This is a genomic window from Ruegeria sp. HKCCD6157, assembly GCF_013110685.1.
Taxonomy (GTDB): Bacteria; Pseudomonadota; Alphaproteobacteria; order Rhodobacterales; family Rhodobacteraceae; genus Ruegeria.
Genome location: NZ_WVRB01000001.1, coordinates 57,672 through 115,342, shown reverse-complemented (window position 1 = coordinate 115,342; position 57,671 = coordinate 57,672). Strand labels below are relative to the sequence as shown.

50 protein-coding genes (2 of these 50 cut by a window edge) are annotated in these 57,671 nt (G+C 58.4%); 23 read left to right on the top strand and 27 right to left on the bottom strand.

The window, feature by feature from the left end; translation table 11 throughout:
• The 4 genes in view from GS612_RS00510 to GS612_RS00495 are tightly spaced (at most 1 nt apart) and all read left to right on the top strand, a layout consistent with a single transcriptional unit that may run on beyond the window.
• A protein-coding gene (locus GS612_RS00510; protein WP_171638726.1) for a tripartite tricarboxylate transporter TctB family protein crosses the window boundary here: on the top strand, positions 1–253 show its 3' portion. 230 nt of this gene lie to the left of the window's left edge; 253 of the gene's 483 nt are visible here — the last part of the coding sequence; the start codon falls outside the window, past its left edge; it ends in the stop codon at positions 251–253.
• A 1-nt stretch (position 254) separates the two neighbouring features.
• The gene (locus GS612_RS00505; protein WP_171638725.1) at positions 255–1,766 is read left to right on the top strand and encodes a tripartite tricarboxylate transporter permease; all 1,512 of its coding nucleotides are present in this window, start codon (positions 255–257) and stop codon (positions 1,764–1,766) included.
• Entirely contained in the window at positions 1,759–2,943 is a 1,185-nt protein-coding gene (locus GS612_RS00500) for a CoA transferase (protein WP_171638724.1), read from the top strand. Before GS612_RS00505 ends, GS612_RS00500 begins: the two co-directional genes overlap by 8 nt.
• Positions 2,940–3,707, top strand: coding sequence for a citryl-CoA lyase (locus GS612_RS00495; protein ID WP_171638723.1), 768 nt, complete (start codon positions 2,940–2,942; stop codon positions 3,705–3,707). The genes GS612_RS00500 and GS612_RS00495 overlap by 4 nt, the downstream gene beginning before the upstream one ends.
• Before the next feature lie 4 nt (positions 3,708–3,711).
• On the opposite strand, the gene GS612_RS00490 is transcribed toward GS612_RS00495, so the two are convergent.
• The 7 genes from GS612_RS00490 to GS612_RS00460 form a co-directional block, all read right to left on the bottom strand.
• The gene (locus tag GS612_RS00490) at positions 3,712–4,908 is read right to left on the bottom strand and encodes an acetate/propionate family kinase (RefSeq protein WP_171228798.1); all 1,197 of its coding nucleotides are present in this window, start codon (positions 4,906–4,908) and stop codon (positions 3,712–3,714) included.
• Positions 4,905–6,302: a bifunctional enoyl-CoA hydratase/phosphate acetyltransferase gene (locus GS612_RS00485; RefSeq protein ID WP_171638722.1), complete on the bottom strand. Its 1,398-nt coding sequence runs from the start codon at positions 6,300–6,302 to the stop codon at positions 4,905–4,907. The genes GS612_RS00490 and GS612_RS00485 overlap by 4 nt, the downstream gene beginning before the upstream one ends.
• Positions 6,303–6,474: 172 nt before the next feature.
• Positions 6,475–8,652 carry a Tex family protein gene (locus tag GS612_RS00480; protein WP_171638721.1) on the bottom strand — a complete coding sequence of 726 codons (2,178 nt, stop codon included), beginning with the start codon at positions 8,650–8,652 and terminating at the stop codon, positions 6,475–6,477.
• A gap of 163 nt (positions 8,653–8,815) precedes the next feature.
• On the bottom strand, positions 8,816–9,556 hold the full coding sequence (locus GS612_RS00475) for an aspartate/glutamate racemase family protein (RefSeq protein WP_171638720.1): 741 nt from the start codon (positions 9,554–9,556) through the stop codon (positions 8,816–8,818).
• A gap of 39 nt (positions 9,557–9,595) precedes the next feature.
• A complete protein-coding gene (locus GS612_RS00470; RefSeq protein WP_171638719.1) occupies positions 9,596–10,834 on the bottom strand; it encodes an FAD-binding oxidoreductase in 1,239 nt (412 codons plus the stop codon).
• Between the two features lies 1 nt (position 10,835).
• Positions 10,836–13,049 carry a TRAP transporter fused permease subunit gene (locus tag GS612_RS00465; protein WP_171638718.1) on the bottom strand — a complete coding sequence of 738 codons (2,214 nt, stop codon included), beginning with the start codon at positions 13,047–13,049 and terminating at the stop codon, positions 10,836–10,838.
• A gap of 80 nt (positions 13,050–13,129) precedes the next feature.
• Entirely contained in the window at positions 13,130–14,137 is a 1,008-nt protein-coding gene (locus GS612_RS00460; protein ID WP_171119318.1) for a TAXI family TRAP transporter solute-binding subunit, read from the bottom strand.
• Between the two features lie 129 nt (positions 14,138–14,266).
• Between GS612_RS00460 and GS612_RS00455 the strand changes: the two genes are divergently transcribed.
• Positions 14,267–15,211, top strand: a complete 945-nt coding sequence (locus tag GS612_RS00455) for a LysR family transcriptional regulator (protein ID WP_171638717.1) — start codon at positions 14,267–14,269, stop codon at positions 15,209–15,211.
• Between the two features lie 44 nt (positions 15,212–15,255).
• Here the strand turns inward: GS612_RS00455 and GS612_RS00450 are convergent, their stop codons facing one another.
• Genes GS612_RS00450 through GS612_RS00440 form a run of 3 tightly spaced genes read right to left on the bottom strand, consistent with a single transcriptional unit; the run spans position 15,256 to position 19,372 of the window.
• Positions 15,256–17,469 (bottom strand): PAS-domain containing protein, encoded by a 2,214-nt coding sequence (locus GS612_RS00450; protein ID WP_171638716.1) that lies wholly within the window; start codon positions 17,467–17,469, stop codon positions 15,256–15,258.
• A gap of 3 nt (positions 17,470–17,472) precedes the next feature.
• Positions 17,473–18,642, bottom strand: coding sequence for an FIST N-terminal domain-containing protein (locus GS612_RS00445; RefSeq protein WP_171638715.1), 1,170 nt, complete (start codon positions 18,640–18,642; stop codon positions 17,473–17,475).
• A 46-nt stretch (positions 18,643–18,688) separates the two neighbouring features.
• Entirely contained in the window at positions 18,689–19,372 is a 684-nt protein-coding gene (locus GS612_RS00440) for a response regulator transcription factor (protein ID WP_171169699.1), read from the bottom strand.
• 200 nt (positions 19,373–19,572) lie between these two features.
• On the opposite strand from GS612_RS00440, the gene GS612_RS00435 reads away from it, so the two are divergent.
• The 5 genes from GS612_RS00435 to GS612_RS00415 all read left to right on the top strand — a co-directional run bounded on the left by GS612_RS00435 (position 19,573) and on the right by GS612_RS00415 (position 24,245).
• The gene (locus GS612_RS00435) at positions 19,573–19,809 is read left to right on the top strand and encodes a hypothetical protein (RefSeq protein ID WP_171638714.1); all 237 of its coding nucleotides are present in this window, start codon (positions 19,573–19,575) and stop codon (positions 19,807–19,809) included.
• Positions 19,810–19,881: 72 nt separating this feature from the next.
• Positions 19,882–20,406 (top strand): CoxG family protein, encoded by a 525-nt coding sequence (locus GS612_RS00430; protein WP_171228808.1) that lies wholly within the window; start codon positions 19,882–19,884, stop codon positions 20,404–20,406.
• A gap of 28 nt (positions 20,407–20,434) precedes the next feature.
• Positions 20,435–20,917: a (2Fe-2S)-binding protein gene (locus GS612_RS00425; RefSeq protein ID WP_171205170.1), complete on the top strand. Its 483-nt coding sequence runs from the start codon at positions 20,435–20,437 to the stop codon at positions 20,915–20,917.
• 80 nt (positions 20,918–20,997) lie between these two features.
• Positions 20,998–23,358, top strand: a complete 2,361-nt coding sequence (locus tag GS612_RS00420; protein WP_171638713.1) for a xanthine dehydrogenase family protein molybdopterin-binding subunit — start codon at positions 20,998–21,000, stop codon at positions 23,356–23,358.
• A gap of 95 nt (positions 23,359–23,453) precedes the next feature.
• Positions 23,454–24,245, top strand: a complete 792-nt coding sequence (locus GS612_RS00415; protein ID WP_171638712.1) for a xanthine dehydrogenase family protein subunit M — start codon at positions 23,454–23,456, stop codon at positions 24,243–24,245.
• 135 nt (positions 24,246–24,380) lie between these two features.
• Here GS612_RS00415 and GS612_RS00410 read toward each other — a convergent pair whose 3' ends face one another.
• The 3 genes from GS612_RS00410 to GS612_RS00400 form a co-directional block, all read right to left on the bottom strand.
• Complete coding sequence (locus GS612_RS00410; RefSeq protein ID WP_216603482.1) at positions 24,381–24,773, bottom strand: FAD:protein FMN transferase; 393 nt, start codon at positions 24,771–24,773, stop codon at positions 24,381–24,383.
• Positions 24,774–24,967: 194 nt separating this feature from the next.
• Complete coding sequence (locus GS612_RS00405) at positions 24,968–26,794, bottom strand: BCCT family transporter (RefSeq protein ID WP_171638710.1); 1,827 nt, start codon at positions 26,792–26,794, stop codon at positions 24,968–24,970.
• 423 nt (positions 26,795–27,217) lie between these two features.
• A complete protein-coding gene (locus GS612_RS00400; protein WP_171119328.1) occupies positions 27,218–28,162 on the bottom strand; it encodes a PDR/VanB family oxidoreductase in 945 nt (314 codons plus the stop codon).
• A gap of 141 nt (positions 28,163–28,303) precedes the next feature.
• On the opposite strand from GS612_RS00400, the gene GS612_RS00395 reads away from it, so the two are divergent.
• The 4 genes from GS612_RS00395 (at position 28,304) to GS612_RS00380 (ending at position 32,046) form a co-directional block, all read left to right on the top strand.
• On the top strand, positions 28,304–29,209 hold the full coding sequence (locus GS612_RS00395; protein ID WP_171638709.1) for a LysR substrate-binding domain-containing protein: 906 nt from the start codon (positions 28,304–28,306) through the stop codon (positions 29,207–29,209).
• 103 nt (positions 29,210–29,312) lie between these two features.
• Positions 29,313–30,470: an aromatic ring-hydroxylating dioxygenase subunit alpha gene (locus GS612_RS00390; protein ID WP_171638708.1), complete on the top strand. Its 1,158-nt coding sequence runs from the start codon at positions 29,313–29,315 to the stop codon at positions 30,468–30,470.
• 259 nt (positions 30,471–30,729) lie between these two features.
• Positions 30,730–30,969 carry a hypothetical protein gene (locus GS612_RS00385; RefSeq protein WP_171119331.1) on the top strand — a complete coding sequence of 80 codons (240 nt, stop codon included), beginning with the start codon at positions 30,730–30,732 and terminating at the stop codon, positions 30,967–30,969.
• Positions 30,970–31,014: 45 nt separating this feature from the next.
• Positions 31,015–32,046: a GlxA family transcriptional regulator gene (locus GS612_RS00380; protein ID WP_171638707.1), complete on the top strand. Its 1,032-nt coding sequence runs from the start codon at positions 31,015–31,017 to the stop codon at positions 32,044–32,046.
• On the opposite strand, the gene GS612_RS00375 is transcribed toward GS612_RS00380, so the two are convergent.
• From GS612_RS00375 to GS612_RS00335, 9 genes are all read right to left on the bottom strand, one after another.
• Positions 32,005–32,568, bottom strand: coding sequence for a sarcosine oxidase subunit gamma (locus GS612_RS00375; RefSeq protein ID WP_171638706.1), 564 nt, complete (start codon positions 32,566–32,568; stop codon positions 32,005–32,007). The genes GS612_RS00380 and GS612_RS00375 overlap by 42 nt on opposite strands.
• Positions 32,561–35,515 carry a sarcosine oxidase subunit alpha family protein gene (locus GS612_RS00370; RefSeq protein ID WP_171638705.1) on the bottom strand — a complete coding sequence of 985 codons (2,955 nt, stop codon included), beginning with the start codon at positions 35,513–35,515 and terminating at the stop codon, positions 32,561–32,563. The genes GS612_RS00375 and GS612_RS00370 overlap by 8 nt, the downstream gene beginning before the upstream one ends.
• Complete coding sequence (locus GS612_RS00365; RefSeq protein WP_152460339.1) at positions 35,512–35,799, bottom strand: sarcosine oxidase subunit delta; 288 nt, start codon at positions 35,797–35,799, stop codon at positions 35,512–35,514. Before GS612_RS00365 ends, GS612_RS00370 begins: the two co-directional genes overlap by 4 nt.
• 12 nt (positions 35,800–35,811) lie before the next feature.
• Positions 35,812–37,062 carry a sarcosine oxidase subunit beta family protein gene (locus GS612_RS00360; protein WP_152460340.1) on the bottom strand — a complete coding sequence of 417 codons (1,251 nt, stop codon included), beginning with the start codon at positions 37,060–37,062 and terminating at the stop codon, positions 35,812–35,814.
• A gap of 213 nt (positions 37,063–37,275) precedes the next feature.
• Positions 37,276–38,520: a gephyrin-like molybdotransferase Glp gene (gene glp / locus GS612_RS00355; RefSeq protein ID WP_171638704.1), complete on the bottom strand. Its 1,245-nt coding sequence runs from the start codon at positions 38,518–38,520 to the stop codon at positions 37,276–37,278.
• Positions 38,513–38,860 carry a hypothetical protein gene (locus tag GS612_RS00350; RefSeq protein WP_171638703.1) on the bottom strand — a complete coding sequence of 116 codons (348 nt, stop codon included), beginning with the start codon at positions 38,858–38,860 and terminating at the stop codon, positions 38,513–38,515. Before GS612_RS00350 ends, glp begins: the two co-directional genes overlap by 8 nt.
• A 333-nt stretch (positions 38,861–39,193) precedes the next feature.
• Positions 39,194–40,624, bottom strand: coding sequence for an NAD-dependent succinate-semialdehyde dehydrogenase (locus GS612_RS00345; RefSeq protein WP_171638702.1), 1,431 nt, complete (start codon positions 40,622–40,624; stop codon positions 39,194–39,196).
• Between the two features lie 81 nt (positions 40,625–40,705).
• On the bottom strand, positions 40,706–41,671 hold the full coding sequence (locus GS612_RS00340) for a LysR substrate-binding domain-containing protein (protein WP_171205183.1): 966 nt from the start codon (positions 41,669–41,671) through the stop codon (positions 40,706–40,708).
• A gap of 2 nt (positions 41,672–41,673) precedes the next feature.
• Positions 41,674–42,447: an aspartate dehydrogenase gene (locus GS612_RS00335; protein ID WP_171638701.1), complete on the bottom strand. Its 774-nt coding sequence runs from the start codon at positions 42,445–42,447 to the stop codon at positions 41,674–41,676.
• Positions 42,448–42,593: 146 nt separating this feature from the next.
• Between GS612_RS00335 and GS612_RS00330 the strand changes: the two genes are divergently transcribed.
• The 8 genes from GS612_RS00330 to GS612_RS00295 all read left to right on the top strand — a co-directional run bounded on the left by GS612_RS00330 (position 42,594) and on the right by GS612_RS00295 (position 51,608).
• On the top strand, positions 42,594–43,547 hold the full coding sequence (locus GS612_RS00330) for a dihydrodipicolinate synthase family protein (protein WP_171638700.1): 954 nt from the start codon (positions 42,594–42,596) through the stop codon (positions 43,545–43,547).
• Positions 43,548–43,652: 105 nt separating this feature from the next.
• Entirely contained in the window at positions 43,653–44,195 is a 543-nt protein-coding gene (locus tag GS612_RS00325) for a 3-hydroxyanthranilate 3,4-dioxygenase (protein WP_152460347.1), read from the top strand.
• 23 nt (positions 44,196–44,218) lie between these two features.
• Positions 44,219–45,193 (top strand): TRAP transporter substrate-binding protein, encoded by a 975-nt coding sequence (locus tag GS612_RS00320; RefSeq protein WP_171638699.1) that lies wholly within the window; start codon positions 44,219–44,221, stop codon positions 45,191–45,193.
• Between the two features lie 63 nt (positions 45,194–45,256).
• Positions 45,257–45,790, top strand: coding sequence for a TRAP transporter small permease (locus GS612_RS00315; RefSeq protein ID WP_171205185.1), 534 nt, complete (start codon positions 45,257–45,259; stop codon positions 45,788–45,790).
• A complete protein-coding gene (locus GS612_RS00310) occupies positions 45,787–47,046 on the top strand; it encodes a TRAP transporter large permease (RefSeq protein ID WP_171638698.1) in 1,260 nt (419 codons plus the stop codon). Before GS612_RS00315 ends, GS612_RS00310 begins: the two co-directional genes overlap by 4 nt.
• A 120-nt stretch (positions 47,047–47,166) precedes the next feature.
• Positions 47,167–47,715 carry a thioredoxin family protein gene (locus GS612_RS00305; RefSeq protein ID WP_171638697.1) on the top strand — a complete coding sequence of 183 codons (549 nt, stop codon included), beginning with the start codon at positions 47,167–47,169 and terminating at the stop codon, positions 47,713–47,715.
• Positions 47,716–47,718: 3 nt separating this feature from the next.
• On the top strand, positions 47,719–48,096 hold the full coding sequence (locus GS612_RS00300; protein WP_171638696.1) for a VOC family protein: 378 nt from the start codon (positions 47,719–47,721) through the stop codon (positions 48,094–48,096).
• 191 nt (positions 48,097–48,287) lie between these two features.
• Positions 48,288–51,608, top strand: coding sequence for an AAA family ATPase (locus GS612_RS00295; RefSeq protein WP_171638695.1), 3,321 nt, complete (start codon positions 48,288–48,290; stop codon positions 51,606–51,608).
• 85 nt (positions 51,609–51,693) lie between these two features.
• Here GS612_RS00295 and GS612_RS00290 read toward each other — a convergent pair whose 3' ends face one another.
• Positions 51,694–52,701, bottom strand: coding sequence for a D-cysteine desulfhydrase family protein (locus GS612_RS00290; RefSeq protein WP_171638694.1), 1,008 nt, complete (start codon positions 52,699–52,701; stop codon positions 51,694–51,696).
• Between the two features lie 205 nt (positions 52,702–52,906).
• On the bottom strand, positions 52,907–53,599 hold the full coding sequence (locus GS612_RS00285; RefSeq protein ID WP_152460355.1) for a Crp/Fnr family transcriptional regulator: 693 nt from the start codon (positions 53,597–53,599) through the stop codon (positions 52,907–52,909).
• 187 nt (positions 53,600–53,786) lie between these two features.
• Between GS612_RS00285 and hemA the strand changes: the two genes are divergently transcribed.
• A complete protein-coding gene (gene hemA / locus GS612_RS00280) occupies positions 53,787–55,010 on the top strand; it encodes a 5-aminolevulinate synthase (RefSeq protein WP_171638693.1) in 1,224 nt (407 codons plus the stop codon).
• 55 nt (positions 55,011–55,065) lie between these two features.
• Here the strand turns inward: hemA and GS612_RS00275 are convergent, their stop codons facing one another.
• The 3 genes in view from GS612_RS00275 to GS612_RS00265 are tightly spaced (at most 4 nt apart) and all read right to left on the bottom strand, a layout consistent with a single transcriptional unit that may run on beyond the window.
• Positions 55,066–55,353, bottom strand: a complete 288-nt coding sequence (locus GS612_RS00275; RefSeq protein ID WP_171638692.1) for a cytochrome C oxidase subunit IV family protein — start codon at positions 55,351–55,353, stop codon at positions 55,066–55,068.
• 4 nt (positions 55,354–55,357) lie between these two features.
• On the bottom strand, positions 55,358–55,906 hold the full coding sequence (locus GS612_RS00270) for a cytochrome c oxidase subunit 3 (protein WP_171638691.1): 549 nt from the start codon (positions 55,904–55,906) through the stop codon (positions 55,358–55,360).
• Positions 55,903–57,671: the 3' portion of a nitric oxide reductase activation protein NorD gene (locus GS612_RS00265; protein ID WP_171638690.1), read on the bottom strand. Its footprint extends 154 nt past the window's final position; only the last 1,769 of its 1,923 coding nucleotides appear in the window; the start codon falls outside the window, past its right edge; it ends in the stop codon at positions 55,903–55,905. Before GS612_RS00265 ends, GS612_RS00270 begins: the two co-directional genes overlap by 4 nt.

Genomic DNA, 57,671 nt, shown 5'->3' with positions numbered 1-57,671 from the left:
ACTGGGGGAATACCACCTTGATCAAGCGCTTATGTTGCTGGCCTTGATGGTGATTTACGCGCTTTGCTTGCGCCCTGTTGGATTTCTGATCTCGACCTCGGCCTTTCTGATCCTCGGGTCTTTCATTCTGGGTGAGCGCAAATGGCACGTCATGCTACCCGTCGCGCTGATCGCCACAGGCGCGGTCTGGTATCTGGTTCAGGAAGTTCTTGGCATCTACATGCGCCCATTGCCGGGCATTTTCGGAGGCTGACATGCTCGAAGGACTTCTGATCGGTCTGCAAACGGCGTTTTCAATTCAAAACCTGCTGATGGTAATCGCAGGGTGCCTGATCGGCACGTTCATCGGCATGCTTCCGGGTCTTGGGCCGATGTCGATCATCGCCATCATGATCCCGGTCGCGATTTCCATGGGCGACCCGTCCGCAGCGCTGATCCTGCTGGCCGGAGTGTATTACGGCGCCATCTTTGGCGGTTCGACATCTTCGATCCTTCTCAACGCGCCGGGGGTCGCGGGCACTGTTGCATCCAGTTTCGACGGCTATCCGATGGCCCGCCAGGGCAAAGCGGGCAAAGCGTTGACTGTTGCAGCTATTGCAAGTTTTGCCGGCGGTACGATCGGGGCGATTTTGTTGATGGTCTTTGCCCCTGCTCTGTCTTCGGTGGCACTGCTGTTCCACTCGGCCGAGTATTTCGCGCTTATGGTCGTGGGCCTGTCGGCAATCGCAGCCTTCGCAGGCACCGGTCAAGTGGCCAAAGCCGTCATCATGACGCTACTTGGGTTGATCATGGCAACGGTCGGTGAAGGCGCATTGTTCAACCTGCCGCGTTTCACAATGGGTATCATGGATCTGCAATCGGGCTTTGGCTTCATCACGCTTGCCATGGCCATGTTCGCCCTGCCCGAAGCGCTGTTTCTGGTGCTCAAACCCAAAAACCTTCAGGGGGATGACGGCGAGATCAAGGACCTGCGCATCACAGGCCGTGAAGCCAAGGCCATCGCACCGGTGATCGGCCGCCAATCTGTACAGGGCTTCTTCATCGGGGTTCTGCCCGGTGCGGGGGCAACGATTGCCAGCTTCCTCGGCTACGCGGTCGAGCGCAACATTGCCCCGAAAGAGGAACAGGACGAATTCGGCAAAGGGTCAATAAAAGGTCTGGCTGCGCCCGAAACGGCGAACAACGCGGCATGTACCGGTTCTTTCGTGCCGCTGCTGACACTGGGCATTCCCGGGTCTGGCACAACCGCGATCCTGCTTGGCGCACTGATTGCCCTGAACGTGACACCCGGCCCACGGCTGATGCTGGACGAGCCGCAGATATTCTGGGCCGTCATCATGTCAATGTTCATTGGCAACCTTGTTCTGCTGATCCTGAACCTGCCGCTGATCCCATATATCGCAAAGGTTCTCTCGGTTCCGCGCAATTACCTGATCCCCTTCATTTTGTTCTTCACTCTGATGGGGGCCTATATCGGGCAGAACAACGCGACCGAGCTTTTGATACTTGTTGGCTTCGGTGTTTGCGCCACGGCTTTGAAATTTGCCGACTACCCGCTTGCGCCGCTGCTGATTGGTTTCATCCTCGGGGGGATGATGGAGGACAACTTTGCCCGCTCGATGCAGCTCTATGACGGTATTGCTTTCATCTGGGAACGTCCGATGACGCTGGGTCTGCTTGTTGTCGCGGTGCTGCTGGTGCTGTTGCCCAGCTATCGCGCGCGCCGGGCGCGTGCCCGGGCCGCAGGGGTTGCGGACGGTGACTGAGCCACTGGCAGGAATACGGGTTCTCGATCTGACGAATGTCCTCGCGGGTCCGTATTGCTGCTATCAACTGGCGCTCATGGGCGCCGAAGTGATCAAGGTCGAACGCCCTGACGGTGGCGACCTTGCCCGCGTTCTGGGTGCTGATCCTGCCAGAAACAAGGCCGGTATGGGCGTCAGCTTTCTGGCGCAGAATGCTGAAAAGAAGTCCATCACGCTCAACATGAAATCAGAACGGGGCAAGGCGCTTCTGAAACGCCTTGTCCAGACAGCCGACGTATTGGTAGAGAACTTTCGCCCCGGTGTGATGGATCGGCTTGGACTTGGGTATGGCGTCTTGCGCGATGTGAACCCCAGCCTGATTTACTGTGCCATAAGCGGGTTTGGTCAGAACGGCCCCCACCGGGGCGATCCGGCCTATGACCAGATCGTGCAGGGTATCAGTGGCGTGATGTCTGTCACCGGCGGTCCAGACACCGCACCCTATCGCGTTGGCTATCCTTTGGCGGACACGATCGGTGGGATGACGGCTGCTTTTGCAGTGTCCGCTGCCCTGAACGCGGATCCTCGCGGGGCCTATCTGGATGTGGCAATGTCCGAAGCCGTGATCTCGACAATGGGTTGGGTCGTGTCGAACTATCTGATCGCCGGCGCCATTCCCGGGGCCCATGGCAACGAAAACACGACGTCAGCGCCGTCAGGAACATTTGCAACTGCTGACGCGCCCATCAACATTGCCGCCAACCGCGACGAACAGTGGCAGGCACTGGCCCAGCATCTGGGCCGGCAAGACCTGCTGGCCCACCCGGACTATGAAACGCGCGAAGACCGCAAGCGCAATCGCTACGCCCTGCGCGCGGCGCTGGAGGAGACCTTGCGGACCAGAGCGGCATCAGACTGGGTCAGCGAACTCAACGCAATCGGAGTGCCGGCCGGGCAGGTATTGACCGTGCCCGAGGCGCTTGATGATGAACAGCTTGCCGGTCGTGGCCTGATCGGGTCTTTGCGGGTGCAGGGCGAAGACATGAAACTTGCAGGCAGCCCCATTGTCATGGACGGCGAACGGCAAATGCCCCAAACCGCGCCGCCTGAACTTGGGGCAGACAATAACACGATCTGGTCTGAAATTGGGTTGTCCGGTGCGGAAATTGACGCTTTGAGCAAGGAAGGCATCATATGAGCGATGTGTCCGATTGGTGGACGACTTCCATCATCGATATGGAACCGGGCCGGATCGACCTGCGCGGAGAGCCGATTCAGGATCTGATCGGAAATCTCAGTTTCAGCGAGATGATCTGGTTCATGGTTCGTGGCGACCGACCATCTGGGGCGCAGGCCCGGTTGTTCGAGGCCGCGCTGGTCGCCGCCGTGGACCATGGGCCTCAGGCGCCTTCGATCGCAACGGCGCGGATGGCCGCAACCTGCGGACTGCCCCTGAACAACGCGATGGCGAGCGCAGTGAACATGTTGGGGGATATTCACGGCGGGGCTGGCGAGCAAGCGGTTATGCTGTACCATTTCGTGGCGCAACATCCTGGCCGGTTGGATCAAACGCTGGACGAGTGGATCGAGCGTGAAGGAAAGATATTGCCGGGTTTTGGCCATCGGTTCCACACGCCGACGGATCCGCGCGCACCACGTCTGATGGCGTTGGTCCGTGATGCTGTGAAGGACGGGGCTTGCGATGGTCAGTTCCTACAGATCGGACAGGCGATCGAGGCAGAGTTGGCCCGGCGCAAAGGGAAGCCCGTTCCAATGAACATAGATGGTGCCACCGCGGTGATCTATGCCGAGTTGGGTTTTGCGCCCCCACTGGCACGCGGTCTGTTTTGCCTATCCAGATCTGTTGGCATTCTAGCCCATGCGTGGGAACAGATGCAGCAAGGCGGCCGGAACAAGGGACCGACCCCGCCTGCCTATCGCTGGACCTATGTCGAAACGTAGATCGCTAGGCAGTTCTGAGCCGTGGGCGTTTTGCCAACAGGTCAGCCGCCGCACGGGCAATGACCAGTTCTTCATTGGTCGGGATTGCCATCACTACGACGCGGGACAGATCGGTTGAAATGATCCGGTCATTGTCCGCATTTGCATCAGGATTGAGCTCGATGCCCAGCCACCCCATCCCAGAGCATACCCGCTCACGCACCAGACGTGAGTTTTCTCCGATCCCACCGGTAAACACCAAGGCGTCGATACCGCCGAGAATGGCCGCCATCGCGCCAAGCTCGCGCCGGATACGGAAGGTGAAATAGCTGATCGCCTGTCGGCTTTCGCGTGTGTCCGCCTTTTCCAGGGTACGCATATCGTTGGACAGCCCGGACAGGCCCAACAGCCCAGATTTCCGGAACAACAGGTCTGAGATTTCGTCAGCGCTCAGCCCTTCCTGGTCCATCAGATACAGGACCACGCCGGGATCAAGTTGACCACAGCGTGACCCCATTGGCAGCCCGTCCAGTGCCGAAAACCCCATGGTCGATCCGACGGAACGCCCTCCGATCATCGCACACATCGATGCACCATTTCCCAGATGGGCCACGACCACGCGCCCTTCGTGCAAAAGCGGCGCTGTCTTTGCCATGTGATCCGAAATGAATTCATAGCTGAGCCCGTGAAAGCCATAACGCCGAACACCTTTGTCGTAATACTCTCGCGGCAAGGCAAAAACGTCATTCTCCCACGGATGATTGCGGTGAAAGGCGGTGTCGAAACAGGCAATCTGAACCGCATTCGGAAAACGTTCCATCGCGGCCCTTGCTCCGGCCAGATTGTGCGGCTGATGCAAAGGCGCGAACGGCGACAGCTTATCCAGCTCTTGAATGGACGCCTTGGTCAATGGCACCGGAGCGTCGATGTCAGGTCCACCATGGACAACACGATGCCCGACCGCAGTCACGTCGCTGTTTGGAAATGAGCGCGCAAGCAGGTTCAAAACCCAGTCCAGCGCTGTGGCGTGATCGCGTATTTCTCCGGCGGTGCCGCTGGCAAGGACACTTCCGTCGGAAGACTTTGCCTTGACAAGCGGCTCTGGCTCTCCAATCCGCTCCACAGCGCCGGTGCACACCATGATCGGATCGTCATCGGTCAGCTCGAACAGACCAAATTTCATGGAAGACGATCCAGCGTTCAGTGTCACGACATGTGTCATGCGGGTGCTCCGGTGCGCGGTAAGGAAAAGACTTCGTGCAGTGCCGCCACCGCACAGGATGCCAACCGGGCTTTGTCGTCATCGGCGCGGCTTGTCAAAATGATCGGAGCTTTGGCCCCCATGACCAGACCGGCCCCTTCTGCATTGGCGATATAGGTCAGTTGCTTGGCCATCATGTTCCCAGCATCCAGATTTGGCACCACCAGAATATCGGTTTTGCCCGCGACATCCGACACAATCCCTTTGGAACGCGCAGCCGCAAGGCTGACGGCATTGTCCATGGCAAGGGGGCCGTCAACAAGCCCGCCCGTGATCTGACCGCGTTCCGCCATTTTCGACAGCAAAGCCGCATCAACCGAGGATCGGATCGCCGGATTGACGGTTTCGATGGCAGACAGAACACCCGCCCTGGGGTTTTCGATCCCCAGAGACAGGGCCAGGTCGATTGCGTTCTGGACAATATCAATCTTGGTTTCAAGGTCCGGCTCGATATTGATCGCCGCGTCCGTCACCAACAAAGGTCTGGGTTGTCCGGGCACGTCCATGACAAAGACATGGGTAAAGCGGCGGCCGGTGCGCAGGCCGTTTTCACGCCTGAGCGCAGCCTTCAGCAATTCATCCGTATGCAGATGCCCTTTCATCAGCGCTTTCGCTCGACCTTCTGCAACCAGATCGACCGCCGCATTGGCCGCACCGACGTGATCGCTCTGCGGAATGATTTCAATCCCATCCAACGACGCTCCGATTTCGACGGCCGCGTTCGCGATTTTGTCCGGATCACCGATCAGAATGGGTGTGATGATCGTCTCATGCGCGGCCAGCAGCGCCCCACCCAAGGCGTTGGGCTCTTCCGGGGCCACGACAGCGGTCGGCATGGGCGGCAGCGGGCGCACCTTTTCCAGCATGGCATCAAAGTGACGATGACGTTTCACCACCAGCCCGGGCAAATCCAACTCGGCGAACACCATCTCTTTCTCCGGCGCGATCACGACGGCCTGCCCGCTGACGATCACGGCACCGTCCGATGGGCGCGTAACGACCGTGTCAAAGACAACCTCCCGGTTTGATCGCTTTTCCAGAACGGTGACTTTGGATACCAGCTCATCACCGGCATGCGCCCTTTCCACAAAATCAAATCGCTGCGATTTGTAGAGCGTCCCTGCCCCCGGCAGAACGTTCCCCAAAACGGCCGAGATCAGGGCCCCCACGAACATGGCAGGGGCAACCGCTTCGTTGATGTGGTCGCCGTCGCCGTCTTCGCTGGCCAGATGAAGCGGATTGTGGTTGCCGGAATTGTTGGCGAACACATAGAAATCATCGACCGAGCACGTGCGGGCCAGCTCGGCAGTATCACCGACCTGAAGCTTGTCGTAAGGCGTGTTGTGGTACTGCATGAACTGTCGTATCCATTTCGATCCGATTGGCGACGCTGAGAACTCTCTTGCTGATACCCAGTTCAGCGCGCAATGAAAACAACGCATGCCGGCTGCCCGTATCGGTCTGCACGCTATTTCCGGCGGGTAACGCCTTCATGTCGTTACGCCCGGATAATGTGCAGATTGCAGATCAGGCGCGCCGCTTTCCGCCGCCGCCCTGTTTGCGCATCGAAAGCCCGATCCGTTTTCTGGGTACATCCACCTCGACAACGCGCACTTTCACGACTTGCCCGGCCTTGACGACCTCGTGCGGGTCCTTGACGAAGCGGTCGGCCAACTGGCTGACGTGAACCAGACCGTCCTGATGAACGCCCACATCCACAAAGGCCCCAAAGGCCGCCACGTTTGTCACGGTGCCTTCAAGAACCATTCCGGGCTTCAGATCGGTTATCTCTTCGATGCCATCCGCGAAAGTGGCCGTGACAAAGCTGGGCCGGGGGTCTCGTCCGGGTTTCTCAAGCTCGGCAAAGATATCCAGAACCGTGGGCAGGCCGAAATCTTCGGTTACGAATTGTTGTGCCCGCAACCCTTTCAAGGCCCCCTCATGGCCCATGATGTGCCTGATATCCCGCCCGCAGGCCGACACGACGCGGCGGGCGACTTCATAGGCTTCGGGGTGCACCGACGACGCATCAAGCGGTTCGGCGCCGTCCCTCACGCGAAGAAACCCGGCGCATTGTTCAAAGGCACGCGGCCCCAGCCCGGCAACGGACAACAGGTCCTTGCGTGATTGGAACGGCCCGTTCAGATCGCGATGGGCGACGATGGCTTCGGCTTGCGCGGGGCCCAGCCCCGACACGCGCGCAAGCAAAGGTGCAGAGGCCGTGTTCAGGTCAACCCCGACCGCGTTCACGACATCCTCGATCGCGGAATCCAGGGATTGCGACAGGCGGTGCTGGTCAACGTCATGCTGATATTGCCCGACGCCGATGGATTTCGGTTCGATTTTGACCAGTTCTGCCAAAGGGTCCTGCAATCGCCGGGCGATGGACACCGCCCCACGCAGCGAAACGTCCAGATCGGGAAACTCTCGTGCTGCCAGCTCCGACGCGGAATAGACCGAAGCCCCCGCTTCAGACACTACCACCTTGGTTGGTGCTTTTGCCGCCTTGGGAAGCAGAGCCAGCGTATCCGCAACCAACCGTTCGGTTTCTCGGCTCGCTGTTCCGTTTCCGATGGCGATCAGTTCGATCTGATGGGCCGAGATCAGATTCAGGATGGCAGCCTGCGCTCCGCGTAAATCGTTTTTGGGTTGAAAGGGATATAACGTGTCAGTGGCCACGACCTTGCCCGTCGCGTCAACCACCGCCGCTTTCACGCCGGTGCGGATGCCGGGATCAAGACCCAAGGTGGCCTTGGCACCCGCCGGAGCAGCAAACAGCAAGTCCTTGAGGTTGCGTGAAAAGACCTGAATTGCCTCATCCTGTGCCCGACTGCGCAGTTCGGCCATCAGTTCGACCATCATCGACAGCGAAAGCTTAACCCGCCATGTCCACCCGGCAACCTTGCGCAACCAGGCATCACCCGGCCCTTGGCCACGGGTCTGCAAATGCGCGGCCACGATGGATTCGGCCCGAGCTGCCCCGAACTCTGGTTCCGGCGCGATATCAAGTGAAACAATGTCCTCTTTTGACGCCCGCAGCATTGCCAATGCCCTATGCGACGGAACATCCGCCCATCGTTCGGAATGGTCAAAATAATCACTGAACTTGGCGCCTTCCTGTTCATTCCCGTCGACAACCCGTGCACTGAGCAGCGCCTCGCGCTGCATGAAGGCCCGCAACTCACCCAGCAGAGTCGCATTTTCCGTCAATCGTTCGGTCAGAATGTCCCGCGCGCCGTTCAGCGCGTCACGAGGGGTGGCAACGGCCTCGCTCAGGTATGCCCCGGCCAGTGTTTCCGGGTCCGCATCGCGATCGGCCAGAATGGCTTCGACCAGGGGTTCCAGCCCGTTTTCACGCGCGATCATCGCCTTGGTGCGCCGCTTGGGCTTGTAAGGCAGATAGATGTCTTCCAGCTGTGCCTTGGTTTCTGCCCGAGCTATCGATTTACTCAGATCTTCGGTCAGCTTCCCCTGTTCTTTTATTGACTTCAGGATGGTTTCCCGCCGTGCCTCAAGCTCACGCAGATAGGTCAAACGCTCGGACAGAAGGCGCAATTGAGTGTCGTCCAACCCACCGGTTGCTTCTTTCCGATAGCGGGCGACAAAGGGAACCGTCGCTCCGTCGTCCAATAGATTGATCGCAGCACCGACCTGATCGGGACGTGCATTGATCTCGGTGGCTATGGTGCGGGCGATACGGTCCAAGGGGGCCTCCTGAAACGGCAGTGGAAGGGCTTCTTAACCAGCCGTTTCAGCAAGGGAAAGTCCCTTGTATCGGTCCTTCGAAAGGCATCGGCAAACAGCGACTGTTTTCGCGGCTATTCGACATGTCTGAGCCATTGGACGAAAACACGAGCCTGCAAGGGCCTCAGCCCCACGGCATCAGCCCGCAATACCCTGTGCGCGCGCTTACATTGTGCGCCATTTGCGCCAGCGTCGTCAGGTCAAAGACCGGCAGTTTCAGGTCTTCTTGAATGCGCTTTGCATAAGGCGGAAGATCTGTGCATTCCAACACCACAGAGCGTATTTCGGGCGTTTCGCGCTTCAGCCTGCGTGCAGTGTCCAGCACTTCGGCCTCGATCAGATCTGTGTCCATTCGGTTGCGCGCGTTGCGCAGGATGACTTCGGCAAACTCACTGGTGTGTTCCAGACCCTGTACGGCCACCGGAACGCCCCCCGCTCCAACGCCTTCAAAATGGCGTTGCGTCAGCGCTGACGAATCCGCTGTAATCACCCCGACCGGTGCGCTGGCCCCGGTCATGTGAAAGGCCAACGGCACCTGTATCAGGCTCGAAGCGAAAACAGGCACCGATACGGCTGCGGCCAGTTCTTTTTGGAACAGAGCGAGAAACCCGCAGCTTCCGGTAATCGCGCGCACGCCTTCAGCCTCAAGCCGTTGCGCGCCTTTTATGAATGGGTTCAGCAGATCAGGCGTCGGATTGTTCAGCAGCTTTGGCACCGTGACGCCATCTATCATCTCGTACAGCACCGGGAATGGCAGGCTGGAAGGGTTCTTGATATGACCGGGAGGTTTGGGAAAATAGCTTTCCAGACACAAAACCCCGATAGAGGCTCCGCAGATATTCTGTCCACCCTGATAGATCGGCATGATGGGGTAATCCTTCTTCGAAACGGTGGTTGTTGCGCGTCAAAATCGCGACAAGGCGAATGAATCCAATGGGATGTTGAGGCGTTGCCCTGACACCAGGTCAGCCACCAACTCACCTGTTTTGGGGGCCATCATCAAACCGTAATGGGAATGACCAAAGGCGGTGAACAGGCCCTTGTGTCCTTCAACCGGACCGATCGCAGGCAAACTGTCGGGAAAAGACGGGCGTCGGCCCATCCAGAACTGTGTATCCGTGGTGTTCAGATCCGGCATCATTGCGCGGGCCTGTGCGGTCAGAAGCGACTGTTTGCGTGGATCTGACGGCGCGTCGATGCTGCCGAATTCGGCCGTGCCCGCCACACGCAGACCGTCCTGCATCGAACTGGCCACCACCTTGGCATCCACGTCCATCACCGAGTTTTCCAGGCTGGCAGAGGGGGTCGGGAATTGGACATGGTATCCACGCTCGGCCACCAGTGGCACGGGCAAACCCAAAGGTTTCAGCAACCCGGCAGACCAAACCCCGGCGGCCAGCACGACAGTATCGGCGTGAAGCGCGCCGGCCGGTGACGTTAAGTGCCATTGTCCGTCTTCCGTGCGCTTTAATTCTTTGACTTCTGTCCGCACGAACTCGGCGCCTTGTTGACGTGTCTTGTCGGCCAAAACCGCACCGACCCGGCCAGGAGATGTGACCCGCGCCTGTCCCTTGATCAGGATCGCAGCCTTGAAATCTCTGGACAACGCAGGTTCGATCCGGCGCAATTCCGGTCCGTCGATCCGCTCTAGATGTCCGCCTTTTTCCTGCCGGATCAGATATCCCAGTTCTTTCAGGTCAGCCTGATCCGGGTTGCGAAACGCGTGGATATAGTTGGAATCAACAAAAAGGTCTTCGTGCCCGGTATTTTGCAGATGTCTTCGGTACAGATCTATCGAAGGGCGGCACAGCACCTCCATTGCGTCCGAGATATTGCGTACGGATTTCACGCTTGAATTCTTCAGGAACCTCAGGCCCCAGGGTATCATCCTGGGCCAGTACGCAGGTCTGACGGTCAACGCGCTTTTCGGGTCCAACAGCATCCCGGGGATCGTTTTCCAGATACCCGGCGTGGCCTGTGGAATGACCGACCAGGGCGAGACGACACCGGCATTGCCGAACGATGTCTCCTGCCCCGGTTCTCCACGGTCGATCAGACGCACGGCAATACCGCGCTCCTGCAACGAGAGCGCACAGCACAGACCGACTATCCCGGCGCCGATGATGGTCACTTGTTCAGGCATGTCAGACCGTTGCTTGAATTCGGCTGCGGGCGATCACCTGTGTTACGATGACAGGAGACGCCACCGCCAATGCGATCAGGTCAGCCGTCAGCGTGGGCGCCACGAAGATAATCCCGGCAATGGCCATCAGGATGCGCGACACGAGGTTGAGTGGCTGCAACCAATACCCCACGACCGCTGCCGAAAGGGCGATGACGCCGGCAATACAGCTGGCGGCGGTATAGGTGAATTCCCAAAGATCGAACCCGGTGGAAGACACGAACAGCAAAACCGGCGCATAGACGAACGCCATTGGCGCGATGACCTTGCCCAGTCCCAGCGTAAAGGCGGACAGCCCGGTGCGGAACGGGTTGGAATTCGCAATCGCCGCCGCCGCATAGGCCGACGTACAGACCGGAGGTGTGATCTCGGAGACCACGCCGTAATACAACACGAACAGATGGCTGGCGATGGGTGGAACCCCCAACTGCGCCAGCGCCGGCTGCGCCACCGAGACGAGCATGATGTACAGCGCCGTGGTCGGGATGCCGGCACCCATCAGGATGCAAACGATGGCAATGAAGACCAGCGAGATAAACAATTGCAGGTCTTCCATCGCAAACAATTGCCAGCTGCCGAACGAAATCATGTTGTAAAGGTCCGCGGCGAGGTTTCCTGCGCCCTGAGTAACCATGAACCCGATGCGGAAACCGATACCGGTTGTGTTGATCACACCAACGACGATACCTACCGCAGCGGCTGCAGCGCCCACGGCCAGAGAGTATTTCACACCCAACTCAACCGCTTGCAGCATCTCGGGCACTTCGATCCGTTTCTGCGGGTTCAGCGTGGCGATTACCGACAATCCGCACAGAATCGCCGTCATGGACAGGTCGAACCCACCGTCGGAGAACTTCCAAAGCACGAACGCAAGAAACGCCGCTGCGTAGATCAGTGTTGGCGGTTGCTTGATCCGCGACATGCCCGCGATCACCGCCAGAGATATGCCGCAGAAGGCCGACATGAAGGGCGTGTATCCAGTGAACAGAACCACCAGCAGACCGATCAGCGGCACGATATTGGCCCAACCCTCGGCCCAGACGGCCTTGAGCTGCGGCAATTGCTCTTTCGCCAGACCTTGCAGGTTCAGCTTGCGTGCCATCAGATGCACCACGGCAAAGACGCCGACATAGTGCAGGATCGCCGGAAAGATCGCTGCGATCACGATTGTGGTATAGGGCACCTCGAGGAACTCGGCCATGATGAAGGCCGCAGCACCCATGATGGGCGGAGTGATCTGACCACCGGCCGAAGACGCGGCCTCGACCCCGCCTGCAAAGTGACCGGGGTATCCAAGGCGCTTCATGTTGGGAATTGTCAGCGCGCCGGTCGAAACGGTGTTAGCCACCGAAGAGCCCGAGATCGTGCCGAAGAAGGCCGAGGATACCACCGACACTTTGGCCGGACCGCCCGTATAGCGACCCGCCAAAATGGTTGCGTTATCAATGAACAATTGTCCAAGCCCCGTTCGCTGAGCGATCACACCGAACAGGACAAAGTGGAACACGATGGTCGAAACGACCCAAAGCGTCACGCCATAGATTCCTTCCTGCGGAAAGTACATTGACGATACGAAGGTTTTGAAGTTCACGCCCGGATGTTGCAGCAATCCGGGAAAATAGGGGCCCATCAGCGCGTATGAGATGAATACGCAGATGATCAGCGGCAATACCCAACCAAGCGTGCGGCGCGCAATGTCCAATACCAGAAGGATGATGATGACGCCGAGGATCACATCATAGATGTTTGGGTTGCCCATGCGGAAGGTTTGTTCCTCGATCCCCAGGAACGGGATGCCGCGCCAGGCGAAACCCACGTAAAGTGCGGCGATGATGCCAAGCGCCATGAACACCAGATCATAAAGAGGGACGTTGCCGATGCGGAAGCGACTGACTTTGAGAGCATAGAGGCTTTTGGCCCCGACAATCGGGATCGTGGCGTAGACCAGAATGAACAGCAGAGCCAGATAGATGCCCATATGCCAGTGGTCGGCAGGCAGACCGAACCCAGCGGTGAAGAATTCGTAGAATGCAAAGATCAGGGCGACGACACGCAACACCTTGCCTGCCGTGGGCGTGACCTGCCGGACAGCGGCGCCTTCGTCGAACTGTTCTTCGATGGCCGCCAGTTCCTCGGCCGTCAGTTCGTGGTCATCAAATTTCTGGGTCTCGGACATGATGGCCCCCCGATTTCGCATAATTCCAGAGTGCGGTGCCCCAAGAAGGGGCACCGACGACAGGTTTCAGTCAGGTGTGGTTATTGAAGAAGACCGGCTTCTTTATAGAATTTCTCGGCACCCGGATGCAGCGGAACACCCAGCGCCTCGACGCCGTCGAGCGCAGTGTCAGGCGTGATCTGCTTGCCCTTTGCATGGCCGTTGTCCAGCAGCTTGCGCGTGTTGTCGTTCCACAGGGCCTTGGTCAGCTGATAGACCAGATCTTCGGACAGATCTGATGAAACAACCAGCATCGCGCTTACCGCAGGGGTCTTGGTTTCGGAATCGATGCCTTCATATACACCACCCGGGATAGCGGACGGGATATAGGCAGGAATGATCTCGTTGATCTTTGCCAAATCTTCATCGCTGAAGGAATGCAGGTTCATGCCCTTGGTCGAAGACAGCTGCACCATTGCGGCAACCGGCCATCCTGCTGCGTAGAAATAGGCGTCCAGTTGGCCATCGGCCAGACGTTCGGCGCTCTGGCTGTTGTTCAACTCGGCCTCATCCATGTTGTCACGGTTGACGCCCCAGGCTTCCAGCATTTGCAACACGGCCACCTGCGTGCCGGAACCAGCCTGGGCAATACCAACGCGCTTGCCTTTGAGATCACTCAGATCGTTGATCGTCTGGCCTGCGGGAAGAACCAGGTGCAGGTCTTCGGGGAACAGGTTTGCGACGATGCGCAGTTTCGGGTGGGGTTTGCCTTCAAATTTGCCCTCACCCAGATACATCGAACGGGTTACATCTGCCGCGGCCAGGCCGGCCTCAAGCTCGCCGTTTTGCACGGCGGCATTGTTGAAGACTGACGCCGTTGTCGACTGTGCAATCGCGATCAACCCGGGCACGCCGCATTGGCCGCCCTCTTCGCAGGGGCGTGAGCCCGGAGGGGCCGAAATTCCGTTGGCGATGGTCCCGCCGATCGGGAAATAAGTGCCGCCTGCACCGCCGGTGCCGATGCGGAAAAAGGTTGGGTCCTGTGCAAGCGCCGGTGCAGCCAATGCACCCGCCAAAGCCAAACCCGTCAGGCATTTCATCAATCTCATCGTAAGCTCCCAGTTGTGGATCATTGGATTCGGTTTGTCCGAATTCTGATCCGTTCAGCCTATGGAGTTTTATCATAAATACAAATTTGTTATATTTAACAAAACGAAAGTTTTGCTTATATATTAAACATGAACCTTGCTCAATTGACCGTTTTTCGTGAGGTGATGGAAACCGGGTCCATCTCTCAAACCGCAAAGAAGCTAAACAGGACACAACCTGCTATCAGCCTGGCAATCAAGAACCTGGAAAGAAGTCTTGGACTGACCCTTTTCGAACGAAAAGGCCGGCGTCTGATCCCAGTGCCAGAGGCGCACTACCTGCTGGCCGAGACCACCGGAATACTGGACAGATTATCTACGATTTCCAGCACGATGCACGGGCTTCTTAAAGGAAGTTCGGGCAACCTGAACATTGCAGCAATGCCGGGACCGTCCATTTTTGCCTTCCCGAATTTCATCAGCCGTTCCGTTGGCGGGAATCCGGACATCCGGGTTACGCTGTCGACCCGCAGTTCGCCACAGATAATGGAACTTGCAGGCACTCAGAACATTGATTTCGGGTTTGCAGATTTCGAACACCCAGTCGGAAAGAAACCGCAATTCACGGCAGAGATCATCAGCGGAGACTGCTTTTGCGCAATGGATCGGGACAACCCGTTGGCGCAAGAAAAGGCCGTTACGATTTCAGATCTCGATGATGTGCCAATGGGTGGACTGTATGACACCCACCCTTTTCAGAAGAAAGTGCAACGCGCTTTTCAGATGGTTGCCGCCACTTACAAACCAAGTGTGACGTGCCAGTATTTTCTTCCGCTCATTCCGTTTGTTGGATCGGGGCAGTGCTGCTCGATTGTCGATCCGTTGACCGTTGCGACGGAACGGAAGCTGAATATCTCGCATGGCCGTGTGGTATTCCTGCCTTTCAAGGACCCCCTCAGATACGAATACGCCATCCTGTCGCCGGATCATCGCCCCCCGTCGCAATTGGCGCTGAAAATAAAAGCTGGATGGAAGGCGGAAGTTGTGTCGATGCTGGATCAGACCAACGCCAACCCGCGGACTGAAGACTTCTGAAAGACACCCGGCCGCACTGCGACGCAGACGACAACCGGAAGAACTCAGATGCCGCGCGCAACAGAGGCCTCCAGCGTCGATTTGAGCAGTTGCGGATCTATCGGTTTGTAAAACAGCGGCAGCTTTGCTTGTTTGCATTGCTGGACAAGCTCTTGTGATCGATTGGCTGAGATAATACAGCCGGGCAAATGCCCGAATTCATCCGTCAGGGCGCGCATGGCGTCCGTGCCTGTTTTTCCGTTGTTCAATTGATAGTCGGCGACAACAAAGTCTGGCAGGATGCCTATTTCGCGCAGAAGGCCAATCGCTTCGCTTTCGCTTTCGCACTCCAGAACCTCGACGCCCCAGGATTCGATGGTCATGGTCAACGCGCCGCGCAGGTTTTCATCGTTTTCGATCAATAGGGCAACGGTGTTGCCCAGCACATTCGAGTTTGGTTTTTGTACCACTGAAGAGCAGAGAGAAACCTCTGGTTTCGCCCGGGCCAAAGGTATTTCGACCGAAAACCCCGTGCCCTTTCCAACTTCGGAAAACAGGTGGATGGGGTGTTGTAGCAACCCGCAGGCCCGCTCGACAATCGCAAGACCCAATCCCATGCCTTCGGCGGCGCTGGCATCTGAATGCAAACGCCGAAATTCCTGAAACACGATATCTCTTTGATCTGATGCTATGCCGATGCCCGTATCCCAGACTTCCAAAGCAATTGTGTTCTTGCGATGCCTGACACCAACAAGAACTTTCCCGGTCTCGGTGTACCGGATCGCGTTTGACAGCAGATTCTGCAATATCCGCCGAAGGTAACTGGCATCGCTTGTGACCCGAGCCTTTGTGTCAACAAAACGCAAATTTAAACCCTTGGCCTGGGCGACGGGCTTGAAGGCGTCTTCCATCTGCAAGAAAAGCTCGCCCACCGACACAGTGGACAGATGCGCCTTGGCCCGCCCGGAATCCAGCTTTGAGATGTCCAGCAGGGCTTCGAGAATGTGTTCGACACTGTTCAGGGCGCTTTCTGCTTTTGCTGCAACGGTCTGCGCGGTGTCAGTGTCCAAACCGCTGCCCAGTGACGCAACATAGAGCTTTGCAGCAGACAGAGGTTGCAACAGGTCATGGCTGGCGGCGGCCACAAAACGCGATTTTGACGCGTTCGCCCGTTCAGCCTCGTTCAGCGCGTCCGCAAGTTCCATTGTGCGTGACGCCACACGTTGTTCCAAAAGTTCCTTGGCTTCATACAAGGCCTGCGCAGACCTCCGTTCCGCAGTTACATCGGTAAAGGAAATCACAAAGCCCCGATCGGGCATTTCCTGGGCAAAGACCGACAGGATTTTCGATCGCCCCCGATGCATCTGGAACTGAAGAGGGCGGCGATAGGTTGGTCGGCTGACCCAATCCAGCAGATCCGCCTCGGTTATGCCTTTCTGAAAGCTGATGTTGTCGCCCAAGCGATTAGACAGGGTTTCAAACCGCGTGCCCATCTGAAACTGAGTGATCGGTATCGCCAAAAGCTCGCTTGCGCGGGTGTTCCACCCGATCATGCGGTGCTTGTTGTCAAAGATGCAGACGCCCTGATCGATATGTTCAAGCGTAGCGCGGATCAGCCGCGCCTTATCGTCAAGAATGCGATCCCTTTCTTGCCGTTCGATCCGCATGATGTCTGTTACGTCAGTTTGCAGGATCACGGTGCCCCCGTCTGGGGTGCGGTGTTCTGACACTTGCGTCCACCGATTGCCCGAAAGACGAACATTGAACACCACGTGATCATCTGCGTGACGATCCAGGCGGCTTCTGGCCCAATCCTCTGGGGTCATTGTCTCCGGCAAGGACAGGAACCCGGATTGGCTGACCAGTTCCACGTAGTCGGCAAAGCGCAAGCCGGGGTTCAGCTGTTCCTGAATGTCGGGCATATGCATCCCGAACCGGCTGTTGCACAGCACCAGTTCTTCGTCACGATTGAACAGGGCAAAGCCTTCCTGCACAGTTTCGATCGCATTTGCCAAATCTGCGCGCGCTGCTTCGGTTTCCTTGTTGGCCTGCGCCAACCTGGCGTTGGAGTCATTCAGAAGCTCAAGCGCGCGCTCAAGGTCATCCGTTCGGGCGCGGACCTCTTGTTCAAGCACCGCCGCCCGTTGGAACTGAGCATAAGCCGCGCCAGAGGCATTGGTGGATTCTTCGACCCGCCGCATCAGGGCTTCGGCGATTTTCCTAAGCTTCTCGTTCTGACGATCAAGTGAGTCCGAGGGGTCTGTGAGATGCTCGATCATACCTTACTCTTTCTCGGGCGGGTATATCGCCACGCCGGTCAGGGTCTGGTTCACATGGATCGAATTGAATTGCTCTCCATAGGTCGAGAAACCGACCACGTGATGGCGGGACAGGATGTCCGAGATCGCGTGCGTCTTCTGCTTTTGCTGGGCCTCCAGCCGACGAAGGATGCAGTCACAACCCAAAATGGTGTCGGGTAGCTGCTTCTCGGTCAACAGGCTGATTTCTTCCTGTAGATGTTCAACCATGTCCCGAGGTTCTGCCAGCGTCAGGACCAAGCCTTCGTCAATCGCCGAAAAAAAGACGAGATCGCCATTTCCCGCCACCTGCTGGATCGCGCGGACATGGTGTTGCCCGCCTATTTGCACAACGACCGGATGGGCCGCGAATGTGAATGTGGTGAGCTGTTCGGGGTCTTTGCCGAGAATACGGGCGTATTCGCGGGCAGCGGGTTCGGCATTGATTTCCTGAACGATGCGTTTTGCCGGGTCTGCCTTGGTCACGACCATGCGATGGGCGGTGGGCAGAAGGTGATCGGTTTTGAACACCTTGATCGGACACGGCGTGCGAACCTGCGTGAGTACGGCTGCGTTGCTTCTTGCCTGCCCCTGATACAGAACATATGTGCGCCCGAATTTGGTTCCATCCCCCGCCGAACCGCCGAACAATGGCACTGGTCCCAGCCCCACAGCCAATTCCGACGTCAGTTCATCTTCTTTTGTCGACAGCCCGTCGATCATCAGGAAAGTGAATTCATGGCTCCAGTCGGGCGCGTTTGCCATCATCGCGTTTCTGTTGTGGATCATCTCTTTGATGATGCTGTCGGAATCGAATTCGTTCAGATCCGGAACAAGAACCGTGCGTATGTCGAAATGGGATTGCGGCAGGCCGATCGCGACGATCTGATCTTCGCAATACCCACTATCCGCCAGCTCTCCGGCGGTGGTGCAACCAACAATCGGGGTCGGCGCAAAGGCGCGTTCGGCATCCGCGATCACCACGGATGCATCGGCGTTCGGGCTGACAAAAAGAATGACAAGCGCAAGTGGGTCATCACCCAACTGGCGTCTGAGTGTATCGATCGACTGCCCGGTGTCGTGTCGTGCAAAAGCCGTTTTAACGATGCCTGGCGTACGGGCCCGGGCTGTTGCCCACCCGACTGCTTGGTCCATCGTGCCTCCTCCCTAAAAGCGCGACGATGACGTGAGAGTATGACGCTTAGCCTTGGTCTTGCAAGACACTGGCAAAGGACGCTTTCTTGACGATCAGAACCGCCTGCGTGCGGCTTTGAACACCCAGTTTTCGCATTATTGCTGTCACGTGCGCTTTGACCGTCGTTTCCGCAATCGACAAGTCATAGGCGATTTGCTTGTTCAGTTTGCCTTCGCAGATCAGTTGCAGGATGCGCGCCTGCTGATTTGTCAGTGTCGCCAGTCGTTTTACGGCTTCGCCGTGTTCGTCCTCTTCCTCTGTGTCAATCAAAATACAGCCCTCCGGCACGAAAACGTCACCGGCGTGCACTGTCTCGAATGCAGTGCGGAACACGTCGCGCTGACTGTGCTTGGGGACATAGCCTGATGCGCCGGCCTGTATCACCTGGCTGACAACGCGGTTATCCGTCAGCGACGACACCACGATCACCGGTGCGTCCGTGGAAGCCTTCAAGCGGATCAGACCTTCCAGACCGTCCACATCCGGCAAATTGAGATCCAGCATGACCGCATCGGGTTTCAGCCCACTTGCCAGCAGATCCAAGGCGTCCTCCAGTCGGTCTGCCGTATGGACTTCCCGGATCTGAGCCACACTTTGCAGGGTCATCGACAAGGCGTCGCAAAACAACGGATGGTCATCAACGATCAGAACGTTGTCGAAATCATTGCGCGCGGCGGATTCAGCAAACATCTGGTATAGCCTTTTGCATTCAAATGGTCTCCAGCCTAACCAATCCTAGCAACGAATGAAAACCACGCATACTGGCGGAAGGTCGTATTACAACGCGCACCCCGGATCAGGATCAGAAGCGTGTGACATGTTCTGTAACTGAACCGGATCAGCTCGCCGTTCTCTTGTCCGGGTTGCAGGCTGCCCGGCGATGCCCGAGCATGTCAGGAACGACCAAGTTTTCTACTCCGTCTTGGTCGCCCACCGCAGTGAATGCACTATCCGACGTCCAGGATATCAGAACTGCTGGCGACCTGAGCCAATATCAGTCGCGTTTCAATTTTCGGTTACACAGCTATGATGCTGGTGTTTCCAAATCAGCGATGTCGCAGGAAGGGCGCATCGCCGAAATCTTCAAACGTCACGGCCATACACATTCGCCGCCCGCGCTGCGGTGACTACACCCAAGGTCTTATAGGCAAGGCTGCGAACAGCGCGTAGCGTAACAAAAATATACTTGGAGAAGTGAAATGGAACTCAATGACAGCCGCGTCATCGCCGCGCCGCGATCCAAAGTCTGGGCCTCGCTCTTGTCGGCAGAAGTTCTTAAGGAATGCGTGCCGGGATGTCAGGAGATGACAGGCTCGATCGAAGACGGGTTCGAGGCCACCGTCGTGCAAAAAGTAGGCCCGGTCAAAGCGACGTTCAAAGGCTCTGTAACCCTTTCTGATCTCGTGGAGCTTGAAAGCGTGAAGTTATCGGGTGAAGGTAAGGGAGGAGCCGCCGGATTTGCCAAAGGCGCGGCCGACGTCACCTTGTCGGATGCCCCCGAAGGCACACTGCTGACCTACGCGGTCGATGCACGCGTCGGTGGCAAACTGGCTCAGTTGGGGGGGCGCGTGATCGATGGGGTTGCCAGAAAAATGGCCGACCAGTTCTTTGAGAACTTTCAGAATGCGGTCGAACCTCAGGATGCGCCCGAGCCCGAAACCTCGGAAGAAGGCGAGACCGGGGAAGAAAAGAAAGGTTGGATCAAGCGCGTGTTAGGCGGTTGATCCTTTGGAATTCAGGGAGGAGAAAGTCATGAAAATTTCCATGACCGTGAACGGCAAAGCCGTAAGCGGAGACGTCGAGGGCCGGACATTGCTGTCCGGTTTTCTGCGCGATCATCTGTCTTTGACGGGCACGCATGTGGGGTGCGACACTGCGCAATGCGGCGCTTGCGTGGTGCATGTGAATGGCGAAGCGGTGAAATCGTGCAACATGCTGGCTGCCGAAGCAGATGGGGCTGATGTCGGCACGATCGAAGGTCAGGCCAATTCGGATGGGTCGTTGAACGTGATCCAGCAGGCGTTTCAGGATCACCACGGTCTGCAATGCGGATTCTGCACTCCGGGCATGGTGATGAGCGCCGCCGCGCTGCTGAAAGAGAACCCGCGCCCGACCGAGGCCGAAATCCGGAAGTATCTGGAGGGCAACCTGTGCCGCTGTACCGGGTATCACAACATCGTCAAGGCGATCATGGCCGCATCCGGCCAGGACGTGGGCAGCATCGCTGCGGAATGATGCCGCTGCGGGCGTCGGAAGCACGCCCGTGGGATGAGTGAGGGATGCAGCAGCATCCGTTTATGGGAGGAGAACAAGCAATGCCCAAAGACAGTGGCATCGGAGCCAGTTCCAAGCGGCGCGAGGACGTGCGCTTTCTGACCGGAGCAGGCAATTATACCGACGACATCAACGTACATGGCCAGGCCTATGTGCATTTTCTGCGGTCCGACATCGCGCATGGCCGGATCAAATCCGTGGACACTTCGGCGGCCGAAGGCATGCCGGGTGTGGTCAAGGTGTTTACCGGCAAGGATTTCGACGGCGTGGGCGGCATGCCCTGCGGCTGGGAAGTCACCGACAAGCACGGCGCGCCGATGCAAGAGCCGCCGCACCCCATTCTGGCGCAAGGCAAAGTGCGTCATGTGGGCGACCCGATCGCAGCCGTTGTGGCCGACAGCCTTGAGCAGGCCCGCGACGCGGCTGAGGCCATCGAAGTGGATATCGAGGAACTGCCCGCGGTGATCGACATGAAGGCAGCCGCGCAGGATGGCGCGACGCTGGTCCATGACGATCTGAAGAACAACATCTGCTATGACTGGCAACTGGGTGAGGCGGACGATGCCAAGGTGAACGAGGTGTTTGCCAACGCCGCGCATGTCACCTCGCTGGAACTGGTGAACAACCGTCTGGTCGCCAACCCGATGGAACCGCGCGTGGCCGTGGCGGAATACAGTCGGGGCACGGATGAATACACGCTCTATACTACGTCGCAGAACCCGCATGTGATCCGGCTGCTGATGTGCGCCTTCGTGCTGGGCCTGCCCGAGCACAAGGTCCGCGTCGTGGCGCCGGATGTGGGCGGCGGTTTCGGCACCAAGATTTTCCACTATGCGGAAGAGGCATTCTGCACCTTCGCCGCCAAGGCCTGCAACCGCCCTGTCAAGTGGACGGCCAGCCGGTCCGAGGCGTTCATGTCGGATGCACAGGGCCGCGACCATGTCAGCAAGATCGAGCTGGCGCTGGATGCCGACAACAATTTCGTCGGGCTGCGCACCAACACATACGCCAATCTGGGCGCCTATCTGTCCACCTTCTCCAGCTCGGTCCCGACCTGGCTGCACGGTACGCTGATGGCAGGCAACTACAAGACGCCGGTCATTCAGGTGAACGTGAAGGCGATGTTCACCAATACAGTGCCGGTGGACGCCTATCGCGGCGCAGGCCGCCCCGAGGCGACGTACCAGCTGGAGCGCGTGATCGACAAGGCCGCGCGCGAACTGGGCGTGGATCCGATCGCGCTGCGTCGGCAGAACTTCATCACGCAGTTCCCCTACGACACGCCGGTGGCGCTGACCTATGATACCGGGGATTACAACGGAACTATGGACAAGCTTGAGGCCGCCGCCGATCTGGCAGGTTTTGCAGCGCGGCGCGCGCAAAGCGAAGCCAACGGCAAGCTTCGGGGCTTGGGCATCAACTGCTATATCGAGGCCTGTGGCATCGCACCTTCCAACATTGTCGGTATGCTTGGGGCCCGGGCGGGCCTTTATGATGCAGCAACGGTTCGGGTGAACGCTACCGGTTCGATCAGCGTCATGGTCGGCGCGCACAGCCACGGGCAAGGGCACGAGACGGCCTTTCCGCAAGTGGTGGCCGACATGATCGGCATCGACGAGTCGATGGTCGAGATCGTGCATGGCGATACATCGAAAATCCCGTTCGGTATGGGCACATATGGTTCGCGTTCGCTGGCGGTCTGTGGCTCGGCCATGGTCAAGGCGACCGAAAAGGTGATCGACAAGGCCAAGAAGATCGCCGCCCACCTACTGGAAGCGTCCGAGGCCGATATCGAGCTGAAGGACGGTCAGTTCAGCGTTGCGGGTACTGATAAGTCAGTGGCCTGGGGCGATGTGACCCTGACGGCCTATGTCCCGCACAACTATCCACTGGAAGTGGAGCCCGGGTTGGAGGAAACTGCGTTCTATGATCCGGCCAACTTTACCTTCCCGGCAGGCGCCTATGCCTGCGAAGTCGAGGTTGATCCGGAAACCGGTCAGGTCAGCATCGAGAAATTCACTGCGGCGGATGATTTCGGCAACATCGTTAACCCGATGATCGTGGATGGTCAGGTGCACGGTGGTATCGGTCAGGGCATCGGGCAGGCGCTTTTGGAAAACTGCGCCTACGATGAAAACGGCCAGCTGCTGAGCGCGTCCTTCATGGACTACGCGATGCCGCGTGCGGATGACGTGCCATTCTACGGTGTCGACCATTCCAGCCAGACGCCGTGTACCCACAACCCCTTGGGCGTAAAGGGCTGTGGCGAAGCCGGTGCGATCGGGTCGCCACCTGCGGTCGTAAACGCGGTTCTTGATGCGCTGAACTCGGGCGGCAAGGCGGTGGACCACATCGACATGCCGGTAAGTCCATCGCGCGTCTGGGCGGCGATGAACAGCTGAGAGGAGAGGGCGGACCGGGGGCCAGCCCCCGGACCCCCGAGATATTTACAGCCAGATGAAGGGCGGATCCGCGCCTTTCGGAAAGGAAAAACGAAATGTACAGTTTCGAGTTTGAGAAACCCTCGACCATTGCTGACGCGGTTGCAGCACTGGCCGCCGAGGATGCGCAGGCGTTGGGGGGCGGACAGACGCTGATCCCAACATTGAAGCAACGGTTGGCGGCCCCGTCCAAGTTGGTGTCGGTCAGCGGAATTCCCGAGATGCAAGGCGTTTGCGTCGAGGATGACGGATCGGTGTCGATTGGTGGCGCGACGCCCCACGCTGTCGTCGCCCGCGAGGCCGCGGGGTCGTATCCAGCGCTTGCAGCGCTGGCCGGTCAGATTGGCGATCCGGCAGTCCGCAACCGCGGGACGATTGGCGGTTCGGTTGCCAACAATGACCCTGCGGCCTGTTATCCGGCAGGGGTATTGGGATCAGGGGCGACAGTGGTGACCAATACCCGCCAGATTGCCGCCGATGACTTTTTCCAGGGAATGTTCACGACGGCGCTGGATGAGGGTGAAATCATCACATCGGTCCGTTTCCCGGTGCCGCAAGCGGCGAGCTATCAAAAGTTCCTTCAGCCAGCGTCGCGATTTGCGCTTGTCGGGGTCTATCTGGCCCGTTTCGCCGATGGAGTACGTGTCGCGGTAACCGGCGCGAGCGAGGACGGCGTTTTCCGGTGGTCAGAGGCTGAACAGGCGCTGAACAAGGAGTTTCGCCCTGATGCCCTTATGGACCTGCGTGTAAACCCGGCAAACATGATTGCGGATCTGCATGGGAGCAAGGAGTATCGGGCGCATCTTGTTTCGGTCATGACCAAACGCGCGGTTGAAGACTGCTTGTAAAGAATTGGTCGGGAAAATCGAAAAGTCCCGGTGTTATCCGGGGCTTTTTGTCCTTGCAGCGTCACCACTTTCCCATTGGGGCGTACACAGATCGCGATGCGCTCGCCGGCTGTCCGCGCAAGGGTCGCTGCTATTTCAGCCTCGGAAGCATGACAGAATGCCGGTGAAAGCGCGTCTGCCGTTGTAGCATCCGGTGCCGGGACTGGACGTAGCAATGGCGCTGTCTTTCAAATGCGTGACTTCGACAAGTCCGTGCACTGGATCCGTTTCGCCCAGCAGAAACTGACGACCACTTGCATAATACTCTCCGATATTGACCAGAACACTTTCCCACCCGGCCTTGCGCAAGGCGCGAACGACCAGATCGGCGGCGAAACCTTGAGCGATGCCGTTCTGGGTAAGCGCTAGTCCCTGCCCGCGGCCCTGAGGCAGCCCGGTATTCAAAGTTGCAACCGCAAGGAATTCGAACTTGGCGGGTGTAGCTGGCGGGTGATGCGGCCCTCGCCGGTCCGGTGTGCAAACTGTCACCACGTCAGCCAAGGGCGGCGGACGTACGGGGTATGCGGCCGGTCGACAGTGGGCAGATTTGGTTCGCCGATCAGTGCGGCTTTGGCCTCGGGGTGATATTGGGGTTTTTCACGTCAAAGGCGACGCTTTGACAAAAAAGAACAGGCCGCCCCATCTGGGCGGCCTGACCAGGTTTTATTTCTTTTGCCTACGCGTTACTCGGCTGCCTGCGTGCTGCTGGCAGAGTGCTTGTCACGCTGACTGTCGCGGAACAGCGCCTTGGCCAGCGATACGCACATCAGGCCCATCACCATGGTGAACGGAAGCGCACCGATGATCATGGCATTGCGCAGCGCGTCCATAGGGTTGTTTTCACCCGCCGCCAGAATCAGCGCACCGATCACTGCCGTCAAGATCACACCCCAGATGATGCGGTGCTTGATACCGGTTTCCTGGCTACCACCCGACATGATGGTGTTCATCACCAGAATACCCGAGTCCGCCGAAGTCACCAGGAAGGTCATGATCAGGATCACGCACATGACGTTCAGCATGGACAATAGCCCACCGTCGATCATGTAGGACAGTGTGGTGAACAGCTTGTTGGTGTTCGATGCACCGATGATCGCACCTTCTGCCGCGCCCGCCAGTTCCAGATCGATCGCTGTGCCGCCGAGAACGGTCATCCAGGCAAAACACACCAGCGCAGGTGCGAACACGCAGCCCAAGATGAACTCGCGGACGGTGCGACCCTTGGAGATGCGCGCCAGGAACAGACCCACGAAGGGCGAGAACGCGATCCACCATGCCCAATAGAAGGTGGTCCAGCCTGCCTGCCAGCCGAATTGACGACCTTGCTCACCCGCAGCATAAGCCGCGGCCAAGGTTGCTTCGTCCAACTCGGCTGCTGCACCTTCCAGACCGCCTTTGAAGCCGTCGAAGCTGCCCCAGGCGTTGGTCGCCCCACCCATCAGGTCTGCGGCATGTGCTTGCGCCTCGGCCGGCAGGGCCGCTGCGAATGCTTCGGCCGACAGCGGGCCATAGGCGTTGAAGCTGAGCGACAGGAAGTGCAGGATGTAGTCGATCATCGCAGTGCCATAAGTGGTCATGGCAAAGACAAACGAGCCGAAGACCACGAAAGTGCCCAGCAAAATGATCGACAGCACCAGATTCAGGTTGGACAGGTACTTAACACCCCGGCCAACACCGGATACCGCCGAAATGATCGACAGGCCCATGATGACGACCAAGCCTGAAATCAGACCAACCTTGCTTGGGGTCGGCACCTCGCCGCCCAAATCCATGATCCACTGCATGCCTGTGATGGCATAAAGTCCGTCGATGAACTGGCTGACGCCATAACCGATGGTTACGGAAACGCCGAGGATCGTCGCGACAACGCCCAAAACGTCGACCACGTGGCCGAAAAAGCCGTTGACGAAACGGCCGAACAGCGGAGTCAGCGCCGAGCGGATCGTCAAAGGCATGTCGCGTGTGTAAGCGTAGTAAGCCAACGACAGGCCGGTCACCACGTAGATCGCCCAGGCGTGGAAGCCATAGTGCAGGAAAGTGAAGCGGTAAGCCGATTGCAATGCCTCAGGTGTGTTACCTTCGACCGCGCCGGAAACGACAACCGGGTTAGATCCCCAAAGGCCCAGCGGTTCTGCTGTGGCGAAAACCATGAGCCCCACACCAAGACCGGCACCGAACATCATGGAGAACCATGAGAAGTTCGAAAACTCGGGCTTTTCCCCCGGCGTTCCCATGATCCGACGACCCGTGGACGGAATGATCGCAACAACGGCAAGGAAAAAGAAGAAAAAACCGACAATGACGATGTAGAAGCTGTTGAAGACCTCCAGCAACTGGCTGTTCAGGCTGCCCAATGTGCTGTTTGCATTCGCTGGGAAAACCAGGGCCCACAGGACCAGCCCGACCATGATGGCCTTGCTGATCAGGGCAATTGGGACGCTGTAGTTTTCATAGAATCCGGAATCAGCCGTTTCTATTTCAACGTCCGTGAAAGGTTCGGGTATCGACATATCGCGCGTTCCTCCTCGAGTGTGTCGTTTTTGTTCTTCTGAAAAAGTGCTGGAAAACATCGCGTTGCACGACGTGGACAATCATGCACGTTGCACAAACCGATGTTGAGTTGTGTTCAGCCCAAACTTGGGCTTGCAGTAATAACGCGTGCTCCCATTACGTCTCTTACTGCAAATTTCCTCCGATTACTTGCTGCCTGCTGTCATCACCGGTCCTGGTGGTAAGTCAGCCTGAGGTTGAATATCGTCGCAGCATCCAAAGTGGTTGTTGGGTTTCCAGTTTCGAAAAACCTATAGCAAGGGTGAGATGTTCTAACTTGAGAATCCGACACTTCGATCACATGAAGCGACCACCGAATTCACTCGATTGCGATGTTAGCGAGAACACTACGGCGACATGATTTGTTGTGACCACTGCGTCCTTCACAGCTTCAGGACCAGTTTATCGGACTTGGCCCGCGAAACGCAGGTGCACAGGAATTCGTGGCTTTCCTGCTCTTGCGGTGTGAGTATTCCGTCGCGGTGATCGACCTGCCCTGACACTACGTCAACAATGCATGACCCGCACAACCCTTCAGAGCAGCCGAAATCGACATGCACGCCGTTGCTTTGCAATACTTCGAGAATGGTTTCCTCCTTTCCAACCGGGTAGACCGCGCCGGTTGACTGAATTTCGATCTGAAATTCCGCGTTTGGGTCGTGGTCGATGTCAGAGGCGGGTGCAAATCGTTCAAAATGGATTGCCCCGCCACGCAAGGATGCACCTGCTTCCAGAACAGCATTCAGCATCGGTTCAGGTCCGCAGGTATACACATCCGCACCGACGGGCATCGATTGCATGACCGATGCCAGATCAAACCTGCCGTCTGTGTCATCGCAATGCAAATGATACCATTCATCCAGCCCAAGGGCCCTGAACTGCGCGTCCATCGCTGCAAATTCTTTCGATCTTACAAGGTAGTAGACCCGAAAATCCTGCCCGCGGTTCATCAGTTCCCGCGCCATTGCAACCAGCGGAGTCGCCCCGATGCCGCCTGCGATCAACGTGACATGCCGATCGTGGTTTTCGAGTTTGAAGTGATTCCGCGGCCCGCCGATTTCGACCATCGCCCCTTCTTGAAGCGCGTGCATGGCCACAGAGCCGCCACGCCCTTCATCTTCGCGCTTGACGGCGACATTGATTACACGGCCGTCCTGACTCCAACTCCACAGTGAATACTGCCGCACCAGATCGTCGGCCAGATGGATATCGACATGTGCGCCGGGTTGAAGGCTTGTGAAGCGGCCGTTTTCGATTTCAAAGCAAAAATCGGACGTGTCCGGGCTCAGCCGGGTTTTGCGCACGAGGCGGGCGACTTGTGTATCCATCACACATCCTGTTCGTTCTCGGTCGACCTTGGTTCTGTACCCGATCGCAAACAGCAGGAAAAAACATAGATTTCAATTGCAAAATTTCTCACATTCGGATGAATGTAACTCACCTCTACCTTTTTGAGCAACGCAGCAACCATGTCACGACGCCACTATAATCTTCCACCTCTCACGACTTTGTCGGCCTTCGAGGCCGCCGCGCGGCATCTCAGCTTCAAAGAAGCGGCCGGCGAACTGTCGGTTACGCCGGGCGCTGTCAGCCACCAGATAAAAGCGCTGGAAAGTGAACTGGGTTCGGCACTGTTCGTCAGAAAGCACAGGGGCGTGGAACTGACCGAGGATGGCCAGGACCTGTTTGAAGTGCTCGGTTCGTCGTTCCGGCAGATTTCGAAGGTACTTGAAAAGATTCGCAGCGGCGATTCAGAAAATCCGGTGACGGTCGGGTCCACTACCGCTGTGGCGGCGTTGTGGCTTTCTCCGTCGGTCATCCGGTTCTGGCAGGACTACCCGCACGTGAAAGTGAACCAGATGGCACAGGACAAGCCATTCTCGGACAGACCGGATATCGACTTTTTCATCCGCTACGGTCGTGACGTGAATTCGCAGCTGAACCATACTAAACTGTACCGTGATACTCTGACGCCGGTCTGTAGCCCCGAGATGGCCATGGAACTGAAGGGGGCAAGCCTGGAAGACCTGGTCGAACGTCGCCTGATCCACCTTGAAACGCAGGACAACACCTGGACCACCTGGCCATCTTGGTTTCACGACCTCGGATATACCGGAGTTGTACCGGTGCAGTCGCGCGTAAACAGCTATGCGTTGGCGTTACAGTTGGCCCGGAAAGGGGCCGGGCTTGCATTGGGGTGGAAACGCTTGATCCAGCCCATGCTGGCATCAGGAAAACTTGTTGCGCTGGAAGAATTCAGCCTCTCTGCCCCGAATAACTTTTACCTCGTCGGTCGTCCGGACGACCAACTGACAGAAGGTGCCCTGGCGCTGAAAAACTGGTTGCTGGATGAATTGTCCGGGGGTTCAGTTTAGTCTGCCTCAATCGGCCATGAGGTTTTTCGATATTGAATGAAGCCCGCTCGACCGGCCAATGGGGGAAACGTTCAACACATTCCGAATTACTCAGGAGCAACCGATGAACAAGCATTCAGCGCTTTCGTCTGTTCTGACCCCGGTAAACACCGCCAAGGGCCTGCCGAACGAGCATTATATCGATCCCGATGTCTTCGCCGAGGAACGGGAGGCGGTTCTGTTCGCGAACTGGTCGGGCATCGGTTTTGGCAAGGACATTCCCGAAGCGGGTGATGCCTTTCCGATCGACTTTCTCGGCGTGCCGCTTCTGATGGTGCGCGACCGAGACGGACAGATCGGCGTTTTCCAGAACACCTGCCGCCATCGCGGAATGATCTTGGTCGACAAGCCGCAGAAAATCCGCGGCGCGATCCGATGCCCCTATCACAGCTGGTGTTACGGCCTGAATGGCGAGCTGCGCACGGCGCCGCATGTCGGTGGCCCCGGACAGAACACGCATGAAGATCTGGACTTTGCTGAACTGGGCCTGATCCGCATACGTTCCTATGTCTGGCGCGACGTTGTCTTCGTGAATGTGGATGGCAACGCCCCGGAGTTCGAAGAGGTCCATCGCGAATTGATGGAACGCTGGAAAGATTTCGAACAGCCCATGTATCATGGCGGTGCCGGCGCGTCTGTCCGGCTCGAGCTGGAGTCGAACTGGAAACTGGCGGTCGAGAATTTCTGCGAAAGCTATCACCTGCCCTGGGTTCACCCGGGTCTCAACAGCTATTCGCGTCTGGAAGACCACTACAACATCAATGAACTGGGCAAGTATTCGGGTCAGGGCACCTACGTCTATCGCCAGTTCGAAGGTCAGGACGGCGAAAAACTGGATGACTTCCGGAATCTGAGCGAAAAGTGGAACGAAGGGGCGGAATACATCGTCGTGTACCCGAACACCTTGCTGGGTGTTCAACGCGATCACGGATTTGCGTTCATCATCGATCCGATCACGCATGAACGGTCAAACGAAAGGATCGAGCTGTACTACGCCAAAAAACCGGAAGACGCACCCGAGCACGAAGCGTTGCGCGCAAAGAACGCACAGCTTTGGAAAACTGTTTTCGAAGAGGATGTGTTCGTGGTCGAGGGCATGCAGAAAGGCCGTCATGGTGTCAAATTCGACGGCGGCCGTTTCTCGCCCGCGATGGATGGCCCAACGCATTGTTTCCACCACTGGGTGGCCACCCAGATCGAAAAAGCCCGTGCCGAAGCATAGGCGGCTTTCCGGCCGGATCATGGGCTAAGGGCGCCACGTATGCGCCCTGCTCGGTCATTTGCAATCAGGAACATCGCAGATGCAGGCGATGTTCCGCAATTGCGGAAAGACGCATGCGGATGCGTGTGATGGGTTCATCACTGGCCGGTCCGCATCGTTGACGGCGCTGGGAAATCACAACTCAGGCGCAAAAAGGTAGAAAGCGTATGATGATTACGTACAGACCAACACACGTCGCGTTTCCGGTAAGAGGCTGACCTTGGATCTGCAAGAACTCGACAAGCACCTGTTGCAGGCTCATGCGGATAATGATGTGCCTGCGCTGATCCGGCTGTACCACGAGGCAGCCGACCGGGCCGAGCAAAATCAGGATCTCGACGCCGCTTGTTTTTATCTTACACATGCGTTTGTGTTCGCGCTGGAATACGGTGCGCCCGAAGCGGATGAGTTGAACCGAAAACTATACGAACGCGGTCGCGCCCATCGTTTGGTGTTCTGACAAAATCGGTGTAGTTGGGGTATCGTGCTGGCAAAGAGACAAAGCATGACCCATTTCACCTTTCTGTGCCTCGAAGATTTTCCGCTTGCTGCCCTGTCCATGGCCATCGACCCGCTACGCGTGGCCAATGAGATCAGCCGCAGCGATGGTCTTGGCTGGACTGTCGTTTCGGAAGATGGACAACAGATCATGTCCAGCTCACGCCTCAGCATCAACCCTGACAAGGCATTGTCCGAGGTAGAGGAAACCGACGTCGTGCTAGTCTTTGCCGGGGCCTCAGCCCGGTTGAAGGATCGCAAGGCTTCGGGCGGAGCGCTGCGGCGGCTTTTGTCCCGTGGCGCGCGGATCGGTTCGGTCAGCGGCTCACTTTTTGCGCTGGCAGAAGAAAAGTTCTTCGATGGTTACAGCTGTAGCGCGCATTTCTGCTATACCGCTGCTTTGAAGGAACAATTCGACAGGGTGAACCTGTGTGACACGCTCTATACGATAGATCGCAACCGAATGTCCTTTGCCGGGACTTCAGCGGTTTTTGAGTTCATGCTGGGCGTGATTTCGGATGAGGTGTCCGATGCGGTTGCCGTCGAAACGGCCTGCTGGTTCCAATACGCGACTTTGCGTGATGCCGATACGTTGCAGGTTTTGCCGGGCTACAGCAAAGATCAGACCCGCAATGCTCTGCCGCGCCCGGTTCGGCGGGCCATCGAGTTGTTTGCAAACAACATTGAAAACAAGATCTCGATCGAGCAGGTTTCGAAACGCGTTGGCATGTCCATCCGGCAATTGGAGCGGCATTTCAAGAAGGAAACCGGGATCAGCCCCGGCGGCTACTATCGCAGGCTGCGACTGGACGCGGCGCGGCAGAAGCTGCTTTACACCGACCAGCCTTTGCAGGAAATCGCGCTTTCGGTCGGGTATGACAGCGCCAGTTCGTTTTCAAGCAACTATCGGCGCGAATTCGGTCTGCCGCCGACTCAGGAGCGCAAGGACCGAAGCCGCGGTGCCAGACACGCGGCTTTGTCCTTTGGGCATCGTCCTTCACAGGGCCCTGGCCACCTCGATCAGCATGTGGTGAACTGAAATCGCATAGCTGCGTGGCGCGTAGATCGAAAAATCCGTTCCCGCTTCATTGCAGCGCAGCAGGCACCCCACATGGTGGATTGCGGTGCGGTTGAAGGCTCCGGCCTGCATCTGCTCGACATCCAGAACGGTCAGGCGTTGCAGCAAACCTGTGGCACCCTGCCCGGTCATGTCGATGCGTGTGAACGCGTCCGACTGATCGGTCACCGACGCTATGCCGGCCAGCTCGGTTTCCATACGCCTGGCCAGCTCCAACGGGCCTGCAAAAGCTTCTTCGCACAGGTACTGATCCGGGCCCAGCCAGTGCAGGCTGCTGGTTTCGCCCTTTTCCCACCGCCCCGCCTCAGGCGCCGGGATTCCGCAAACGGTTTGAAGTTTGGCTTTGACGGTTTCCTCCTGCCCCAACCGGGCCGAGACGGATGCCAGCGCCACATCCTCCCGTTCCTGAAAGGTCAGAGTTCCGACCACGTCCCGTTTGGGTTCACTGCCGCCAATGGCGGTCTTGGCAACATAATCACGCACGGAGCCGTTCTCCTTCGGGGTCAACGAAATGCGCGCTGACAAGCGTCGCTTTGATGTTGGTGTCATCCACCGGGCTGACAATCTGCACGGTGTCGCCCAATCGCTGCGTCCCGCGTTTTACAAAGGCCAGGCCGATGCTGCTGGACAGGTGTGGCGAATAGGCAGCCGATGTGACATAGCCCAGATCTTTTTCCGGCACGTGTGGCGCATCTTCGTCGAACACATGGCCACCGGCCAGCACGGTATCGGCGCTGTTGACCGGCTGAATGCCGACCAAAGCCAGACCATCCGGATCGGTCAGAGCTTCGCGTGCGCTGAGCGTCGCACCGATACTGTCTTTCTGGGTTGAGACCATGCGCCCCATGCCCAGATTGTGGGCGCTGGTGGTTCCGTTCAGTTCGTTTCCGGTGGCATGGCCCTTTTCAATCCGCAGAACGCCAAGCGCTTCGGTGCCATACGGCGTTACGCCAAAGGGCTCTCCAAGCGCCATCAGATGTCGGATCAGCGCGTCACCGTACCGGGTAGGCACAGCCAGTTCATAGGCCAACTCGCCCGAGAACGAGATACGGAACAGCCGCGCCGGGATCCCCCCGGCAATGGTCACCTCGCCACACGCCATAAAGGGAAAACCTTCGTTGCTGATGTCATGGCCGTCATCAACGACCTTTTGCAGCAACTCGCGGGATTTCGGGCCCGCTATGGCATATTGTGCCCAGGCGTCGGTGGTCGAGATCATCTGCACATCCATGTCCGGAAACAGGCATTGATGCACGAACTCCATGTGGCGATAGACTCCAACCGCGTTTGCGGTTGTGGTGGTGACCACAAAGTGATCCTCGGCCAGGCAGGCGGCGGTGCCGTCATCCATGGCTATTCCGTCTTCGCGCAGCATCAGGCCATAGCGGGTTTTGCCCACCGGCAGTTTGGCAAAGCCGTTGCAATAGATCTTGTTGAGGAATTCCGCGGCATCCGCGCCTTGCACGTCGATTTTGCCCAGCGTGGTCACGTCGCAGACGCCGACACCGCTGCGTACGGCCAGAACCTCGCGATCCACGGATTCGCGCCAATGGGTCTCACCAGCCTTGGGGAACCATTGCGCACGCAGCCAGGGGCCCACCTCGACGAATACCGCGCCCTGTTCTTCGGCCCATCGGTGGCTGGGCGTCAGTCGCGTGGGTTTGAATTCTTTTCCAACCGAGCGCCCGGCCCAGGCCCCCATCGCCACCGGCGTGTAAGGTGGCCGGAAGATGGTTGTGCCGGTTTCGGGAATGCTCTTGCCGGTGATCTCGGCCATCACGGCCAGCGCGCCGACATTCGCGGTTTTGCCCTGATCGGTCGCCATGCCAAGAGTGGTATAGCGTTTCAGATGCTCGACACTGCGGAAGCCTTCCTGTTCGGCCAGTTTGACATCCTTGACGGTCACGTCATTCTGGAAATCCAGCCAGGCGCGGCCTTTGCCGGGCACATGCCACAACGGCGTGATGCGGATCTCATCATCCTCGGCTTTCGGCAGGTCGACCGGGCAGGCCCTGATCCCCAGCCCGTCAAGCGCCGCAAGTGCCGCATTGGTGCCCGAGGCGATCGCCCCGTGGCTGGTCAGGTTGCCCGCGGCGGCACCGGCGACACTCATACCCTTGGGCAGTTCGGCCGGCGGGATGAAGGTTGCAAGCGGTTCGAACCATTGCGGGCGACCGCGTTGGTGGCATGTCAGTTGCACATTCGGATTCCACCCACCCGAAACGCCCAGACCGCTGACTTCGATGGGGCGGCTCTGACCATCGGCCATCTGCACGGTGATCGATTTCAGCCCCAGACGGCCCTGCGCGTTGGTGACCTGCGCCCCGGCCAGCAATTCACATTCGGCAATGCGCGGTGCATCGTGGCGTGGGTCGATCACGGCAACAACCTTGATCCCGGCTTTGATCAGATCCTGTGCGGCGCGGTGTCCTTCGTCATTGTTGGTGAAGATCGCCACGCGCTGGCCCGGTGTCGCGGCCCAGCGGTTTGCATAGGCCCGCATCGCGCCCGCCAGCATTATGCCCGGCCGGTCGTTGTTTTCGAAAGCAATCGGACGTTCGGTAGATCCGGCACAAAGCACCGAGTGCTTCGCGTAGATGCGCCACAGAATCTGGCGCGGTTTCCCCGCCTCGGGCACCGCAAGGTGATCCGAGACGCGCTCAAGCGCGCCGTGAATGCCGTGATCATAGGCGCCGAACACGGTGGTGCGCGTCAGAAGGCGCACATTGTCCATCGACGCCAGCTCTCCCAGTGTCTGCGCGACCCAATCGGCATTCGAAATGCCCTCGAACCGGTCACAGTCAGACAACAGACGCCCACCCATCCGGCTGTCTTCGTCCGCCAGAATGACCCGCGCGCCAGACCGCGCCGCCGTCAACGCCGCGATCAGGCCGGAAGGACCTGCACCGATAACCAGGACATCGCAATGCAAATAGCCCTTGTCGTAGATATCCGGGTCGGCCTCCTGCGTCAGGCTGCCCAGACCGGCCGCCTTGCGGATCATCGGTTCATAGAGCTTTTCCCAGAACGCCTTGGGCCACATGAAGGTCTTGTAATAGAAACCCGCCGTCAAAAAGGGCGAAAGCCGATCATTGATCGACAGCGCATCGAAGGCGAGCGAGGGCCAGCGGTTCTGCGATGTCGCCTCGAGCCCGTCGAACAGTTCGACCGTGGTCGCGCGTGTGTTGGGCTCCTGCCGGTTGCCTGTGCGCAGCTCGACCAGCGCGTTGGGCTCTTCCGAGCCCGAGGCCAGCACACCGCGTGGACGGTGGTATTTGAACGAACGGCCAACCAACCGCACGTCATTGGCCAGCAGCGCCGAGGCCAGCGTATCACCCTTATAGCCTTCGTAGGATTTGCCATCGAAGGTAAAGCGCAGCTTTTTGGACCGGTCGATCAGACCGCCCTGCAAACGATTGTTCTGGGTCATTTTCCCCGTCCCGTCTTGCGGGCTACATCCCGCGCCAGTTCTGTAGCCAGAATTTCATGGGTCAGCGTGTCGCGTGTCACAACAAGCCACGATCTGTCGCCCTGCTCGTGAAACCACAGCTCTCGGTGGGTTCCTGCCGGGTTGTCGCGCAGGTAGACATAGTCGTGAAACTCAGCGGCGGCCGTGTCGGATTGCCAGTCGGGCCGATTGATCAGGCTCGCGTCGCCCAGATAGGTGAATTCGGACGCGTCTCGCGGGCCAAGCAGTGGATGATTGATGATCATGTGCGGGCCTCCTCAGTGCAGGTTGGGCTGTGCGCCCACACCTTTTTCGTCAATCATCCGGCCGGTTCTGAACCGGTCCAGCCGATAGGCCGTTGCAACGTCATGCGGTCGGTCGGTGGCCATCAGATGCGCGAAACAAAAACCAGATGCTGGGGTTGCCTTGAAACCGCCGTAGCACCAGCCACCATTGAAATAGAGCCCTTCAATTCCGGTGTGATCTATGAACGGCGAACCATCCATCGACATATCCATCACGCCGCCCCACATCCGCAGCAGGCGCGCGCGGCCGATCATCGGCATCAGGGACATGCCGCCTTCGGCCACGTCCTCGACCACGGGCAGGTTGCCGCGTTGTGCATAGGTATTGTAGCCATCGATATCGCCGCCAAAGACCAGACCGCCCTTGTCCGATTGGCTGACATAGAAATGTCCGGCGCCATAAGTGATCACCCCGTCAAGCACCGGTTTCAGCCCTTCCGTCACAAAGGCCTGGAGCACGTGGCTTTCGATCGGCAGGCGCATCCCCGCCTGGGCCATCACGCGCCCGGAAGATCCGGCAACCGCCACGCCCACCTTCTTGGCGCCGATGTAACCCCGTGTGGTTTCAACGCCCAGCAGTTTTCCGTTTTCGATGCGGAACCCGGTGACTTCGCAATTCTGGATGATGTCGACCCCCCGTTGATCCGCGGCACGGGCATAGCCCCAAGCGACACCGTCATGACGCGCCGTACCACCGCGGCGATGCAACAGACCGCCCTTGATCGGAAAGCGCGCATCGTCAAAGTTCAGGAACGGGTACATCGCACGAACGCCCTCTGCATCCAGCAGTTCCGCCCCAGAGCCGGTGAACATCATCGCGTTACCACGACGACGATACGCGTCACGCTGCGCGTCCGTATGACAGAGGTTCAGAATACCGCGCTGACTGACCATCGCATTGTAGTTCAGGTCCTGTTCAAGATTTTCCCACAGTTTCAGCGACAGCTCATAGAATGGCTGGTTGCCATCCAACAGGTAATTGGCACGAATGATCGTTGTGTTCCGCCCCACGTTGCCGCCACCGATCCAGCCTTTTTCCAGAACCGCCACCCTGGCGGCGTTGTGTTCCTTGGCCAGATAGTATGCCGTCGCAAGGCCGTGACCGCCGCCGCCGATCACGATGAAATCATAGCTTGATTGAGGCTCGGGATCGCGCCAAGCCGGTGTCCAGCCCCGGTGCCCTTTCAAAACCTGCCGCATGATCGCGAGTGCCGAATACCGCATGAATATGTGTCCTTAACCCTCAGTGCGCCGAAGCATCATGTGCCGCCGGGAAAGCCCCAGTCACGACGTATTCCGTCACGGAGTTTATCGGTTGCGACAATTTTCAGGCCGGTATTCGGATTGATTGGCGCGCGATCGGGCAGTTTTCCAGGTGCCCACCATGACCGCGGCGTTGCAGTTGCAAGATAAGTCGCATCGCACCTGTTGCAGGGATCAGAACCTCAACAATTCAATCGAATGCCCAGCGGGCAGGCCTTCGATCTCGGCCGGTATGATCGCCAACCCGTCTGCCTGCGCCAGCAAGGCGACACGGCCACTGTAGGAGGGCGCCATCAGACGTACATTGGGAAGGCCACGCGGCGAGGTGCCGTCAATCTGGACCGGACGATATTCCTGACGACCCGCGCGACGCTGCACGGGTTCGGCCAGCACTGCCTGAACAGGTATCTGAGGTCTGTGGCACAAGCCTGCGCGCCGCGCCATCATCTGCGACCCGATTATCTGCCATGTCACATAGGCTGACACCGGGTTGCCGGGCAGACCAACGTAAAGAGCACGCCCGCGCCGCCCGAACATGACCGGTTTACCCGGCTTCATCGCCACTTTCATGACATCGGTTTCACCGCCAATTACGCTGAATAGCCGGGGCATGTGATCTTCATCCCCGACCGACACGCCCCCGGTCGTGACGATGAGGTCCGAGGCATCGCATGCCTCGCGCAGAACCTGTTCCAGACGCGTCGGGTCATCCTCGACCGGTCCCCGGTCGGTCAGTTCGATCCAGGGTTTTTGCAACAGCGCCAGCAGCATATGACGGTTCGAGTTGTAGATTTGGCCGGGGCCGAGGGGTTCGCCCGGTTGACGCAGCTCGCTGCCTGTCGAAAAGATCGTGACCTTCAGTTTTCGAAATACCAGGACGTCGCCATACCCGGCGGATGCCAGGGCGGCCATCTCGCGCGGTCCAATTTCACAGCCGCGTCGCAGGATCGGCCCCCCCGCACAAAGATCTTCCCCCGCGCGCCGGATATGCTGGCCGGGTTTCGGGCGGCGGCTGAATCGAATCCTGTCGATCAGAAGATCGCAATCTTCCTGCATCAGCACGGCATCGAATTCAGGCGGCACCGGAGCGCCCGTGAAAATGCGCAAAGCACTGCCTTCGGGGGCATCATGGTCGCCGCAGTCACCCGCAGCCACGCGCCCGGCGATGGGCAGCTCGAACACCGGCCCGTCACCCAGATCACCGGTGCGGATGGCATAGCCATCCATGGCCGAGTTGTCGAAGGCAGGCATATCGACCTTGCTAGCGCAATCCTCGGCCAGAACCCGGCCTATAGCCTGTTCCAGCGGCAAAATCTCGGTTTCGGTAACAGGATCGGCGATGGAAAGACCGCGCTCAAGGGCGTCCTCGACAGTCAGATACATGTGGGCGTGGCGGTCACAGGCACATCCATCAGCCATTTTGAGTCTCCGAAAATATTAAGCGTCCTGCAGATCCCGGCTGTTCGGCCGGATCGGGATTGGGCAGGCCGGCCTTGAATTCTTCCAAATCCGAGCTGGGATCAGCAACGAACGGCAGCGTACCCATGCCATACCGTCCATGCGCGGCGCGACCTATGCCGTCATCGCCTTCTTGCTCGGACGACAAATCTGGCTCGGGTTGGCCGCAAAGCTTAGACACGCGCGCGCAGTCAGAGTTCATGCCAAAGGTGGACGTTACGGTGGGCAGCCCCGCCAACCTCTCGAAGCCCTCGGTATCCCCGGCAGGGATTGGTGCAGATAGCGTCAGCCAAGTGTTCATCCGTTCCTCCGGAGTTCAGGCCACCCGGCGGGACCCCCCCCCGCAGGTCAGCCGAAACGCTGATCATCACCGGCAAAAGGACGCGATGGTTTTTGTCGCACAGTCCGGCCAGAAATTCCCGGCCAATGGACAGCAAGGCGGGTTTACTGTCATTGACATAGGTCATGATCCGCGTTCGGGCGCCCCATCAGGAAGGGCACATTGCCGCCTCTGTCGATTCCGCAGGTATTGAAATCACAACCGCAGCGCTGCGCTGGCCCTTTGGTCGGTTTCGAAAGGAAAAAGGCCGGCTTGGTCGCGAAAAGTCGACAAGTGCAGGTGTCGGGGTCTTTTTCAGCAGATCTCGGCCGAATGCCAGACGTTCTTGACCGTCATGTAATTCTCAAGGCCTTCGATTCCGCCTTCCCGACCATAGCCACTGGATTTCACGCCCCCAAAGGGCGTTTCCGGCATCGATGCTTCAAGCGTGTTGATCGACAAATTACCGACCTCGACCTCGTCAATCAGACGGTCGATGTAATCCGCCCGATTGGTGAAAGCGTACCCCGCCAGCCCGTAGGGAACTGAATTCGCCAGAGCGATCGCCTCATCCAGCGAAGCCACCGGGTTGATCACCGCAACCGGTCCAAACGGCTCTTCGCGCATGATCCGCGCCGCTTCAGGAACGTTCAATAACACCGTGGGTTCAAAGAAATATCCCCGCTCACCAAGCCGCGATCCACCTGTGGCAAGCGTTGCCCCCTGTGCCACTGCGTCTTCAACCAGCTCTGACAAGGCTGGAACGCGCCGGTCGTTGGCCGTTGGGCCCATTTCAACGGTTGCGTCAAGCCCATTGCCGACAACCGTGGCCTTGGCCCTTGCAACAAACCCGGCCGCATAGGCGTCAAAAATGCTCTCATGCGCGAAGAAACGGGTTGGCGAAGTGCAGACCTGACCGGCATTGCGCATTTTGCGGACCGCGCCTGAAACGGCCGCCGATTGCACATCCGTATCTTCGCAAACGATGACCGGCGCGTGGCCGCCCAGCTCCATGAGCACTCGGGTGTCGTGTTGGGCCGCCAAAGTGGTCAAATGACGCCCGACGGTTGTCGATCCGGTGAAGGCCACCATGCGAACGGGGTCCTGCGGGATCAGATGGCCGGATATCTCGGATGGTTCACCGAAAACCAAATTCAGAACACCTGCTGGCAGACCCGCATCTTCGAACGCTTTTGCTATGTGCAAAGCGCCGGCAGGCGTTTCTTCTGCCGCTTTCAGGATCACCGAACAGCCCGAGGCCAAAGCACCGGCGATTTTCCGGGCAGGTTGGCTCATGGGGAAGTTCCATGGCGAAAATGCCGCGACAACGCCGACAGGCTGGTGATGAACTGCAAATTTGTGACCCTGCGCCGCCGGAATGATCCGCCCATAGGTCCGCATCGCCTCGCCCGCATCCCATTCAAAGAACTCGGCGCCGCGAATGACCTCCAGCCGGGCCTGCTTCAAAGGCTTGCCATGTTCCAGAGTAATTGAATGCGCGATTTCTTCCTGCCGCTGACGCATGAGGGCTGCCGCCCGCAGGATCGTATCCGCGCGTTCCCGCGGCGATGTGCGGCGCCACAGTCGAAAGCCTTCGACGGCCGCTTGCAGCGCGTCGTCCAGGTCTTTCACCGATGCGCAAGGCAATCGACCGAGTTCTTCCTCGGTTGCCGGGTTGACAACCGGGATATCGCGCCCGGTTTTTCGCCACGTGCCGCCAATGAACAGCCTGAGCTCTGGATACATGAAACCGGCGCCTCCATTTACCTTGATTTTTGATCGCGCGATGCCTCGCATGAGTTCAACCGCATTGCGCGAATACGGATATCAAATTGGCGAATATCTGGTCTGTCTGCTCTGCGCCGCCCGATGCAGAGCCGTTTTGAAAGCGCGCCCCGCAGGCGACAGATCGTCGTCGGCACGGAAGGACACTCCAATCGGCCCCTGCCCGAACGGAACCTCCCAGGCGAGCTGGGCAAGATGGTTGTTTTCGATATCCTGGACGACGACCTCGGCAGGCATAAGGCCGATCAGGTCGCGGGATTGCAGCAGCGCCCGGTTCGTCAGGTAGGACACGGATTCTATGGCGACCGGTGGCACATATTGCTGCTGGCCGACGAAAAAATGATCCGCCTGACGTCGCAACGTAGTTTCTTGCGGGGGAAGAATCCAGCCAAACGGCTTGGTTTGCGCAAAGGTCACGGCGTCCCGCCCCGCAAGCGGGTGTTTAGGGCCGACAATGGCCAATATCCGATCCTCGAACAGTTTTTCCTGTCGAATCTTGTCGCGATGCCGGTGCGACGGCAGGCGTCCCACAACCATGTCGATTTCACCCGACAGCAGCCGGGGCATGAGCACCTCGTTGGTCCCTTCGCTGATCTTGACTGCAACGTTCGGGCGGTCTTTCAGCAGCAGTTCAATGGCGGCAGGTAGCAAGCTGGTTGACGCCGCAAGCAGTGTTCCCACCACGACGCGGCCGGAATTTCCTTCGTTCAGATCGTCCAGTTCCTGCGCGGCATTCGACACCTGCGCAAATATCAGCTTTCCGTGACGTATGAGAGTTTCGCCAAAAACCGTTGGCACGACGCCTCGGTTGGTGCGCGTGAACAGCTTGACTTCGAAGTCCAGTTCAAGATCCTGAATCATCTTGGTTGCCGCTGGCTGAGATATTCCCAGCTCACGCGCGGCATTCTGAATGTTTCCATGCGCACCCACGGCAACCAGCAAACGCAGCTGTCGCAGTTTCAGGCGGGTCAAGGCGCGGTCCACGATGCGAGAATGACGCCCCACCATGGCTACAGCACAATCGGCTTGCAAAGCTGATCCAGCTTGGACAACACGCTCATGGCCGCAAGCGCCGAGCTTCGCGGGTTGTCGGGCAGCGCGGTGCCGCTGATCCGGAACTGAAACGTGCCGAAATCGCCTTCGGCCTCGACCTCGTGAATGTTCTTGTGGATCGTCGGATCGGCGATCAGACGAACCTGTGTGTTATCGAACCCCACACCCGCCAAGGCGACGGCGGCGGCGACATTTGCGTTCTTGGGGTAAGCCAGCGCCGCCTCTCGTGCGGAACCCTGAAAATGTGTTTCAGCCGCGGTGATGTTGCCGAGGTCAAGACTGTGTTCGGCAAGTGATCCCTTCCATCCCGCCGGCGGCTTGCGCCCCACATATGTGACGGATTTGAGCGGCCCTACCGCTGCGGCGCTGAGACAGTCCAGCCCGCCTATGGCACCGCTTGCCAGATGCAGCCGCGCCCCACCCTTTCGCGCGGCCCTGTCCAGCCGATCACTGACCTGCTGATCCGCAAGTGCGCCAGCAGAGACACTGATGATATCCAGCCCTCGAGCCAGAATGTCCGGACCCAATCCGGCCAATGCCTCGTGCCCCGCGCAATCCAGAACCATTTCTACTCCGGCCGGCAGGTCATCAACCGAACCGACTGACTTGGGCGATTTTGGATCAACGCGGTGCGGTCTGACCAGAATGGCTGCCAACTCATGCCCATGTTCTGGCAACATGCGCTGCACAAACTGCGCGATTGCGCCGGTTCCGATGACTGCGATCTTCATGTCCGGACCCTAGACCAGCATTGAAAAAATCTGAATTGGTAAGTTGGTGGTATATGTTTTTCAGATAACCATTTCCCTGAAATGGCACTGGACCGACCCGCCTGGTGTGTTTTGTTCCTGATGAAGCCACGGGGAACACGTTGGAAATGGAATACTCAAAACACGACGCGAAGGCCTATGCCCGCGAACATATGACTGGGATATGGGCAGCGGCGCTGAACCCGTTCAATGATGACCTGTCTCTGGATGAACCGGGTCTGCGCGCCAACATCCGCCATTGGATCGATGATCTGGACACCCAGGGCCTTTTCGTCGCCGGCAAACAGGGCGAATTCTTTTCGATGAGCATCGAAGAGCGCAAGCGCAACTTCGAAATTGCCGTTGACGAATGCGCAGGCAAAGCCGGTGTAATCGTCTCGGTCTCGGACCAGAACATGAATACGGCCTTGGACCTGGCGCATCACGCCCAGAATTGCGGCGCGGATTACATTGTACTGCACGCGCCGGTTCTGAGCTTTGTGCAGGATCGCGGAGAGGTTTTGTACCAGTACTACAAGCGTTTTTGTGACGAACTGGATATCGGTATCGCCATGTGGAGCCATCCAGACAGTGGCTATTTGATGCAACCCGAAGAATGCGCCCGCATTGCGGATTTACCCAATATCGTTGCGATAAAATACTCGGTCCCGCGCGAGATGTACGTGAAGCTGACCCACATGGTGGGCGACAGGATCCATGTCTCGACCTCGGCTGAACATGAATGGCTGGACAACATATTGGAACTGGACTGGAAGCTCTATCTCTGCTCGTCCCCACCCTATCAGCTGCAAAGCAATGTCGATCAGCGAATGAACGAATACACGCGTCTGGCCTTTGCGGGAAAGGCCGATGAAGCGCGGCGTGTCTTTGACAGTCTGAACCCTGTCCGCGACGCGATGAAACGCGCGCGTCCTGCGGGCAAACCCACTGCATTCGGAAAGTACTGGCAAGAGTTGCTGGGACAGGTCGGTGGCCGTGTACGCCCGCCGATGCTGGAACTGACCGACGCGGAAAAAGCGATCATTCGCAAAGCGTTCGACGAATGCGGGCTGCGCGTCTGAGCTGGGTGAGGCCCGGCAGTATAAGGAAATCGGATAGCGAGATGCTGATAATTTCTTTGCGGTCATGGAAAAACGCGCCAAACTTTCCGAGATAGGGAGTGGGACATGTCAAAACTGAAAGCGTTCAACTTTAAGGCCTGGATCGACGAACACCGCCATCTGCTCAAACCGCCCGTAGGGAATCGTCAGGTTTGGGAAGACGCCGATCTGATGGTCACTGTTGTGGGCGGCCCGAACAAGCGAACCGATTACCACGATGACCCGGTGGAAGAATTCTTCTACCAGCTTGAAGGCGACATGGTGCTGAAAATCTATGACGGAGAGGAGTTCTATGATGTTCCGATCCGAGAAGGCGAGGTTTTTCTGCTGCCTCCGCATGTACGCCACTCGCCACAGCGCCCTCAGGAAGGCTCGATCGGGCTTGTGATTGAACCCAAACGCCAGACCGGAGAGCTGGACGCCATCGAATGGTATTGCTTTGAATGCGGATCACTGGTGCATCGAGCGGAAATGCAGCTAAAGTCCATCGTTGATGACCTGCCTCCGGTTTATCAGAAGTTCTATGCCTCGGAACAAGACCGCACCTGCCCCAATTGTCAGGCTGTGCACCCGGGAAAGGAACCGCCCGAGGGCTGGGTCACGTTGTAAAACAAGATCAAACAGGGGAAGTAATGAGACATTTTGCAAAAATCGCCGCCTCTGCGGCTGTGTTGGCACTGTCGTCCGTGGCCGCTCACGCCGAAGAGTTTCGGTTGGGTTTGATCACGCCGCCACCGCATATCTGGACCAAAGCCGCCGAAGCGTTTGGGGCCGAGTTGAATGAGGCCAGTGGTGGCGCGCATTCGGTATCGGTCTTCCCGGCCCGCCAGTTGGGGAACGAGGCCGAAATGCTGCAACAATTGCAGACTGGCGCGCTGGACATGGCTTTCATGACCGTGGCTGAAGTTTCGAACCGCGCGCCCGAGTTGGGGGCATTCTATGCGCCCTATCTGGCAGATGACATTGGGCACGCGGGGCGCATCCTGCGATCTGATACGGCCAAATCCATGCTGGAACCCTTGCCGGGGCAGGTTGGTGTCGTTGGACTGGGATATGGGATGGCAGGATTGCGCCAGATCGTCAGCCGGGGCGAGGTTTCCTCCGCCGAAGATCTATCGGGCCTGAAACTGCGGATCACGCCCTTCACACCGATCCTGGATTTCTACAACGCGGTAGGCGCAGCACCCACGCCCATGCCCTTGCCTGCCGTCTATGATGCGCTGGCCAATGGTCAGGTCGACGCCATCGACATGGACGCCGAGCTGATCTGGGTTCTGAAATATTATGAACACGCCGACACGATCGTGCAGTCGGATCACATGATGTTCCCGATGGTCGGGCTGGTATCGGCCAAGGTCTGGGCTGGTTTGTCTGAAGAAGACCGCGCGATGATCGCGGAACTCATGGCCAAGCATGTCGACAGCACCATTGATGCCTACGTTGAAAACGATGCCAAATGGCTGGAGCAGATCGAGGGCACTGGCAAAGCCTACAAAAAGGTCGATGCCTCGTTCTTTGGCGACGCGATCGAAGAGTGGAACGGGATCTGGTCCCAGAAGACCTCTTCCCTTGACGCTTTGCGGCAGACTGCGGCAGAAACAAAATAACGAAAACGGCATGACGAAAGGGGCGCAGCTCGATCCTGCGCCCTTTTTCACGGGAGAGCAGCGATGTTGTATCGGCTGTCGGCAGGCTTGGCGCGGGTCGAGTTGTGGTGCGCTGCCTTTCTGGCAGTCTGCATAACGGCTCTGATTTTGTTGAATGTCGTGACGCGAACGGCGGGCAACGCCCTGTTCTGGGTTGATGAGCTGGCGATCTACGCGATGGTCTGGATGACTTTTCTGGGCGCGTCTTCCGCATTGCACCATCGCAGCTCGGTGTCGATCTCCATCGTTTCCGACAACGTGCCCGAACGCGCGAAACCATTGATCCGCAAGGGTGTGGACGTGGTCGTGTTTGCTTTTTCCCTTGCGATGCTGTGGTTCTGCTGGCGCTGGTTCCTTCCGCTGGACATCGCCAGCAGCGGATTTGACGTGGCGGCGTTTCAAGGTCAGACATTCAATTTCATCTACGCCGAGCCAACGCTGACCCTGGGCCTGCCAAAGTATCTGTTCTGGTTGGTGATGTGGCTTTTCGCACTGGGCGCGACGCTGCATTCCACCATGCATCTGCTGAGCCCCCCGGGCAAAGGGGCACAGCCATGAGCCCCATCGTCTTTCTGGCCACTCTACTTCTGTCCGGGCCCGTGGCGATCGTGCTGGCGATCACGGCCATATGGTACATCTGGGAAAGCGGCAACACGGTTCTTTATGACAGCTTCGCGCAGAAAATGTTCGGCGGTCTTGAGAATTACGGCCTGCTGGCAATTCCTCTGTTCATGTTGACCGGAGAATTGATGAACGAAGGCGGCATGACCCGGCGCCTTGTCGCGCTGGCCCGGGTATTTGTCGGCGGGTTTCGCGGCGGGCTGGCCTATATCAACTTGCTGGCAAACATGTTCATGGCGGCCATCATCGGGTCTGCGACGGCGCAGATCGCGGTGATGTCGCGCGCCATGGTCCCCGCGATGGAGGAGGAGGGCTATGACAAGGGTTTCGCCGCTGCCACGACGGCCGCGGGCGGGCTGCTGGCTCCGGTCATCCCGCCGTCGATGATGTTTGTCATCTTCGGTGTTCTGGCTCAGATCCCGATTGGTGACATGTTCATTGCAGGAATCCTGCCCGGTTTGATCCTTGCCGGGGCGTTTGCATCGGTCATCACCCTGATCGGGTGGTTGCAGAGCTTTCCGAAAGGGCATTGGATGAAGCGTGCCGAAGCCGTCCAGGCCTTGATCAGCGCGGCCCCCGCCCTGCTGATCCCGATGTCGATCATAGGCGGCATTCTGTTCGGGATCGCCACACCGACCGAATCCGCCGCAATCGCGTCCCTGATCGCGTTTCTGGTGGGCTGGTTGGTCTACGGGGACCTGAAGCCGAGCAACCTGGCACAGATGTTCAAACGCACGGCGGCCAACGCGTCGATGATCCTGTTCATGATCGCGGCCGCCAGCGTGTTCGGCTGGGTCATCATCTATGAGGAAATACCACAGCAACTGGCTGGGTTGATCACCTCGATCACTTCGGACCCGTTCGTGTTCCTGCTGATCGTGAACCTTGCGCTTTTGCTGGTTGGAATGGTGATCGATGGCATCGCCGCGATCATCCTGATCACTCCGATCCTGCTGCCGATTGCAACCGGTTCATATGATATCAGCCCTTATCAGTTCGGCATTGTTGCTTGCCTGAACCTTGTGCTTGGGCTGCTGACGCCCCCGGTCGGGATCGGATTGTACATCGCCTCGTCCATGAGCGGCACCTCGCCCGGTTCAATCCTGAAATCGCTTTGGCCTTTCCTGATCGCAGTAACTTTGGTGTTGCTTCTGCTCAGCTATTACCCAAGCCTGTCAACGCTGCTGATCTGAACCAGATACGTTTGCAGGCGCATTCCGTCGCAGACATGACGCCGGGAATCTCGCTCTACTTAACGGCGCCCGTCAGCTAAGCTGGCCTGAACACGCCAATTGGTCACAAAAAGGACAATCATGCTGCTCGACACTCCGATCTGCGATTTCGGTTGGAACGCCCCGGACTTCACGCTCAAAGACCCGAACGGTCAGGCCTTCAAGATGTCCGATCACCTGCAAAACGGGTTGCTGATCGCCTTCGTCTGCAATCATTGCCCCTATGTCAAAACGATCACGGACCGGCTTGCGCAGGACACGGACCTGCTGATGTCCAAGGGGATCGGCGTGTTGGCGGTCATGTCGAACGACTATCGCGATTACGCCGAAGATTCGCCACCGAACATGTTGGAATTCGCACGGCAGAACGGCTTCAACTTTCCATATCTCGTGGACGAGGATCAATCCGTAGGAAAGGCTTATGGTGCTGTCTGCACTCCGGATTTCTTCGGTTTGAATGCGGATGGAAAGTTGCAGTACCGGGGCCGTCTGGACAATCTGGGTCGCGGCAAGACAGGCAAGCGTGAACCAGAATTGGTCAATGCGATGCTGCAAATTGCCGAGACCGGGCAAGGCCCCCAAGATCAGACACCCTCAATAGGATGTTCGATCAAATGGACCCGAGGCTAGGTCATGGGGATCACGTCACTGGATCATGTCAATCTGCGCACCACGCGTTTGGACGAGATGATCGAATGGTACTGCAACGTGCTGGGGATGCGGGTCGGGCCACGCCCACCCTTCCCCTTTCCCGGAGCCTGGCTTTATGTCGAAGAAAACGCCTTCGTGCATCTGGTCGGTGTCCAGGCCGAGGCCACGGGTTCGGACGCAGACCTGAAGCTTGAGCATTTCGCTTTTTCGGCGACAGGGTTGGATCGGTTCGAAGCGCATCTCAAAACCAATGGCGTCTCCTATCGCCGTGTGGAACTGACAGCGATCGACACCGTTCAGTTGAACGTCTGGGATCCGGACGGCAATCACATACACATCGATTTTCGGACCGACGAATAGAGATGGCAGGCTCCGATACCGTTTCGCGCAATGAAATTTCCTCACCCTTAAATTGAACACTTGACCGGAATTCGCGGGTCGTCCTTGATAGAGGGGTGTTTTCCCGGGCCGTGTCCGGGGTTGGTCACAGTGACCAAAGGGAAATAGGGAATGCTTGGATTCGCCTTGTGGCGGCCCTGCATGGTGGTCAAATGGCTGACATAGATGAATGGCTGATCCGAAACGGCTTGTCCAAATATGTCGATGCCTTCTCCCGGCACGAGGTCGAACTGGGTGATCTGCCGGAACTGAGCGACGATGACCTTGTCACGATCGGCCTGCCCCTTGGACCCAGGCGCCGCTTTCTGAAAGCAATACGGGATGAAATCGTGCGGCCTGCGGGTTCACATCGCGCGCATCAAGAACCCAACATCATTGCAGAGCGCCGACAGCTGACGGTCATGTTCATCGATCTTGTTGGATCGACGGCGATATCGCAAAAGCTGGATCCTGAAGATCTGGCCGAGGTTCTGAGGCTGTTCAAAGAGACCTGCGCCGCTGCGGTCGCCGCTTTTGACGGGCATATCGCCAGTTACTATGGCGACGGCATCATGGTGTTTCTTGGCTTTCCGCATGCGCATGAAGACGACCCGGAACGCGCCATTCATGCAGGTCTTCGGATCGTTCGCGAAATTCCGGAAATCCGCACCCATGCACATCTTGAAGTCCGCATAGGGATCGCGACCGGCCTGGTTGTCGTCGGTGACCTGCGTGGAGAGAAGATGTTCGAGGATGGCACCGCCATGGGCGAGACCCCGAACCTTGCCGCACGGCTTCAATCGATGGCGGATCCGGGGACAATGATCGTCGCGCCGACGACACGGGAATTGGCGGGTGATGCGTTCGAATATGTGCGCCGTGGCACGTTTCAATTGAAAGGCTTTGCCAAAGAGGTCGAAGCCTGGCAGGTCACCGGCACGCGCCGAACTCTCAGCCGTTTTCTTGCGACAGACGACACCCGGATGAGTTCATTGGTCGGGCGCGCGCAGGAGCATGAAACCCTTCAAAGCAAGTGGAGGTTGGCCCGCCAGGGTCAAGGTCAGGTGGTGCTGGTCTCGGGCGAGGCGGGCATAGGAAAATCCAGGCTGATCGAAGAGCTTCGCCGCACGATCCCGGACGCAAAACACCGACAGCTTCGATTTCAGTGTTCGCCCTTTCATGACGCAAGCGCGTTGTACCCGATCATTCGCCAGCTTGAAAACGCGGCCGAACTGCGGGCCGGTGACAGTACGGACGAAAAATTGAACAAGATCCACAGCGTTCTGGGCGATCCTTCTGAAGGGTCTCTGAAACTGGCTGCGGCACTGTTGTCGGTCCCGTTTGAAGACAGGCTTGGCCCGCTGGATCTGACCCCTGAGCAGATCATGAAGCAGACTCTGGACATGCTGGTCAATCATGTGATCGGCCTGGCGCAGGAAACCCCGACCCTGTTGCTGTTTGAAGATGCACATTGGATCGACCCAACGACAAAGACTCTGCTTGATCAGCTTGTGACCCGGATAGAGGACGCGCGCCTGCTGATGGTCATGAGCTATCGGACAGGCTTTGATCCGGGTTGGCCGCAATCCCGCAACCTGATGCACGTCGCGCTTCAACAACTGGATTTCGCGCAGGTCAAAGAGATCGTGAACGATGTTGCCAAAGGCAAGACCGTCCCGGACGAAGTTCACCATCTGATTGCCGCCAGATCCAACGGTGTCCCACTTTTCGTGGAAGAGGTGACGAAGGATCTGCTGGAATCCGATCTTCTGACCGAACGCGCCGACGCCTATACGATCGACCGGTCCACGCCATCACCCACTGTGCCGAAGACACTGCATGACGCGTTGATGGCTCGCCTCGATCGTCTGAGCTCGGCCAAGGAAGTGGCGCAGATCGGCGCTGTCATTGGCCCGCAATTCTCTTATCCGATGATTGCAAGCGTGTCCCGTTTTGATGAACGGGCGTTGCGTTCCGGTCTGAATTTGCTGGTGGATGCCGGGATCGTGATCGTTTCAGACTCAGGGCCCGAGGAAACGTTCAGTTACCGTCACGCTCTCATTCGCGACACCGCTTACAACAGCCTGTTGAAACGCGAGAGGCGAACGCTGCATGCGCGTGTGGTCCATGCACTGAACTCTGCCTCGGTGCACGAAAACTCTGCCGGTCCGGAAATTCTGGCGCATCACTACACGATGGCAGATATGCCGGACGAAGCGATAGAACACTGGTATCTGGCCGGGCAACGTGCCGTTGAACGCTCGGCCGGGATTGAAGCAGCCACTCAGCTGGGGCGTGCGTTGGCGTTGCTTGAACAGCTGGAAGACTCGGTTGACCGCGATCGCATGGAAACCAGGATCCAGACATTGCGGGCCGGCGTTCTGCGCTCGACCGCTGGCATCGCGGCCGATGAAACGGGGGCGGTGTATGCCCGGATCCGCGACCTGTGCAATCGGCTGGGCGAAACCGAACAATTGTTCCCTGTGCTCAATGGACTTTATGCGTATCATCTGGTCCGCGGCGAATACGACCTTGCCAAGGACGTTGCGGCGCAGTTGCTGGACCTGTCCAAGTTGACCGACGAAACGCATCACATAATGATTGCCCATCGGGCCATGGGTGCCGTCTTGTTGCATATCGGGCAGCAGGACGCCGCCTATGCACATCTGCGACAGGCGTTGCACTTGTATGACCCTCAGCAGCACAGCCGTCTTGCCTATGTCTACGGCACGGATCATGCCGCCATTACATCCTGCTTCCTGAGCATGACGGTCTGGTTGCGCGGAGAACCGGACCGCGCGCTCAAGATTCAGCATCAGGCGATCTCGGCGGCGCAGAAACTCAATCACGCTCATAGCCTGGCACAGACGCTGACATATCTGTGTATGCTGCACCTGTTGCGGCGTGAACCTGAACAGGTTTACGACGTTGCCGCGCGCCTCGAGGAACTGGCGACCAAACACACCTTCCCCTTCATGACACTGACGGCGAATGTCTGGCGGTGTTGGGCGGACGCGCAGATCAAGCCAGGCCCGGAAACGATCCGGGCAATGCGCGACGCGTCCGAAGCCTGGTGGGCCAGCGGGGCCGGAAACTACAAGCCCGTGTTCCTGACGGCCCTTGCCGAAGCGTCATTGAAGGCGAACGACCCGAAGGCGGCTCAGCGCCTGCTGGATGAAGCCCGTGAACAGCAGGTTCTGACCAATGAAGCCTGGGCTCAGCCCGAGACGGATCGGATACAGGCGTTGGTGCGGTCCATGGACAGTTCCGCAGATGATCTGTTCACGGAGGCTCTGGAAACCGCACGCAAACAGCAGGCAAGAATGTTCGAACTGCGCACAGCGGTGGATTACGTGCAAACCTGCGACCGCTTTGGCCGCTCACCGGCCTCGCCGCCTGATCTTGGAAAGATTCTGGCCACGATCGTTGGCGGCGCGCAGACCCGCGATGTCGCGCGTGCCATGTCTTTGCTCGATCAACCGAAAGTGTCGTAGGGTACTTACCCGGCCAGTTCGGCGGGCAAAACCCTTCCATTCATCCTGTCGCCCCGCAGGACCACAGGCGCAATGCTTCGCTGCGTCAACTCGGTTGCAACTCGTCCTGATATCCGAACAACGCAGGTTGACCACCCGTGTGCAGCAGAACAACTTTCTGGCCTTTTTCGATGGCGCCTTGTTCAAGCAGCCCAAGAAGCCCCGCAAAGGTTTTGGCGGAATAAACAGGGTCAAGAATGATGCCCTCGGAGCGCGCCATCAGGGTCAACGCCTCGCGGGTTGCGCGACCGATCCGCCCATATCCGGGTGCCAAGGCGCCGTCCCAGGTACAGATGTCTTCCATGACCAAAGCAGGGTCGAAACCCATCATGGTTGCCAATCGCCCCAGGACGTTTTGCAGTCGCGCGTGCTGCTGGTTTTGATCGCGACGCACGCATATGCCGTAGACAGGCGCAGTCTGTCCGACCAAACGCAATCCGGCCAGGAACCCGCCATGGGTTGCCCCGCTTCCCGACGGCACCACTGCGGCGTCGAAATCGCTGATCTGAGTATGCAACTCGGCCGCCCCCGCCACATAGCCCAATGCCCCCAGCGGAGGGTGATCTATGCCCAGATGGATCACGTATGGTTTTCGACCCATGGCAACCAGTTCCTCGGCGCGTTCGTGAAGAGCGCCGTCCGCGCCCGCCTCGTCCTCACCCTTGGGATAGCCAATATGTTCCGCCCCCAGAAGCTGTGCCAGAAGAACATTCCCGGATCGATGGTAGTACTCTCCCATATTCGTCACGCGGTCTTCCAATTGAAGAACGGATGACATTCCCAGCTTTGCCGCCGCAGCTGCCGCGGTGCGCACGAAATTGGATTGCACGGCACCTGTGATCAGGATGGTGTCCGCCCGCTGCCTCAGCGCCTCGCCCATATAAAATTCCAGCTGGCGGGTCTTGTTTCCGCCGAAGCTGAGCCCGGTTAGGTCGTCGCGCTTGATCCACAGGTCCAGCCCCAGTTGGTCAGAAAGACGCTCAAGCCGTTCGACCGGTGTGACCGATGTCATCAACCTTGCGCGGGGATAGTTTGAAAGCGCTGCGTCTATCATGGACCAGGTGCCCCTTCATTTTCATGCAAAAGACTCGTGCCGATGGATGGCACTGCTGATCAGGATAGTGAGGTTTAGGAAAGCGTGGAAGACAGCCGGTCACGCGCAAAAGCGCCCGACTGAAGCCCCCATTGGAGCTGCCAGTTTCGGATCACGGGTTTTCCGTGAAATTGCAGCGCCGAAGGGTCCGGCCGCCGGTGATCAATCACCTCTCGCTGGTGTCGCTTTCGGCGTAGTTGCGCAAATCGTCCATGTCAGCGATATCCGCGTGGTTCCTGTTGATCTTGACGCCAACGGGTTTCAACCGCGAAAACGCGCGGCTCAGGCTTTCGGGCTTCATCCCAAGACGTCCGGCGATCAGCATCTTGTCGTAAGGCAGTTCCACCTCGCAGCGACCGGAATCGCGATCGCACAGGTTCAACAGAAACTCTGCAACGCGTTGCGCCCCGGTTTGCGCCTTCAGTTGCTCCAGCTGCGCCACCAGAGCATGCAGATGCGTGAACGTCGCAGCCAGAATTGAAACGCCGATTTCCGGGTCTTCCTTCATCAGGGACAGCAGCACCGGACTGGGAATGTGCATCACTTCACAGGCTGAGACGGCTTCGGCGGACACGGGATACGGCACGTTGCGCAGCGCAACGGCCTCACCAAAGCTTTCTCCGCGGGTGAAAACGCTCACCACCGCTTCCGCCCCGGTCGGAGAGATACGGAACAGCTTGACCCAACCCGCCAGCACGACGTGCACGGCCTTGGCTTCTTCCTCTTGCAGAAAAATCGTCTCGCCACGGTCATATTGCCGCCAAATCGCTTGCCGCAGCAAAGTATCCACATGCTGATCCGGCAGGCTGCGCAGAAGCAGAGACTGCCGCGCAATCGCCTTTTGTGCCTCGTGTGACATGAAGGCACTCCCTTCTTCATCCAGTCCGGGCGATGGCCCGGGATATCATCCCCAATGCCCTGCTATGCCAAAGCCGGCGTGGCAGTGCCAGTCTTTTTCTTGACGATCAACTTGACAATTGTCATGTCACGGGGCCCGTCGCTGCCCTAGGGTCGGTTCACAGCCAGTTATCCGGGGAGCATGTCAGATGGATTTCGAGCGATTTTTCAGCCAGAGCCTCGACGCTTTGAAAGATGAAGGAAACTATCGGGTTTTCATCGACTTGCAGCGACGTTGTGGATCCTTCCCGAACGCTCGCCAGACCGATGGTTCGATCCAGCGGGATGTGCGTATCTGGTGCTCGAATGACTACCTTGGAATGGGGCAACACCCTGCGGTCATCAACGCCATGCACGACGCGCTGGAGCGTTGTGGCGCCGGTGCGGGCGGAACGCGCAACATTTCGGGCACAACGCATGACCACGTTCTGCTCGAGGCAGAGTTGGCAAATCTCCATGGCAAAGAGGCCGCTTTGCTGTTCACCTCGGGCTATGTATCAAACTGGGCCGCTCTGGGAACGCTGGCTGCGAAGATCCCCGGTCTGATCGTTTTCTCTGATGCGCTGAACCATGCCTCGATGATCGAAGGCATCCGCCACTCACGGGCGCAGAAGGTGATATGGAAACATAATGACCTTGCGGATCTGGAGGCCAAACTGGCCGCCGCCGACCCCGATGCGCCCAAGATGATCGCGTTTGAGTCCGTCTATTCCATGGATGGTGACATTGCGCCGATCAAGGAAATCTGCGACCTGGCCGACAAATACGGCGCGATGACCTATCTGGACGAAGTTCACGCCGTCGGCCTCTATGGCCCGCGCGGCGGTGGCATTGCTGAGCGTGAGGGCCTGATGGATCGCCTGACCGTCATCGAAGGCACGCTGGGCAAGGCCTTCGGCGTGGTTGGTGGGTACATCGCAGCCTCGGCCGCGCTGTGTGATTTCGTTCGCAGCTTTGCCAGCGGCTTCATCTTCACCACGGCCCTGCCACCTTCGATCGCGGCCGGTGCGGCCGCATCTATCCGGCATCTGAAGCAATCAAGCGCCGAGCGTGATCTGCAAAAAGCCCGTGTGGATCAGGTGCGCGCCCGTTTGGATGCGGAAGGGATACCGCATCTGCCGAACCACAGCCATATCATCCCGGTGATGGTGGGCGACCCGGTGAAGTGCAAATTCATCTCGGATACGCTACTTGAAGAATTCGGCATCTACATCCAGCCGATCAACTATCCTACTGTCCCCAAGGGCACCGAACGTTTGCGGATCACGCCGTCGCCGGTCCACACAGATGAGGATATCGATCATCTGGTGGGTGCCTTGTCGGCGCTCTGGCAACGTTGTCAGATCGCGCGGATCCCACAGGCCGCTCAGTAATCAGAACCCCCCTTTGCTTGATTTATGCCGCCTCTTGGGGCGGCATTTTTTTGCCTCAGACCAGATAGAGCGCAAAAACAACTACGGAAAATCCGGTCAACACCATGGTGAACCCACGCAGCCAGCTTTGGCTGTTCTCCAAATCCAGGTAGTGTTTCAGGATCACGCTGGCCTTGATCAGCGCCAGCAACAGGATACCGCCAGCGATGATCGCGCTTGGTGCCCCAATCAAGGTCAGCAGCGCGGATCCCACGCTGAGGGCCAAAAGCCCAAGCCAAGCCTGGGTCAGAGAGTTCGGCGACCTCTGGTGAGAACTGTTGGTCAAAGATGAAGGTTGGGCCATCCGACTATCCCAGCAGATAGATCACTGGAAACAGCATGATCCAGACCAGGTCCACCATGTGCCAGAACTGCGCGCCCGCTTCGACGCTACTGGGGTCGTCGCGCCAGGCCACCAGCAACAGAATTCCAACCCCGGCGAGGACATGCGCGGCATGAAAGCCGGTCAACATATAGTAGAACAGAAAGAATGGATGCGTTTCGTATCCTATCCCCTGAGACGCCTTGTCGGCGTATTCCGCACCCTTGATGATCAGGAACACGACACCCAGAAGCGCCGCAAGGATCAACGCCAATCGGGCCCGCAAACGTTGCATGTTCCGCCGCCAATGCAGCGCCTGTGCGGCCAGATAGCCGGATGTCACCAATACCGCGGTGTTCAAGGCCGCACCCGTGCGATGCAGATGCGACTGCGCCTCGGCAAAACCTGCTGGATCGGTCAGACGTACCCCCATGAAAGCGATCATCCCCGCGCCAAAAACCAGCAGTTCCGAAATGATCAGAACCCACATCAGGAACTCGCCCGGCAATTCGTCGATCAGAGAGGCATCACTCATGCGCCGACCAACTGGCGATAGATCTGCGGCAAGGCCATGGTCAGGCGATGCGGATCTGGGATGACGGCGAAACCGCCCTGCCCGAACATGCGCGGAAACCAGCTTTTGCCGGTTTTATCGATGGTAACACCGAACACCGACTGTCCGGCCCGGCGCGCCTCGCGTATGGCCATGCAGGTATCTTCGATGCCGTGGCGCCCCTCGTAATGGTCCAGGTCGTTTGGCTTGCCGTCGGTGATAACCAGCAGCAATCGGCGCTTGCGGGACTGGCTGGCCAGATCTGAGGAACAGTGCCGGATTGCCGCGCCCAACCTTGTATAATGTCCGGGGCGCAGCGACGCGATGCGCTGTTCAACTTTGGTTCCCATCGGTTCGTCAAACCGTTTGCAACGCTGCACATAGACGCGCTGACGCTTGAGGGAGCTGAAGGCATGAATGGCGAAATCGTCGCCGCAAGCGTTCAGGCCCCACGCCAAGGCCGCCAGCGCCTCGCGTTCGATATCGATCACGGCACGCCCCGTGACCGCGCTTTCGGTGGATCGGCTGACATCCAGCAGGATCGACACCGCCAGATCGCGGGCCTCGGGGCGGGATTGCATCCAGACGCGTTCCGTCCCTTCACCATTTGCGCAGCGGTCAACCTGCGCCCGAACGGCGGCTTCCATATCCAGCTGGTCACCGTCCAGATGGCCCCGGGTCATCACGCGCCCCGGGCGCAGCGCCTCGAATTGGCGCTTGACGGCACGAATGCGGCGCGCAGTGGTCGGATCCTTGCCGAACTCGGCGGTATCGTCGCGGATATCGGCATCCGAAAGCAGAACGTTCACATGATCCGGCAGGTATTGACCCGTCCGCACGTCCCATTCGGGATATAGAATACGGCCTGACAGGCGTTCGCGGTTGACGTCTTCGGGCGCCAGATCAAGGTGAAGCTTCAACCTGGTAGGCGGCGCCTTGGAAATCTGGCCAAGACCGATCTCTTCCTGATCGTCAGCCGCCTTCTTGGCGTTGTCGGGATCGTCGTCATCGATGCGACGGTTGATATTCAGAAATTCGGCCCAACTGAGGATGGCTTCGAACTTGTGCAGAATGAAACTGTCGCTGCGCTCGGCCTGATCCGATTTGCGGCGGCGGGCACGGTGTGTCTTTTCGCCGGATTCCTCTGGCGGACCTTCGGTATCGGGGTTTTCAACCTCGTTGTGTTCCGAGAACCCAACTGCCCGCAACTCCGGCCACAGGGGAACCGGACGCATCGGCTGATAGCCGCGCGGGGCGATCAGGTCGTCGTCAAGTGCCAGAAGGTGCTCGGCCTGGTCCGACAGGGGCTTGGGATCGCCCAGCATATGACGGATCAGTTCTTCAACCGCGGCCTCGGCAGGCGGCAGGCTGGGGATGTCGCGCTGAAACAGCACGCCCTTGCACAGCTCGGTATACAGCGGACGCAAGCCAGGCGCATCGTCCAGAGTCGCCTCGACCATGTGCCGGGCGGCGATCAAGGCACGCAGGTCGGCACGCAGTGGATCATCTTCGTCAATTCGGGTTCCGGCATGGGCCGCGGCGGCGGCCAACCAGACATAGAGCGCGCCGTTTGCCTCGCGTGCGGGGAATACTGCCAGATGGTCGGGCAGACGCAAAACCTCTCCGTCGAACGAGGCGCGCGGCATCAATTCCACTTCGGTTGCAAGTTTGCGGCGCCAACTCAGGCGGTGGCGCGAAACCTCGGGTGAGACCGGGCGCAATTCAACGCCCGGACTACCCCCAAGCC

Coding starts and splice junctions, on each gene's coding strand:
- GS612_RS00315 (WP_171205185.1), top strand. CDS start 45,257: ATGTTGTATCGGCTGTCGGCAGGCTTGGCGCGGGTCGAGTTGTGGTGC.
- GS612_RS00325 (WP_152460347.1), top strand. CDS start 43,653: ATGTCAAAACTGAAAGCGTTCAACTTTAAGGCCTGGATCGACGAACAC.
- GS612_RS00415 (WP_171638712.1), top strand. CDS start 23,454: ATGTACAGTTTCGAGTTTGAGAAACCCTCGACCATTGCTGACGCGGTT.
- GS612_RS00425 (WP_171205170.1), top strand. CDS start 20,435: ATGAAAATTTCCATGACCGTGAACGGCAAAGCCGTAAGCGGAGACGTC.
- GS612_RS00420 (WP_171638713.1), top strand. CDS start 20,998: ATGCCCAAAGACAGTGGCATCGGAGCCAGTTCCAAGCGGCGCGAGGAC.
- GS612_RS00505 (WP_171638725.1), top strand. CDS start 255: ATGCTCGAAGGACTTCTGATCGGTCTGCAAACGGCGTTTTCAATTCAA.
- GS612_RS00390 (WP_171638708.1), top strand. CDS start 29,313: ATGAACAAGCATTCAGCGCTTTCGTCTGTTCTGACCCCGGTAAACACC.
- glp (WP_171638704.1), bottom strand. CDS start 38,520: ATGGCTGATGGATGTGCCTGTGACCGCCACGCCCACATGTATCTGACT.
- GS612_RS00290 (WP_171638694.1), bottom strand. CDS start 52,701: ATGATAGACGCAGCGCTTTCAAACTATCCCCGCGCAAGGTTGATGACA.
- GS612_RS00335 (WP_171638701.1), bottom strand. CDS start 42,447: ATGAAGATCGCAGTCATCGGAACCGGCGCAATCGCGCAGTTTGTGCAG.
- GS612_RS00395 (WP_171638709.1), top strand. CDS start 28,304: ATGTCACGACGCCACTATAATCTTCCACCTCTCACGACTTTGTCGGCC.
- GS612_RS00465 (WP_171638718.1), bottom strand. CDS start 13,049: ATGTCCGAGACCCAGAAATTTGATGACCACGAACTGACGGCCGAGGAA.
- hemA (WP_171638693.1), top strand. CDS start 53,787: ATGGATTTCGAGCGATTTTTCAGCCAGAGCCTCGACGCTTTGAAAGAT.
- GS612_RS00350 (WP_171638703.1), bottom strand. CDS start 38,860: ATGAACACTTGGCTGACGCTATCTGCACCAATCCCTGCCGGGGATACC.
- GS612_RS00485 (WP_171638722.1), bottom strand. CDS start 6,302: ATGCAGTACCACAACACGCCTTACGACAAGCTTCAGGTCGGTGATACT.
- GS612_RS00300 (WP_171638696.1), top strand. CDS start 47,719: ATGGGGATCACGTCACTGGATCATGTCAATCTGCGCACCACGCGTTTG.
- GS612_RS00345 (WP_171638702.1), bottom strand. CDS start 40,624: ATGTATCCAGAGCTCAGGCTGTTCATTGGCGGCACGTGGCGAAAAACC.
- GS612_RS00435 (WP_171638714.1), top strand. CDS start 19,573: ATGTCAGGAACGACCAAGTTTTCTACTCCGTCTTGGTCGCCCACCGCA.
- GS612_RS00445 (WP_171638715.1), bottom strand. CDS start 18,642: ATGGACCAAGCAGTCGGGTGGGCAACAGCCCGGGCCCGTACGCCAGGC.
- GS612_RS00490 (WP_171228798.1), bottom strand. CDS start 4,908: ATGACACATGTCGTGACACTGAACGCTGGATCGTCTTCCATGAAATTT.
- GS612_RS00430 (WP_171228808.1), top strand. CDS start 19,882: ATGGAACTCAATGACAGCCGCGTCATCGCCGCGCCGCGATCCAAAGTC.
- GS612_RS00295 (WP_171638695.1), top strand. CDS start 48,288: ATGGCTGACATAGATGAATGGCTGATCCGAAACGGCTTGTCCAAATAT.
- GS612_RS00380 (WP_171638707.1), top strand. CDS start 31,015: ATGACCCATTTCACCTTTCTGTGCCTCGAAGATTTTCCGCTTGCTGCC.
- GS612_RS00440 (WP_171169699.1), bottom strand. CDS start 19,372: ATGTTTGCTGAATCCGCCGCGCGCAATGATTTCGACAACGTTCTGATC.
- GS612_RS00320 (WP_171638699.1), top strand. CDS start 44,219: ATGAGACATTTTGCAAAAATCGCCGCCTCTGCGGCTGTGTTGGCACTG.
- GS612_RS00450 (WP_171638716.1), bottom strand. CDS start 17,469: ATGATCGAGCATCTCACAGACCCCTCGGACTCACTTGATCGTCAGAAC.
- GS612_RS00360 (WP_152460340.1), bottom strand. CDS start 37,062: ATGCGGTATTCGGCACTCGCGATCATGCGGCAGGTTTTGAAAGGGCAC.
- GS612_RS00275 (WP_171638692.1), bottom strand. CDS start 55,353: ATGGCCCAACCTTCATCTTTGACCAACAGTTCTCACCAGAGGTCGCCG.
- GS612_RS00455 (WP_171638717.1), top strand. CDS start 14,267: ATGAACCTTGCTCAATTGACCGTTTTTCGTGAGGTGATGGAAACCGGG.
- GS612_RS00405 (WP_171638710.1), bottom strand. CDS start 26,794: ATGTCGATACCCGAACCTTTCACGGACGTTGAAATAGAAACGGCTGAT.
- GS612_RS00370 (WP_171638705.1), bottom strand. CDS start 35,515: ATGACCCAGAACAATCGTTTGCAGGGCGGTCTGATCGACCGGTCCAAA.
- GS612_RS00330 (WP_171638700.1), top strand. CDS start 42,594: ATGGAATACTCAAAACACGACGCGAAGGCCTATGCCCGCGAACATATG.
- GS612_RS00340 (WP_171205183.1), bottom strand. CDS start 41,671: ATGGTGGGGCGTCATTCTCGCATCGTGGACCGCGCCTTGACCCGCCTG.
- GS612_RS00285 (WP_152460355.1), bottom strand. CDS start 53,599: ATGTCACACGAGGCACAAAAGGCGATTGCGCGGCAGTCTCTGCTTCTG.
- GS612_RS00475 (WP_171638720.1), bottom strand. CDS start 9,556: ATGCCGATCTATCAGGGTGGACAGAATATCTGCGGAGCCTCTATCGGG.
- GS612_RS00270 (WP_171638691.1), bottom strand. CDS start 55,906: ATGAGTGATGCCTCTCTGATCGACGAATTGCCGGGCGAGTTCCTGATG.
- GS612_RS00460 (WP_171119318.1), bottom strand. CDS start 14,137: ATGAGATTGATGAAATGCCTGACGGGTTTGGCTTTGGCGGGTGCATTG.
- GS612_RS00495 (WP_171638723.1), top strand. CDS start 2,940: ATGAGCGATGTGTCCGATTGGTGGACGACTTCCATCATCGATATGGAA.
- GS612_RS00310 (WP_171638698.1), top strand. CDS start 45,787: ATGAGCCCCATCGTCTTTCTGGCCACTCTACTTCTGTCCGGGCCCGTG.
- GS612_RS00365 (WP_152460339.1), bottom strand. CDS start 35,799: ATGATCATCAATCATCCACTGCTTGGCCCGCGAGACGCGTCCGAATTC.
- GS612_RS00470 (WP_171638719.1), bottom strand. CDS start 10,834: ATGCCTGAACAAGTGACCATCATCGGCGCCGGGATAGTCGGTCTGTGC.
- GS612_RS00305 (WP_171638697.1), top strand. CDS start 47,167: ATGCTGCTCGACACTCCGATCTGCGATTTCGGTTGGAACGCCCCGGAC.
- GS612_RS00400 (WP_171119328.1), bottom strand. CDS start 28,162: ATGGATACACAAGTCGCCCGCCTCGTGCGCAAAACCCGGCTGAGCCCG.